Annotated in this window: 50 protein-coding genes and 3 pseudogenes (1 of these 53 cut by a window edge); 16 read left to right on the top strand and 37 right to left on the bottom strand. The window is 60.5% G+C overall.

The features are described 5' to 3' along the window. The 23 genes and pseudogenes from traD to APH44_RS13735 form a co-directional block, all read right to left on the bottom strand. Nucleotides 1-1,650, bottom strand: partial view of a type IV conjugative transfer system coupling protein TraD gene (gene traD / locus APH44_RS13850; RefSeq protein WP_016488067.1) — the 5' portion only. It extends 477 nt beyond the left edge of the window; 1,650 of the gene's 2,127 nt are visible here — the first part of the coding sequence; the start codon lies at nt 1,648-1,650; its stop codon lies beyond the left edge, outside the window. Between the two features lie 9 nt (nt 1,651-1,659). Then, nucleotides 1,660-2,121, bottom strand: coding sequence for an integrating conjugative element protein (locus APH44_RS13845; RefSeq protein WP_230849746.1), 462 nt, complete (start codon nt 2,119-2,121; stop codon nt 1,660-1,662). Continuing rightward, complete coding sequence (locus tag APH44_RS13840) at nt 2,118-2,672, bottom strand: lytic transglycosylase (protein ID WP_016488065.1); 555 nt, start codon at nt 2,670-2,672, stop codon at nt 2,118-2,120. The genes APH44_RS13845 and APH44_RS13840 overlap by 4 nt, the downstream gene beginning before the upstream one ends. Beyond that, nucleotides 2,654-3,370, bottom strand: a complete 717-nt coding sequence (locus APH44_RS13835; protein WP_016488064.1) for a TIGR03759 family integrating conjugative element protein — start codon at nt 3,368-3,370, stop codon at nt 2,654-2,656. Before APH44_RS13835 ends, APH44_RS13840 begins: the two co-directional genes overlap by 19 nt. A 10-nt stretch (nt 3,371-3,380) precedes the next feature. Further along, on the bottom strand, nt 3,381-4,049 hold the full coding sequence (locus APH44_RS13830; protein ID WP_016488063.1) for a hypothetical protein: 669 nt from the start codon (nt 4,047-4,049) through the stop codon (nt 3,381-3,383). Then, nucleotides 4,046-4,435 (bottom strand): PilL N-terminal domain-containing protein, encoded by a 390-nt coding sequence (locus tag APH44_RS13825; RefSeq protein ID WP_102082271.1) that lies wholly within the window; start codon nt 4,433-4,435, stop codon nt 4,046-4,048. Before APH44_RS13825 ends, APH44_RS13830 begins: the two co-directional genes overlap by 4 nt. 259 nt (nt 4,436-4,694) lie before the next feature. Further along, nucleotides 4,695-5,411: a hypothetical protein gene (locus tag APH44_RS13820; RefSeq protein ID WP_016488061.1), complete on the bottom strand. Its 717-nt coding sequence runs from the start codon at nt 5,409-5,411 to the stop codon at nt 4,695-4,697. A gap of 60 nt (nt 5,412-5,471) precedes the next feature. Continuing rightward, nucleotides 5,472-5,965 (bottom strand): annotated as a pseudogene (locus tag APH44_RS13815) (JAB domain-containing protein). 62 nt (nt 5,966-6,027) lie between these two features. Next, nucleotides 6,028-6,285: a hypothetical protein gene (locus APH44_RS13810; protein ID WP_016488060.1), complete on the bottom strand. Its 258-nt coding sequence runs from the start codon at nt 6,283-6,285 to the stop codon at nt 6,028-6,030. Between the two features lie 67 nt (nt 6,286-6,352). Beyond that, nucleotides 6,353-6,892 carry an STY4534 family ICE replication protein gene (locus tag APH44_RS13805; RefSeq protein ID WP_016488059.1) on the bottom strand — a complete coding sequence of 180 codons (540 nt, stop codon included), beginning with the start codon at nt 6,890-6,892 and terminating at the stop codon, nt 6,353-6,355. A gap of 744 nt (nt 6,893-7,636) precedes the next feature. Continuing rightward, the gene (locus APH44_RS13800) at nt 7,637-9,604 is read right to left on the bottom strand and encodes a DNA topoisomerase III (protein WP_016488058.1); all 1,968 of its coding nucleotides are present in this window, start codon (nt 9,602-9,604) and stop codon (nt 7,637-7,639) included. Nucleotides 9,605-9,714: 110 nt separating this feature from the next. After that, a complete protein-coding gene (locus tag APH44_RS13795) occupies nt 9,715-10,059 on the bottom strand; it encodes a helix-turn-helix domain-containing protein (protein ID WP_024717424.1) in 345 nt (114 codons plus the stop codon). 459 nt (nt 10,060-10,518) lie between these two features. Continuing rightward, nucleotides 10,519-10,947: a single-stranded DNA-binding protein gene (locus APH44_RS13785; protein ID WP_016488055.1), complete on the bottom strand. Its 429-nt coding sequence runs from the start codon at nt 10,945-10,947 to the stop codon at nt 10,519-10,521. Nucleotides 10,948-10,952: 5 nt separating this feature from the next. Next, nucleotides 10,953-11,447 (bottom strand): DUF3158 family protein, encoded by a 495-nt coding sequence (locus APH44_RS13780; RefSeq protein ID WP_016488054.1) that lies wholly within the window; start codon nt 11,445-11,447, stop codon nt 10,953-10,955. Continuing rightward, nucleotides 11,444-12,208 carry a PFL_4669 family integrating conjugative element protein gene (locus tag APH44_RS13775; protein ID WP_016488053.1) on the bottom strand — a complete coding sequence of 255 codons (765 nt, stop codon included), beginning with the start codon at nt 12,206-12,208 and terminating at the stop codon, nt 11,444-11,446. The genes APH44_RS13780 and APH44_RS13775 overlap by 4 nt, the downstream gene beginning before the upstream one ends. Before the next feature lie 150 nt (nt 12,209-12,358). After that, entirely contained in the window at nt 12,359-13,573 is a 1,215-nt protein-coding gene (locus tag APH44_RS13770) for an STY4528 family pathogenicity island replication protein (protein ID WP_016488052.1), read from the bottom strand. After that, nucleotides 13,567-14,118 (bottom strand): DUF2857 domain-containing protein, encoded by a 552-nt coding sequence (locus APH44_RS13765; RefSeq protein ID WP_016488051.1) that lies wholly within the window; start codon nt 14,116-14,118, stop codon nt 13,567-13,569. Before APH44_RS13765 ends, APH44_RS13770 begins: the two co-directional genes overlap by 7 nt. 15 nt (nt 14,119-14,133) lie before the next feature. Beyond that, complete coding sequence (locus APH44_RS13760) at nt 14,134-15,672, bottom strand: ParB family protein (protein ID WP_016488050.1); 1,539 nt, start codon at nt 15,670-15,672, stop codon at nt 14,134-14,136. A 14-nt stretch (nt 15,673-15,686) separates the two neighbouring features. After that, a complete protein-coding gene (locus tag APH44_RS13755) occupies nt 15,687-16,565 on the bottom strand; it encodes a ParA family protein (protein WP_016488049.1) in 879 nt (292 codons plus the stop codon). Between the two features lie 4 nt (nt 16,566-16,569). Beyond that, the gene (locus APH44_RS13750) at nt 16,570-16,785 is read right to left on the bottom strand and encodes an AlpA family transcriptional regulator (RefSeq protein WP_016488048.1); all 216 of its coding nucleotides are present in this window, start codon (nt 16,783-16,785) and stop codon (nt 16,570-16,572) included. A gap of 113 nt (nt 16,786-16,898) precedes the next feature. Further along, complete coding sequence (locus tag APH44_RS13745) at nt 16,899-17,636, bottom strand: hypothetical protein (RefSeq protein WP_016488047.1); 738 nt, start codon at nt 17,634-17,636, stop codon at nt 16,899-16,901. 212 nt (nt 17,637-17,848) lie between these two features. Further along, complete coding sequence (locus tag APH44_RS13740; protein ID WP_016488046.1) at nt 17,849-18,976, bottom strand: HlyD family secretion protein; 1,128 nt, start codon at nt 18,974-18,976, stop codon at nt 17,849-17,851. Then, nucleotides 18,973-19,581, bottom strand: a pseudogene (locus tag APH44_RS13735) (MFS transporter); the annotation flags it as partial. The pseudogene APH44_RS13735 and the gene APH44_RS13740, both read right to left, overlap by 4 nt. Before the next feature lie 8 nt (nt 19,582-19,589). On the opposite strand from APH44_RS13735, the gene APH44_RS29140 reads away from it, so the two are divergent. The 3 genes from APH44_RS29140 to betT all read left to right on the top strand — a co-directional run bounded on the left by APH44_RS29140 (nt 19,590) and on the right by betT (nt 23,582). Next, entirely contained in the window at nt 19,590-19,799 is a 210-nt protein-coding gene (locus APH44_RS29140; protein WP_080641070.1) for an OprD family outer membrane porin, read from the top strand. A 16-nt stretch (nt 19,800-19,815) separates the two neighbouring features. Continuing rightward, a complete protein-coding gene (locus APH44_RS13730) occupies nt 19,816-21,063 on the top strand; it encodes a beta-propeller fold lactonase family protein (protein ID WP_102082247.1) in 1,248 nt (415 codons plus the stop codon). A gap of 263 nt (nt 21,064-21,326) precedes the next feature. Beyond that, the gene (betT, locus tag APH44_RS13725; protein ID WP_016488042.1) at nt 21,327-23,582 is read left to right on the top strand and encodes a choline BCCT transporter BetT; all 2,256 of its coding nucleotides are present in this window, start codon (nt 21,327-21,329) and stop codon (nt 23,580-23,582) included. 52 nt (nt 23,583-23,634) lie between these two features. Here the strand turns inward: betT and APH44_RS13720 are convergent, their stop codons facing one another. Genes APH44_RS13720 through pchA form a run of 5 tightly spaced genes read right to left on the bottom strand, consistent with a single transcriptional unit; the run spans nt 23,635 to nt 28,208 of the window. Beyond that, complete coding sequence (locus APH44_RS13720; RefSeq protein WP_016488041.1) at nt 23,635-24,006, bottom strand: cytochrome c family protein; 372 nt, start codon at nt 24,004-24,006, stop codon at nt 23,635-23,637. A gap of 55 nt (nt 24,007-24,061) precedes the next feature. Then, a complete protein-coding gene (locus APH44_RS13715) occupies nt 24,062-25,630 on the bottom strand; it encodes an FAD-binding oxidoreductase (protein WP_054888282.1) in 1,569 nt (522 codons plus the stop codon). 14 nt (nt 25,631-25,644) lie between these two features. Next, the gene (locus APH44_RS13710) at nt 25,645-26,337 is read right to left on the bottom strand and encodes a hypothetical protein (RefSeq protein ID WP_016488039.1); all 693 of its coding nucleotides are present in this window, start codon (nt 26,335-26,337) and stop codon (nt 25,645-25,647) included. After that, nucleotides 26,334-26,684: a cytochrome c gene (locus APH44_RS13705; RefSeq protein WP_016488038.1), complete on the bottom strand. Its 351-nt coding sequence runs from the start codon at nt 26,682-26,684 to the stop codon at nt 26,334-26,336. Before APH44_RS13705 ends, APH44_RS13710 begins: the two co-directional genes overlap by 4 nt. A 45-nt stretch (nt 26,685-26,729) precedes the next feature. Next, the gene (gene pchA, locus APH44_RS13700) at nt 26,730-28,208 is read right to left on the bottom strand and encodes a 4-hydroxybenzaldehyde dehydrogenase (protein WP_016488037.1); all 1,479 of its coding nucleotides are present in this window, start codon (nt 28,206-28,208) and stop codon (nt 26,730-26,732) included. 330 nt (nt 28,209-28,538) lie between these two features. On the opposite strand from pchA, the gene APH44_RS13695 reads away from it, so the two are divergent. Continuing rightward, nucleotides 28,539-30,368 (top strand): sigma-54-dependent Fis family transcriptional regulator, encoded by a 1,830-nt coding sequence (locus APH44_RS13695; RefSeq protein ID WP_054888283.1) that lies wholly within the window; start codon nt 28,539-28,541, stop codon nt 30,366-30,368. 120 nt (nt 30,369-30,488) lie between these two features. Beyond that, nucleotides 30,489-31,775, top strand: a complete 1,287-nt coding sequence (locus APH44_RS13690) for an OprD family porin (RefSeq protein ID WP_033734219.1) — start codon at nt 30,489-30,491, stop codon at nt 31,773-31,775. Nucleotides 31,776-31,817: 42 nt separating this feature from the next. On the opposite strand, the gene APH44_RS13685 is transcribed toward APH44_RS13690, so the two are convergent. After that, nucleotides 31,818-32,819 carry an AraC family transcriptional regulator gene (locus APH44_RS13685; protein WP_016488034.1) on the bottom strand — a complete coding sequence of 334 codons (1,002 nt, stop codon included), beginning with the start codon at nt 32,817-32,819 and terminating at the stop codon, nt 31,818-31,820. Nucleotides 32,820-32,890: 71 nt separating this feature from the next. Then, entirely contained in the window at nt 32,891-35,227 is a 2,337-nt protein-coding gene (locus tag APH44_RS13680) for a tetratricopeptide repeat protein (protein WP_024717426.1), read from the bottom strand. A gap of 200 nt (nt 35,228-35,427) precedes the next feature. On the opposite strand from APH44_RS13680, the gene APH44_RS13675 reads away from it, so the two are divergent. Next, a complete protein-coding gene (locus APH44_RS13675; protein WP_016488032.1) occupies nt 35,428-37,107 on the top strand; it encodes an arylsulfatase in 1,680 nt (559 codons plus the stop codon). A 273-nt stretch (nt 37,108-37,380) separates the two neighbouring features. Here APH44_RS13675 and APH44_RS30690 read toward each other — a convergent pair whose 3' ends face one another. Further along, nucleotides 37,381-37,581: a hypothetical protein gene (locus APH44_RS30690; RefSeq protein ID WP_024717428.1), complete on the bottom strand. Its 201-nt coding sequence runs from the start codon at nt 37,579-37,581 to the stop codon at nt 37,381-37,383. 794 nt (nt 37,582-38,375) lie between these two features. On the opposite strand from APH44_RS30690, the gene APH44_RS13660 reads away from it, so the two are divergent. After that, complete coding sequence (locus tag APH44_RS13660; protein WP_016488028.1) at nt 38,376-39,593, top strand: PucR family transcriptional regulator; 1,218 nt, start codon at nt 38,376-38,378, stop codon at nt 39,591-39,593. A gap of 248 nt (nt 39,594-39,841) precedes the next feature. Here the strand turns inward: APH44_RS13660 and APH44_RS13655 are convergent, their stop codons facing one another. From APH44_RS13655 to APH44_RS13645, 3 genes are all read right to left on the bottom strand, one after another. Further along, entirely contained in the window at nt 39,842-40,861 is a 1,020-nt protein-coding gene (locus tag APH44_RS13655) for a GlxA family transcriptional regulator (protein WP_016488027.1), read from the bottom strand. A gap of 197 nt (nt 40,862-41,058) precedes the next feature. Further along, on the bottom strand, nt 41,059-42,444 hold the full coding sequence (gene gabP / locus APH44_RS13650) for a GABA permease (protein ID WP_016488026.1): 1,386 nt from the start codon (nt 42,442-42,444) through the stop codon (nt 41,059-41,061). 73 nt (nt 42,445-42,517) lie between these two features. After that, nucleotides 42,518-43,300, bottom strand: a complete 783-nt coding sequence (locus APH44_RS13645; protein ID WP_016488025.1) for a creatininase — start codon at nt 43,298-43,300, stop codon at nt 42,518-42,520. A gap of 316 nt (nt 43,301-43,616) precedes the next feature. Between APH44_RS13645 and APH44_RS13640 the strand changes: the two genes are divergently transcribed. The 8 genes from APH44_RS13640 (at nt 43,617) to APH44_RS13605 (ending at nt 52,721) form a co-directional block, all read left to right on the top strand. Next, a complete protein-coding gene (locus APH44_RS13640) occupies nt 43,617-44,744 on the top strand; it encodes a spermidine/putrescine ABC transporter substrate-binding protein (protein ID WP_054893206.1) in 1,128 nt (375 codons plus the stop codon). A 24-nt stretch (nt 44,745-44,768) separates the two neighbouring features. After that, the gene (locus tag APH44_RS13635; RefSeq protein WP_024717429.1) at nt 44,769-45,686 is read left to right on the top strand and encodes an ABC transporter permease; all 918 of its coding nucleotides are present in this window, start codon (nt 44,769-44,771) and stop codon (nt 45,684-45,686) included. Then, complete coding sequence (locus APH44_RS13630; RefSeq protein WP_016488022.1) at nt 45,683-46,492, top strand: ABC transporter permease; 810 nt, start codon at nt 45,683-45,685, stop codon at nt 46,490-46,492. Before APH44_RS13635 ends, APH44_RS13630 begins: the two co-directional genes overlap by 4 nt. A 28-nt stretch (nt 46,493-46,520) precedes the next feature. Beyond that, nucleotides 46,521-47,609, top strand: coding sequence for an ABC transporter ATP-binding protein (locus APH44_RS13625; RefSeq protein WP_016488021.1), 1,089 nt, complete (start codon nt 46,521-46,523; stop codon nt 47,607-47,609). Nucleotides 47,610-47,695: 86 nt separating this feature from the next. Further along, nucleotides 47,696-48,088 (top strand): hypothetical protein, encoded by a 393-nt coding sequence (locus APH44_RS13620; RefSeq protein WP_016488020.1) that lies wholly within the window; start codon nt 47,696-47,698, stop codon nt 48,086-48,088. Between the two features lie 315 nt (nt 48,089-48,403). Then, nucleotides 48,404-49,615 (top strand): M24 family metallopeptidase, encoded by a 1,212-nt coding sequence (locus tag APH44_RS13615; protein ID WP_016488019.1) that lies wholly within the window; start codon nt 48,404-48,406, stop codon nt 49,613-49,615. 80 nt (nt 49,616-49,695) lie between these two features. Further along, nucleotides 49,696-50,928, top strand: coding sequence for an MFS transporter (locus APH44_RS13610; protein WP_016488018.1), 1,233 nt, complete (start codon nt 49,696-49,698; stop codon nt 50,926-50,928). 500 nt (nt 50,929-51,428) lie between these two features. Beyond that, entirely contained in the window at nt 51,429-52,721 is a 1,293-nt protein-coding gene (locus APH44_RS13605; RefSeq protein WP_016488017.1) for an amidohydrolase, read from the top strand. A gap of 144 nt (nt 52,722-52,865) precedes the next feature. Here the strand turns inward: APH44_RS13605 and APH44_RS13600 are convergent, their stop codons facing one another. Beyond that, complete coding sequence (locus APH44_RS13600; protein ID WP_161775543.1) at nt 52,866-53,264, bottom strand: FCD domain-containing protein; 399 nt, start codon at nt 53,262-53,264, stop codon at nt 52,866-52,868. A gap of 395 nt (nt 53,265-53,659) precedes the next feature. Here APH44_RS13600 and APH44_RS13595 point away from each other — a divergent pair. After that, nucleotides 53,660-54,775: pseudogene (locus tag APH44_RS13595) on the top strand (IS1182 family transposase); the annotation flags it as partial. 372 nt (nt 54,776-55,147) lie between these two features. Here the strand turns inward: APH44_RS13595 and APH44_RS13590 are convergent. Then, nucleotides 55,148-56,395: an integrase arm-type DNA-binding domain-containing protein gene (locus APH44_RS13590; protein ID WP_024717430.1), complete on the bottom strand. Its 1,248-nt coding sequence runs from the start codon at nt 56,393-56,395 to the stop codon at nt 55,148-55,150. 223 nt (nt 56,396-56,618) lie between these two features. Continuing rightward, a complete protein-coding gene (locus APH44_RS29120) occupies nt 56,619-56,909 on the bottom strand; it encodes a hypothetical protein (protein ID WP_177339409.1) in 291 nt (96 codons plus the stop codon). Between the last annotated feature and the right edge of the window lie 524 nt (nt 56,910-57,433).

Raw genomic sequence — 57,433 nt, 5'->3', positions numbered from 1 at the left:
CCGGCTGCCGATGCGTGCCTCGATGTCGCTCAAGGTCTGGGTGTACGCGGTAACCTGGATACCGGCACCACCGCCCTTGTTGATCAGCGGAATGAACTCGTCGCCCATCAGCTCGTTGAACTCGTCGGCGTGCAGGTTGATGGGCACCTTTTCGGCCGCTCTGGAGGAGCTCGGCAGGCCATGGTCGATGCCGTGTTTGTAGATATGCCCGGCCACGGAGACCAGGTCGGCAAACATCGAGTTGCCGACCGCGGCAGCGACCTCGGCATCGGACAGTGCATCCAGGCCGACGTAGACGATGCCGCGTTTACGGATGACCTGCAGCCAGTCGAAGATTGGCCGTGGATCGTCGAGGTCGGCATAGTTGGGGGCCAGCAACTGCGCCGTCTTGCCGCTGGTGAGCTTTTCCAGCAGCGGCAGCAGCGAAGCGACGATCTTGTCGAAGTAGGTGCGGTCGTAGCGCACCGCCGAGCGCAGGCCATCCATCACTGGATCGAAAAGGCGCTTGGCAGTCAGGTACTGCTCGATGGCGACCACGCGTTTCTCGCGGCCAATCATGTGCCGCGGCACGTTCTTCTCGTTGAGCCGAGCTTCGAGATCCACAATGGTCTCCCACGCCTGCGGGTCATGGCGGGCGAAGAAGTGCTGGGCATATTCAATGAACAGCGCGTCGATGTTCACCACATGGCGCTGGATCTGCAGGTAGTCGGGGCGCCGGCCGAGCTCGATCAGCGCCCGGGCGATGATATTCACGAAGCGCCAGGCGAACTCGCGAAACGCCGCCGAGTTGCCTTCGCCGCTGAGTTGGCCGGCAATCCGAGTGGCGACTTCCGAGATGCGACCGAAACGGCCGATGGCGTTGTAGCGTGCGGAAATCTCCGGCCAGCCCAAATGGAAGACGTAGAACTCGTGCTCACGGCCGGCGCGTCGCGCTTCCACGTACATGCGCTTGAGCAGGTCGGCATCGCCTTTGGGGTCGAAGACGATCACCACTTCCTGGCTCGGCCGGTGGATGTCCTGGGTGATGTAGACCTCGGCCAGGCGCGTCTTGCCGACCCGGGTAGTGCCCAGGACCAGGGTATGGCCCACGCGCTCGCCCAAAGGCAAGGAGGCTTCCTGTTCGTTGGGCTCGACGCCGTGCAGCAGCGGGGAGCCACCCACGGGCGGCAGTGGTCGTACCGGGTTGAGTGGGCTGTCCCAGGCGGTTATCCAAGGCAAGATGGAGAGCCCTGGCGGTGCTTTTTCCAGGAGATGCTCCAGGCGGCGGGCCCACTGGTAGGCGGCCGACTGGTTGACGTAGCGGGCCAGCGCGGGATCCTGCGCTTCGAGCAAACGCTGGGTGTGCAGGCGGCTCCAGCGAAAACCACGGCCCATGAACAGGCGCTTGCTGCTGATAGGGATCTGTCGGCTGGTCAGCGAGTAGCGGGGTAGGCGGCGGATGTTGCGTCGATAACGCAAAACAATGCGGGCCTCATTGAGGCGCTTGAGGCCGAAGGCGGTATAGGCCAGGGCCATGCCGGCGCCAACTTCCGGCGACAGCGCCACCGCCCAGGGTGAATGCAGGCACAGCGCGCCGGCACCGGCACAGATGCCTACGGTGTACAGCTCCACTGCCGGGCGCAGCAGGGATTCCATCGCATGATCGCCCATGGCACTACCTCACTGTACCATGCCGGTCGGAGTGATCAGTACCGGGTAGTGCTCCAGTTCCAGCCGCTCGGCGATGTCGTCGCCACTCACCGGCCAGATGGCCAAACCAGGCGCTACCGCCTGGATACGCTGCAGCGCTGCGGCATCAACGACTTCAACAGCCAGGCCGTTGGCGCCCAGTCGCTTCAGCGCTGGCGCGTGCTGCGTCAGCCACGCCAACGAGGCGGCGTCCGCCCCAACCAGGAACAGCGGGACCATGCCGGGCAGATCCAGCGCTCTGCGGGGCACCTCACCCGGCGTGAGGCGCGCGCTGTGCACCGGCAAGACCCAGTTCAGGGTTCGTGGATCGGGCCGTTCGACCGCCGTAGCCGACTCAGCGGCAATGACAGGGGGCGTTGGCCCAAGCCATGCCCCGGCAGCCAACGACCCCATCAACCCGCAAATCAGTGCGCCCCGGCGAACGACAATCATGAGCGTGGTCCTCCACGGCTGGACGTGGCGGCTTCAAGGCGCTGCCAGTGCAGGCTGAACTGCGTGCGGTAGCGCGCCGCCGGGGGCCCTCCCGCAGGCCGGTGATAGTGGCCTGCGGCAATGACCCAGTCACCGACGTCGGCGTAGTGCGCGCGCAACAGATCGGCGGTGACGGCGAGGTTGGCGCGCGGATCGAGGGCATCGCAGGCGGTGGGATAGCGCTCCGGGTGATAACCCAGGTTGATCTGGCCCAGGCCGACATCGATGCGCTTGGGATCATGGCGGGTGAGCGCCGCTTTGAGTGCGCTGCAAGCCTGGTCACGGGTGGCGAAGCGCTGTGGCGTACCGGCCACATTCAAGGTCCACGGCCAGGGCAGAAGCCGCCCACGCAACGGTGTGCCGCTCTCTTGCTGGGCAATGGCGAACAACACCGAGGCCGGGATGCCGGCCTGGGCTGCGGCCAACTGGTAGGCCGGCGGAGGCAGGCCGCCTGCTTGGGCCGCCGTCACTCCCATCAGGGTCAGGGCGAGGGTCAATCGACGCGCTGCCATTTCCCTTCCACCTGTTGAAAGCGCGCGGGCAAGGTGCGGCTGGCGCCGAGGGCGAACCAGCGGCCACGGTCATGATTGAGGGTGACCTGGCCGCTGCCAACCTGGGCAGGGGTAATGCCCACCTTGCGCGCCCATTGGCGAATGCGCGCATCATCGCCCTGGCTGCCCACCAGATAGATGTCCAAGTGGGCGCCCGTGCTCAGCCATTGGCGGAGGCTGGCCTCACAGGTCGAACACGGATCTTCCACAAACACCGCATAGCGCGGGTTGCTCGACGGAGGGATTGCATCGCTCAATCCCTGTACCGGCCGCAGCCCTGGGAACAACCGCCCCCAGGCAGCAGAGTAGGCTTTTTGATAGGCCAGTTCGCGCTCGGCACGTTTGGCTTCGAGTCGCACCTGCAGCTCGGCGTAACGCTGGCGCTCCTGGTCCGAGTCGGCTTCCACGCCCAGGGTGGTCAGCGGATCGAGGTGCGGTGACCAGTACTGACGGGGACCGCTCTGCAGGCGCTCGAACTTGGACCATTCGTCGTCGGTCAGGCCCCAGGCCTTGGCCTGTGCTGCAGATCGCGCTTGCTGCAGCGCGGCCTGCTCGCTGGACTGCTGCTGCGTTTCGACCGTGGCTGGGGCACTCCATCCCGATCCCGACACCAGGCAGATGGGGAATAGGAGCAACGAGAGACTGATGAAACGGACCATATGCACCTCGTCATGGCAGGGGCAGCGAACGTTCGCCGAGGCCAGGCACCTGGAACACGGCCTGGTTCCGGCGAATGGCCTTAAGCTGCCAGTCGTTCAAGCTGTCACCGGGCTGCAGCAGGTGGACGGTCGACAGGGCATGCGCGCCGGCCGGTTGAGCCGAGACAAACCGAAGGTCGCCTCGGGTCTCGACACCCAGCAAGGTGAATGGCGGCGTCGGGGTTTGGGTTTTGGCGGCCGGTTTGGCGGGGGCTGCAGGCTGGGGTTGTGTGGATGGCGCAACCGGGCGAGCCTCGAGGGCGTGGACGGCGGTTTCGGCGTTGCCCATGCGCTGTTCCAGCGCGGCCAGGTCGGCCTTGGTCGGACCCAGCGGCACCGCTTCAATGGACTTGAGCGAAGCGTTCACCTCATCCAGCTGTTTGCTCAACGCCGCGAAGGTCGCGTCCTGCTGGCGCTGGTGCTCGCCCAGCGCGTTCACTTGCGCTGGGAGTGCCGCAAGGTCGGCGCTGAGTGCATCGAGGTCCCGCCACAGCGCCGGTACTGGATCGGCTGGCGCATTTTCCGCAGCGACTAGGAGCCTGGCCAGTTGCTGCTGGTGGTTGTAGGTCGTGGCGGCGAGTACTGCGGCGCCGAGGCACAGGGCCCCGAGCACCAGGGCCTGAAAGTGATGGACCTTCATGGCGCGATCTCCAGGGGCGGGCGAGGTGGGGCGGGCACCGGTGCGCGAAGGGCGTAACACACGCTGCGTTCGACCGGGTCGATCATGAGTCGCCAGGCCGGGCCGCCGAGGATGGTCAAGGCGTCCAGCAGCGCCATCGGCCCGAGTTGGTGCTGCACGGCCGGCAGGGGGCGGCTGAACAAGGTCGTGACCTCGGCGCGGTTGGTGCAGAGCGAGTAGCCCGAGCGCTGCAACACGTGGCGCAACGCATCACCGACCGTCGCATGCAGCGCCGGTGAAATCTGCACGGTGATGAGCTGGAATAAGGGCTGGCGTTGTTCCAGCGTCGGTCGCGTGCTGACCAGGGTGTAGCGGTCCTGGCGGACCCACGCCGGTGATTCTGACAACGGCTTGGACGGGGTGGCCGGAGCTGGTACGGCTTTGGCTGGCGCTTTCGATGGGGTGATGGCAGGCGACGTGTTGCAACCCGCCAGCGCGAGCATCAGGACAAGGTAAGGAAGTGCGGGCGTGTGCATGAGCAGGTCTCGACAGATGTTGCCGACACCTTGGCAACACGCGCGAGGTGCACCCACTGAAAAACCGAAGTTCCCCGTCCGGGTTATCAGGCTTAGTCCATAAAAAAGGCGCCCAGCAGGGCGCCTTAGGTCAATCGTCAGCAAACACTGGCAGTCCTGCCAGCGGGGCTGCATCAGGGTCAAACACCAGGAAGCGCGTGTCGGCCTGGCCGGCCAGCAACAACAGGGTCATCAACACCGGCGGTACCTGTTCATCCAACAGGCGGATGCAGACGTCCGCCGCTGAGCAACCGGGACCTTCCACGTGGGCGCTGCGGTGCCAGGGTGTGGAGTACAGCTTGCAGCCGACGGAGCGGTTGCTGACCAATGAGAAACATTCAAAGAAGCCCGCCGGTCGTTCGGAGCGGGCAAGCTGCTGAAGGTAGGCGTACTCGTCGGCCGGTAGGTGAGATGTGCTGATCTCCCAGCTGCGGCTGTACTGGCCGGTGGCAAAGGACAGCTGCTGCATCAGGTGTTCGGCAGCTTTCCGGGTGGGAAGGTCGCAGAGGTGCACCGAGCCACTCAACTGCTTGGCGGTGACCTGGTACAGCACGGTGCTGACCACGCTGTCCGCGGGCAACTGCATGCGAAGGAAACCCGAGACATCCTGGCCTTCCGTGATGACGGCGCAATCGTCATCGAACACGCAGGCCTGAGAGTTGATGTGATCGTCGTTCAACTCCAGCTGGGCGGTGTGCAAGGGGCGATAGCAGGGCGGGCACTGGTCGTCGTAGTGGATCTGAACCACGCGCTTGCAGGCAAATGCATGAAAACCGCGGGCAAACGGGTTGGGGGTTGAGGTGAGCATGATGGCGCTCCAATTAAAAGAGAACGCCACCCCATGCAGGCGGTGGCGGGTGGGGGAGGGTTAAATCCAGCCGTATTCGGCCAGGGAGAGGGGCTGACCTTCTCCGACGATGATGTGGTCCAGAACGCGGACCTCGACCAGCGCCAGGATTTCGATCAGGCGCGCCGTCAGCACGCGGTCGGCGCCGCTGGGCTCGGGGGAGCCGGAAGGGTGGTTGTGGCTGAGGATAACTGCGGCGGCGTTGTGTGCCAGTGCCTTGACCACCACTTCACGGGATACACCGAAGCCCCATCGATGCTGCCGAAAAACAACACCTCGAAGTCCAGCACGCGGTGCTGGGAATCGAGGTACAGCAGGGCAAACACCTCGTGGTGATAAGGCGCCAAGCGCAGCTTCAGGTAAGAGGCGGCGTCGGCCGGCGTGATGAGGACTTCGCCGCGTTGGAAGTAGCGTTGGTCCAACAGCTGCAGGGCTTCGTTGATCAGTGCATCTTCGTGGGCGCGCTGGGTCAGGACGGGGTCGAGGGGCTCGACCAGGGTCAATGGCGTGTTCATGAGCAAAGCCTCATATGCAGGAGCGCTCCGGGAGGAGGCCCCAAGTGGGTGAGATCAGGCGGTCACAGGCGGGTGAACCGATGGCGAGTGCCGTGCAACGGTGAGTGGCAGCTTTCGCAGGGGCGGGTGGAGAACGAGTCGATGCCGATGCCGGTGTCCGGATCGAAATCGGCGCTGAACGGCAGCAACGCTTGCACTGCCTCACGTATCTGCGCGATTCGCTCGTCAACTTCGGCCTCGCTGTAGTACAGCGACAAGGTGCTGAAGTCGTCGTAAGCCACCGCCTGCAGGCAGTCTTCGCAGAGCCAGAAGCTTTCCATGACAACCTCCGACGTGAATGAACAACAGGCGCTCCCAAGAGCGCCTGTTGTTGGCGGTCAAACTGCCTCAGGCAGATTGAGCTGCTGCGGTGGAGTTACGGGGGGCGGTTGGAGTTGGCTGGCGCTGATCGGAGTCACCGTCAGTGTTTGCCTTGTCCCCATCCGCCTCAGCAGGTTCCATCGCGTCAGAGGCAGCGTCGGTGCGGGCGGGCGCACGGTAGCTGAACTGGCCATCGACCTTGATCCACTCGATGAAGATCAGGCGGCCCTTGAGGCTGGCGCCGGGTTGACCCTTGCGTTCGCCTTTCTCGTACAGGAAGGGATCCACCCAGAGGTCGCCGATGCGAAACGCGATGAGGACCTTGCGTTCAGCGCGGACGTCTTCGAGGTGCTCACGGATCAGCCGTTCGGCTTCGCCGCCAGCGACTTTGCAGTCGAAGCGGGTGTACTCGACGTCGTCCGAGGCACCGTGCAAGGCAGCGATGTCACAGGCCATGAACGCTTGGCCGCGGCGAACCGGGACTTCGCGGACACGGTTCAGGTAACCGATGCCTTGGGTGTGCAGGTTGAAGTAGGTGGTGGGGGCGTTATTGCTTGCGGTGGCCATGGTGGATCTCCTGTTCAGCAGAAACGCGGACAACCACCGGCCCTGGCGGCTGGTGAGTTCCGCAAGGGTGAGGGTGCAAACACATGATCGGTAGAGAGGGCGCTCATCACCGACAGGTCGGTGACCGTGCGAGCTGCCGAGCGCGAGTCGCACTTGGGGAGAACCACCCGAAGCGGGCGCAGCCTTCAAGGTTCTGGCGGCCTGGGAGCTGTCAACGACAGCGGTGTGCAGCTCATCTATAAAACGCCGCAGAACCCCCGTCAACCGGGGATTTGCGGCGGTTTGGGCGGGTGGCAATCAGTGGCTTCCGGTGGATTCTCGGCGGCGAAAAAATAGCCCGACGGTCATCAGGCTAGGAAGAAGTGGACCACCTTTGATCCGGCGATGTGACACCGGAGTTCGTCGCAAACTCTCCGCTGTCGATCCACCGGGATCAACCGACCCTTGTCGTGGCCTAGGTCGGAATCAACTGGCACGCATCCGCGCACAAAAGGTGCCCAGTGTTTCGCCGGCGGGCACCGGAGCTGAGCATCGCCGCCGAAGCGGATGACCCTTGAGGCCTGGCACAAGCCGCATGGGTCATCCACCTAGGAGACTTGGAACGCTGAGAAGTTATCCGCAAAGGCGGTGAAGGATGGCTCCGAACTCTACGAGTCTGACCGAGCTGCCCGGAGCGAATCGGTCTGGGGTCGCCAAGTGGCGTGGGGCAACTTCACTACACCAGCGCGGCGGTGCGGCGTCAAGTCATGTCTTCTTCGGGCGCTTGGCTTTAGTTACCGGCTTGGTGCCCTTGCAGTCCGGGTAGCGGATGCAGGACCAGAAGCTGCCAGTACGGCCTTTGCGCTGGCGCATGCCGCTGCAACACACCGGGCAGAGCGGTCCCTTCGATGGGGGCGGCTGCAGGGTGAGCGAGGCGTTGCTGCGCACCAAGCGGGTCAGCCACTGCGACTGCTTGGCTAGAAAGGTCTCGACGCTCAACTGGCCCGACTCAATTCGGCCCAAAGCCTGCTCCCATAGCGCCGTCAGCACCGGATCGGCCACTTCCGCTGGCACTGCTTCGATCAGGGTGTGCGCCGCGGCTGAGGCGGCCAGGCTGCGTTTCTTCTTGGTCAGATAACCGTGGTCGATCAGCCCCTGAATGATGGCCGCGCGGGTGGCTTCGGTGCCGAGGCCGCAGCTCTCCCTGAGCGTCTGCTTGAGCCGCAGATCGGCCACCTGGTTGGCGATGGTTTTCATCGCCTTGACCAGCGTGCCCTCGGTGTAGGCCTTGGGGGGGTGTGTGCGTTGGATAATGGCGGCGGCGTCAGTCAGCGCCACCGAAACGGATTCTCGAAGTGTGGGTAGCCGTTGAGTCTGCTCGCCGGGCTCATTGCCGTGGGTTTCGTTGATCACCGCTTTCCAACCGCGCACCAGGATCTGCTTGCCCCGGGCCAGTAGCTGGTCGGCCTGGCTGTGCAGCAACACCTGGGTTTTCAGGTACTCATGCTCAGGAAGGAACTGAGCGAGGTAGCGGGCGCGGATCAGCGCGTAAACTGCCTGCTCGCGCTCAGACAGCTGAGTGAGGTCGAGCTTGATGGCGGTCGGAATGATCCCGTGGTGCGCGGTGATCTTGCTGCTGTTCCAGGCGCGCGAGCGGCGACACGGATCCAGCGCTTTGATGACCTGACCGAGCGCAGGGCTGGGAGCCACCAGGGCATGCAGTATGCGGGGCACCTCATCCAGCATGCTCTCGGGCAGGTAGCCGCAATCGGTGCGCGGGTAGGTCGTGGCCTTGTGGGTTTCGTAGAGGGCTTGGGCGATCCCCAGCGTTTCCTGGGCGCCGAGCCCGAGCTTGGCCGAGCAGACTTCTTGCAGGGTGCCGAGATCAAACGGCAGTGGCGGCCCTTCGCGGACGTGTTCCACCTCGATGGTGCCAATACGGGCCGTTCCGTGTTGGCTCAGGCGCAGTGCAGCTTGCCTGGCGGCCGCTTCATCAAGGCAGCGGCCCTCATCGTCGCAGACCGAAGCCGGAGGTTGCCAGCTGGCTTTGAAACTAACACCGTCTGCCACCAACTGGGCGTCGACGTTCCAGAAGGGGTGCGGCACAAAGCTCGCGATGGCCCGGTCGCGTTCGACTACCAGGCGCAACGTCGGGGTCTGGACGCGGCCAACCGGCAGCACACCATCAAAGCCGGCGCGGCGGCCGAGCAGGGTGAACAGCCGGCTTAGGTTGATGCCCACCAGCCAGTCGGCACGGGAGCGGGCCAGTGCACAGTGGTACAGCGGCAGGGTCTGTTCGCCCGGACGCAAGGCGGCCAAGGCCCGGCGGATCGAGGCTTCATCCAGGGCGGACAGCCACAGACGCAGGACCGGCCCCTGATACTGACAGCGCTCGAGGATCTCCCGGGCGATCATCTCGCCCTCGCGGTCAGCATCGGTGGCGATGACCACCTCAGCGCACCTTTGCAGCAGTTGGTCGATCACCTTCAGTTGGCTGGCGACCTTGGGCTTGACCACCAACTGCCAGTGATCGGGGATGATCGGCAGGTCGTCCAACGACCAGCGTTTGTAATCACCATAGGACTCAGGGGGCGCGGTTTCTAGCAGATGGCCGATGCACCAGGTGACGGTGACGTTCTGGCCCTGCAGGTAGCCATCGCCGCGCCAGCTGGCCTGCAGTACTCGGGCGATGTCACGGGCTTGGGACGGTTTCTCGCAGATGAACAGGCGCATATGCGGGCCCTCTCGGTGGTTTCCGACAGGGTGGGGGTGTGGCCGTGAAGCGCCAGGGTAAAGCCGAAAACGGAGGGATCGGTTCGACGTTTCAGCGCAGGGCTAAAACCTTACTTGCGTTGCGCAAGATGAGTGGCCAGCGTTTGCAGAAACTCCAGGGCGAACTGTTTATCGGCATCGCCCAGCTCCTTGATGATCGCGGTGATCTGCTGGCCCTGGTCCTGGGGGCGAGGACTGATGGCCAGCAGCAGCTCATCGACGGGGCAGCCATACAGGTCAGCCAACTGCAGCAACTTCGTCACGGACAGCTCCACCAGGCCACGCTCCAGACGCGAGACGGCCTCGCCGGTAATGCGCAGGTGTTCGCCGACCTGCTCCTGGGTCAAACCACGGTCGCGACGGTACTTCGCCAACTGGCGGCCAATGTGATGTGGGCTAGGCTCTTTGACGGGCAACGGGGCGCTCTCCAATTCGATCCATATGGTTGACTACCCACCCAAGGATATGAGCGGCTCAGAGAGTTGACTGGCAACCCTATGAGGCGTATCACGAAAAATAACTGCAGGACCCGCCCGTCCACACGGAGGCTTCAACTTGCACGGATCCCACCAGAGTGAGGCAGACAAGTTAGCGATCAAGGCCTACGAGCTGTTCATGGCCACGCAACTGGAACCGGAGAATGGGGAGGCGCGCGCGCACTTGATTGCCTGGGTTCAGGAGAGTCCGGCGCACTGGCGGGCATTCCTTGCCCTGGATCAGTGCCTGACGGAGGTGAAGCAGTTGCTGGAGAGTGAACGGCGGGGTAAACCCCGACCCAATAGAACGCGCTAGAGGGGCCAGTACTGCTCGCCGGTTGGGCGGCGCAGCCCCTGCGGTATCGCGCAGGGCGCAGTGATTCCACTGAGTTCCACGGATCACCCGGCCTTGCGCGGGGCTTTCTTGCCACCGCCTTTACGCGTGGCGCTGGGAGTGTCTTGAGCTTTCTCACGCATCGAGACCGAGGCCAGGCGATGCGGCAGGATACCAATGCGCCGGGCCTCGACCTTGAAGGTCACCCGCGCGTTGTCCTCGCTGTCTTCCCACTCCTCCTTGACCGTGCGGCCTTCGACCAGGACGCGCATGCCTTTCTGGTACAGCGTGCTCCAATGCTCGGCATCGCGGTGCCAAAGCTCGACGGGCGCCCAGTAGCCGCCGCGATCCTCGTAGCCACCCTCGCGCGGTACCGGGTTGTCGAAATAGACGTTCAGCCGCAGCAGGCGTCGTGGTTCATCCGGGTTGGAGTTGAACTCCTGAAACTCCGGCACACTGCCGATGTTGCCTTCACCTACAAACAACGTACTCATGCGGGTCACTCCTCGGTGGGGGAACGGGTCAGGGCGAGTTCGGCGGCCTCGAGCTTGCCGGCACCGGCGACAGCCTGGCGATACAGTGACTGCAGGCTGCTCATCTGCAGGTTCAGCACCACCCGGTTGGTCTCCAGCTGATACAACGCCTGCCGCAGTTCAGGGTGCAGATGCGGATGAACCACCGCCTCCTGCCACACCTGCACGCCCATGCGCTGAAAGTCCGGGCTGCGCCAGCGCAGGAAGTCGGTGCCGGTCGCGCTGTGCTGCACGACCAGTCGCAGTTCCAGCAACGAGAACGGGGGCTGCGCCATGATCGCCAGCATCACTGCCATCAACTCGGCGACCTGGGTGCGCAGGCGCAGGATCGTCTCGGCGAACTGCTGCAGCTCCCCCTTACCCTTAAAAGGCTTTAAAAGGCCTTTTAGGGAGGCACCTTGTGCGAACTCACGATAGACATCTGCTGACAAACGCCGGGCAATCGCGTCGGCCAAGGTCATGCCTCACCTCCTTCGGCCGGTTCTTCTGGCTCAGGGAGAGCTTCGACCTCAGGTTGGTCGTGTTGATCCGACCCAGCGGGTAGCGGTTCTGAGGTACCCCGCGTGATGGGCGGGGCGAATTGGGAGCGGTGGCTGCCCTCGAGGATCTTGCTTGGTGGCGTGCCGAACTTGTCGATCGCTTCACGGGCGCGGGCGTTGTTGGCGGCCATGTCATCCCGACTGACCCCTGCCAGCCGGTAGCGCTGGGCCAGACCGAACAGGCTGCGCAGCTCGTGGGCGCCGCGATCGATCCAGGTTTCCATGTCGGGGCGGCCGATTAAGGCGGTGTGGTGGGCGAGCAGAACGCGGCGCACCAGGGCGTCGTAGTCGGTCAGCAGGTAGACCGCGAGAAAGCCAAGCTGGCTGCCGATGAACAGGGGGAGGGTGACGGGATGGATATTGAGGTTGTCGCCGATGTCGACTTGGGTGGGCAGGGCGCGCTCCACCCGACTGACCTGCTTGGTCAGCGCACGCAGTTCGGCCTTGGCCTGCAGCAGCTTGTCCTCCAGTTGCAGCATGAACCAGTCGGCGAAGGGGTCATCCTGGCTGCTGGCGTGCTTGAGCAGGTTGGTGACGCCGATGTAACCGGGCATGCCCATGATCGCGTGTACCCCTTCGCGGCCCATGCGGCCTTGCCACAGCCGCGCCGCATGATGGGTATGCAAGGTGAGGGTGATGCTGCTGCGCAGGGAGCCCAGGTTGAGCTGGTAGTGATCGGTCATCGCCAGTACCTCGCCGTCGGAATGACGCCGACGATGGGCCGATTAGTGCGGTTCGACGCGAATCAACATGAAGGTGGTCCGCTCGTAATTTCAGGCGGTGGATCTCGGTGGATTCAATGGCATGGGCATCAAGTCCACCGAGATCCACCCCTAGGTCGGCGCAAGCGAACCACGACAGCGTTGTTTCAGTTCCTCCAGGCAGGAGAGGGCGAGGGGCGAGGCGGTGCGCTGACCACCGCGCTTCGGTCGTTCGCTGGGAGGCTCTGCTGGCACAGGCCTCGCTGGATTTGAAGTCGGTCTTGAGGTCTTGACCTCCTCGGTACGCGCGGCCCACAGGGTGAACTCGCCTTGGCAGGCGCGTTTGATCAAGCCCATCAGGTAGGCGACCGGTTTTCGGATCTCGCCGCGGGCGCAGCGCACCGCCGCTTCATTGATCACCGCTTGTTGCTGTTCCGGTTCGAGCTGGCGCATCGCCTGGGAGGCCATGCGCCGCTCGGTCGAATTCAGCGGTAAATCTTCAGGCCAGCGTGCACGACCAAACTCGACCTGTGCCAGTACTGTACTTTTTTTGCTTTGGTCTTTCTGTACTGTACGGCCGGCGTCGGCATTCCGAACCACAGCCGAATCCGGTGCATTGCCGCACAGTTCGGAATCGGTGGCCGAGGCGTGAGGATTCCGAACGGGGTGGAGCAGGCCAGGTTCGGAATGTTGCGCCTGCGCGGCTTCGTTGATCAGCAGCAGCGAGTGTTGCTGTGTCGGCGGCAGTGCGCCCAGCCTGTCCTTGTCGCCTTGGACGACTTGCGGGTCGGCTTGAATTTCGGCCAGCACATGCTGCGTCACATCACGCACCCCCTTGGTGGCGTGGCTGAGGTTCTGTTGCAGGAGATCCGCGTAGCCGCTGTCCAGCTCAAGCTGCTCGGCCGCCGTCAACGGATCGCCGTGCAGCACGTAGATGCAACCGCGCAGGCAGCCTTGGGCATCGCGCGAGCGGTCGACCAGGCTGAGCCAGCGGGTGGTACGCAGGACGTTCAGTGCGCGGGCGATGGTCTCGCGCGACGCCTGGGTGCCACAGGGGCTGGCTGCCAGGTAGGGTTGCAGGTCCTGGTAGCGGGGCATTTTAACCTGGCGTTCGGTGATCAGCCAGCGCAGCACCTGCCAGGTGTTGCGCTCCAGCGGGGTCAGTCGACGATCGAGTAGCAAGGCCTGCGGCAAGGGATTGTTGTCGCCGTAGTAGATCGTGCGCAGCGCGGGCTCCGCAGCAGCCGCTTGTTGGGCCTGGGCGGCCTGAAACTCATTGCGGCGTCGAAGGGCGTCGTAGCACTGGCGCACCACGTCCTGCCAGTCCACTTCGTAGAAGCTCAGCATGGCGTACCTCCGTACAGTTCGACCTGTTGCCAGACCTGGGTCAGGCTGATGTGCTGTTCCTCGGCCAGCATCATCATCGTGTCCAGTGGATCGTTGTCTGGCTCCTCCGCCCGTAACTGGCTCCAGCGGTTCCACACCGCATGCTCCTGGGCTTCACTGAGCTGGACCGGCCGGCCGCGGTGGGTTTCGATTTTCAGTATTCGGCGGCGCAACGCCGTTTCCGAATGGTCCAGGCCGAAACAGCGGTACATGATAGTCGAGCTCGCGCCGAGCTTCAGTGCCCGGTTGATCAGGCGTTCGTTCTGCTCGTCGCGCTCGGCCTGGACGATCAGGCGGCGCAGGACGGTGATATCAACCTTGACCTCAACCCAGGCGATTGATGAATGCGCCAAGTGGGACAGGGTGGTCGGAGGCAGCGATTGCAGGACCTCGATGTCTTCGTCGGCCAGGCCCAGCGCTTTGCAGCGCTGCAGACGGCCATGGCGCAGCTCATGCAGCACCTGGTTCAACATCGCATGGTTCAACAGATTGAAGGTCGTGCTCATGAGGCGGCTCCTCACTTAACGCGTGGACGACAGCGTCAGGTCGATCAACTGCCGGGCGTGGCGGATCAGGCTGAACAGCTGCTCCAGCTGGGTATCGGGTAGTCGTTCGAGGCCCACGGTTAGGGCAGGGCGCTCGGGGAAGGGCAGGTCGTAGGTGCCAATCAGCAATTGGCCAAATAGCGCAGCCGGCAGCTGCTGACGTTGTTGCGAAGTCACGTCGTCCTGCAAGCGCAGCAGGGCTGAGAGCAGTAGCTGAATGCCGGTATGTCTAGGGCTCAGTTGCTCGCCATGCTCCAGCGTAAGGGTAAAACCCAAGCCCTCTGCGTGCGGCGTGACCATGGCACTGGCATCGGCATATGCCGCCAGGTCTGTCGCCAGGGCGGCACAACGCTCACGCAATGCAGTGATGTCACCCTGTAGCGGTGCGAGAGGTGAGGCGGAACCCAGGGAGGGCTCACCGGCATCAAGGGCGTTTGGCACCCTCGCAGCAAGCGGATCGTCATCACTCAGCGCCTCGCGGATGTTTGGGAGGCGTGGAGTCTCGGCTGCCGCAGTGTTGTCCGCACTGCTCATCGGCTCCGGTGCGGGCGATTGAGGCGCCGATTGTGCTTCATCTTCGACAGGCAGCTGGGGGGAGCACTCACCTTGTGGGGCTTGCGGCAGCGGCTGAGGCGTTTCCGCAGGCGGCGTTGAGCGAAGCGGTTCCTGATGCATTTCCAAGGCGAGCAGGCGGGGCGTCTGCTTCAACTGCACCGCCATCCTGGCAATCAGCTCATCCTGCAGCTCACCCCAGTTCAGATCGGGCTTATCACTGTCGAATGCCGACAGCACTTCGAACCAGAGCAGTGCGAAGTGTTGAACGTCCCCCAAATACTGATTCCAGATCGACTCCGCCCGGCGCCGCAGGTTAATGATCCGGGCGATGGTGGGTTTGCCAAGCCCGGCATACAACACCTGCGGGATGACCGGTAGCAGGTGTTCGAGCGTGTCGAACATGCGGCTGATATGCGATTGTGAAATCGGGTAGCCGCCCTTGCTCAAGCGTGTGGACAGTTCACGCTGACTGAGAGGGGCATCGGGCTCTTGTAACATGTCCCTGAGTTTTGCCACCGCGAGCGATCGCTCAATGAACGTGAGCTGGCCATGCAGGTCACTTTCGGCCAGGTGCCCGATCAAGGCATGCGACTCGGACTGCCAAGGGCGGAACAGGCAGTGGATCTGAAAGAATCGCTCCTCGCGGGTTTCCTGCCAGAGTTCGCCGAGGATGCTCAAACGGGTGTTGCCGCCATTGCGGATTATGAAATGCGGCTCATCCGGACGGCGGGTGATCGCAGGGGGCTGATCCAGGCCGCGTTCGCGGATCGAGGCTTTGATCTCGTCATACAGCGGGTTGCGAACCACCCGCGGGTTGAGCTCGTAGGGGCGCAATTGCTCCAGGCTGACCACCAACGGTGTATCCCCGACCGGCACGGGCGAGCTGTCGAGGCCATGTTTCTGTGGAAAATGCGCCTGCTGCAACTGTCGCGTGATGTCTTCGGAAGAGGGCGGCTTCATCGCAAAACCTCCCATCAGCCGCGACGGTTGAGTCGGCGGTCGATCACTGACGCTTGGCCGGGCAGAGGCGCGTCCGAGCCGACAAGTCGCTCAGCCCACTGCGGGAACAGCTCGATGGCCAGCTCAAGCATGACCGCCGCGCCGCAAGGGCCTCGGCTGCCAGAGGGTGGAGTAGGCTCGACGCGGTGCACCGGCAGGCCGAGCGAGGCGGCATTGGGGTAGGCCACACGGTCAGGAATCACCGTTGTGCAGACGCTGACATGCGGGTCGCCTTGGAAGGACGCCTGCAGGCTGTGCATGATCAAGCGGGTGTCACGGCGATTGGCTTTGACCTGGTTGAGCAACAGCTTCACCGACGGCAAGGCAACGCCCAGGTAGCGGTAGGGCTCCAACTCTTCAAACAGCGCCAGCGTGCCGCGTCGCAGCTCACGTGCGGCGAGCATTTCTGGGGGGACCGGGCACAGGGCATAGTCGGACGCGAGGATCACCATCTCCACGACTACACTGCGCGCGCCTTGGGTATCGATGATCAGCACATCGTAGAGCTCCTCGAACGCTGGCAGAAGATTATGAAGGCGCAGACGACCATCGGCCGCGTGCAACAGCAGAGTGCTGATGTGCCCGGCGCGATCGTTGGACACTATCAGGTCCAGGTGCGGGATGACGGTGGCGGAAATCACCTGTTCGGGGGCCGTGAGCCGTTGCGCGATGAGTTCGTAGCTGCCAGCCTCACGGGATTCGCGCAAGGCGTAGTAGCTGGACAGCGTCGGTTGGCTGTCCAGATCCAGCAGCAGGACGCGAAGGCCCGCATCGGCGAGCACACCACCCAGGTTGGCGGCGACGGTGGTTTTACCCGCGCCGCCCTTGGTCGAGATCAGCGAGAGGACGTCCATGACGCTACTCCCTGACCGACAGTCGATCATGGACCCACTGCTCGATCTCCAGCGAGTCCCAGCCGACGGCGCGGGTACCAATGCGCCGGCATTGGGGGAATAGACCGGCTTTCATCAGGTTGTAGATGTGCGAACGTTTGAAGCCGGTTTTCAGTTCCACCTCATCGCGGCGCATGATGTGGCGGTCGGCAGGCAGCGGGGCAGGGCTGATCTGTTGCATGATGTCACTCCGTAGCACCATGTGGTGCGCAGTGGGATGTGACAGTCAGTGAAGGTCGATGCTGGAGGAAAAACATTGTCAGGCGATGCCGAGCATCGCCTGACAATGCGGTGTCAGCCCCGTTTTACCTGGGCTAGATGACGGCGAGCGTCGGCAAATCGCCGATCAAGGGTACTTTTGCTCAGGCCAGGCAGACCAGGAAAACGGCGTAGAATCTCGTCGACCAGAGCGCTCTGGGACTTGTAGGCCGATTGCACACGGCCGTCTTTGGATTTACCCAATGTCACTTCCAGCATGGTGCCCACGAGCATGTTGTTCGTGCCTTCGGAGGCCTCGGAAGGAATGCCTTGGGCCTCAAGTCGCGCTGTCAGTTCGTGGTTACACGCGGTGAGCGTTGTCACCTCGTCAACTCTTGCTGTAAGCTCGTCGCGCAGCTTGTCGATCGTGCGCTGAGCAGCAGCGAGCTCTGCTTCCTGTACCAAATGAGCATTGAGACTGACGCAGTTCAAATGGTCGAGGCTCTGCGAGAACAAGAAGGCGGGCTTCTCGTTGGGGTAATTACGTGCGAACCAGACCAGCAGATCAGCACGCTGAATGGACCAGTACTCTCGGCTTACCTGGTTGTCAGCAGTGATCGGTCGGCCCAGGCAGGTCGCGGGTAGCTCACCGCTGACAATGGCGTCGTAGATGCACTCCGCATAAAGGTGCAGGATCGGCCATTGTGGAAAATGCTTGAGCAGACTGCCGGGGTAGGAGAGGTCGACCCGTAAAATCTCGTCTTCGTGGTCGGCAAGGTCACACCAGAGAATGGCGGCATCGATGAGATGGTAAGAGCTTCTGATCGAGATCATGGCACACAGCCTCCAGCTGCGTTCGTCCTGGAATCGCTGGCGGGGGCAGCGTGATCTGTGCCTCTGTCTAGCGAGCCTGATTTCAAAGGATCACTTTTGGGATCCATTGATGGTGACATCGAAGCGATAGGTTGGTTCTTCACGCATTATGCGAACGCGTCAAGTTTTGACGCCGCTCGGGGGCCTGCAAAGGACCGAGGCAGGCCGCGTCATTATTCTGCTCGTGTATCAATGCTGACCACCACCGACATGCCGGGACGCAGACGTGCGACGTCAGGCTGCTCGGGGTCGACGGTAATGCGCACCGGGATGCGCTGGGCGATCTTGACGAAGTTGCCGGTGGCATTGTCGGCCTGCAGCAAGGCGAACTCCGAGCCGGTGGCCGGCGAGATCTGCTGCACATGCCCGTAGAGCTTGAGGTGGTTCAGGGCGTCCACGGTGAAGGTCACCGGCTGGCCGATGCGCACGTCGGCCATCTGGGTTTTCTTCATGTTGGCGATCACCCACAGGGTGTCGGGCACCAGTGCCATCAGTTGTGCGCCAGAGTTGACGTAGGCGCCCAGGCGCGTGCCGATCTGCCCCAGCTGGCCGTCGCGCGGGGCGGTGACGCGGGTGTTGTCGAGATCGATACGGGCCAGTTCGACGGCCGCCTTGGCGTTCTCCACCGAAGCCTCCAGCGAGGCGCGGTTGACGATCACGGTCTCGCGGTCCTGGCGGGCGATCTCCAGCGCGGCCTTGGCATGGGCCAGGCTGGCGACGGCGGCGGCCTCACTGGCGCGGGCCAGGTCCAGGTCGCGGCGCGACACCGAGCCATCGCTGACCAGCGCCTGGTTGCGACTGAGGTCGGCCTTGGCCTTAGTCGCCTGGGCCGAAGCGTCGCCGATGGCGGCCTGGCGTTGGGCGATGGTGGCTTCGGCGCTGTTGCGCTGCTGCAGGTTGTTGGCCAGCGCGGCTTGCTGCTGTAGCTGGGCGATGGCCAGGGCCAGGCGCTGCCTGTAGATACGGTCGTCGAGCTGCACCAGCAGATCGCCAGCCTTGACGAACTGGAAGTCATGCACCGGCACGTCGACGATATAGCCGCTCAGCTGCGGGCCGATGATTGTCACCTGGCCGCGCACCAGGGCGTTTTCGGTGCTTTCGATGGTGCTGCTGAACGGCGGCAGGTTCCAGGCGTAGAGCACTACCAGGATGCCGACCAGGGCCACGCTGGCGAAGCTGATCGTAGACAGGATGCGCACCCGCCGCGTGCGCACCGGGCTGGTCGGTTCGCTGGGCGGCGTGCTGCCTTCCGGGGTTTCGGCGAGGGCGGCGGTGGTCGTGGTGCGGGTTTCTTCGGTCATCGGCTGGCAGTACCGCTGGTGGAGTCGGATGAAGCGGCCTGGCGGGCGACATACCGCAGCCAAGAACCGCGAATGGTAATCCAGATCATGGTCAGCACGGCGATGCTGCCGATCAGCACGAACACGTCGTTGTAGGCCATTATGTTGGCCTCGCGGGTGGCGGCGCTGGCCAGCACGCGCATGCCGGCCTCGCTGCGCAGTGCCGGGTCGGCGAGGATCCCGGCATAACCGGCGCCGCCGCTTTGCACACGGGCGTTGACCAGTGGTTCGAGGTAGCTGAGGCGGTCTATCAGGTGGCTGGAATGGAATTTCTCGCGCCAGGTCTGGAAGGTACCCAGCAGCGCCGCGCCGATCAGGCCACCGAGGTTGTTGCAGATGCCGAACAGCACCGAAAAGCTCACCAGGTTGCGCGGGTTGGTGCGCACATGGCTGATGCCCAGGGCCATCGACGGGCCGAGGAAGAACGTGCTGCCAAAGGCCAGCAGGAACTGGCGGAAGTACATCTGCGCCGGGCGCGTGAGGTTGCTCGAACTGCTGTCCATGAACGCCCCGGCGGCCTTCGCCAGCAGCGAAACGAACAGTGGGATGATCAGGTGCTTGGGGTCAGCGCACTATCCAGGGGCGCGACATCGATGTCTCGCCAGCCGACCGCAATGGCAATGAGTGGATACGCGAATCGGAAGTGGCCTATTCAGTACGGACCAGTACGTTCAAAAACCTGGTGCTCAAGTGGCGCAGCGCCACGGTGAGGCGTGATTATCAGGGTGGGCAGGATTTCGACGAGCATCGGCTGATCGTGGTTTACCCACTGACGTTACTTTAAGGAAGGGGAGCAGGTAATGAGATTCAAATTACAGCCCTGTAGTTTTCTGCTGGCAGGGGTTCTGGCCTCTTCCTCCCATGCGGCACTGGCGGCAAATACCCAGGCAATGACCGAAATCTATGCAGGGTTCGGAGACAAACTGCTGGGTTATGCCCTCGCGCCCGATGGCTCGCTCACGCAAAATGGGGTGGTTCAGTTGCCAGCTCCGTTGCAGTTCGCCGTTGCCGACAAGGGCAATCGGCACCTGTATGTGGCGTCCAGCAACATCAATGGAGCTAACCCTGGCGATGTTCACATGCTCAGTGCTTTTACTATCGACCATGCTACGGGGCAACTCATGCCGTTGGGCGAACCTGTGAAGCTGGAGCAACGGCCGATCTACCTGACCCTCGATCGCGATGGCACACATGCATTGCTGGCCTACAACCTGGCGCCAACCGTGACGGTTCATGTACTGCAGCCAGATGGCAGTCTCGGTGCCCAGGTCAAACAGGCGCAACCAATCAAGTCGGGCGTATTCACCCACCAGGTCACGGTAGTACCCAACGATAAATTCGTGATTGCGCCTGGTCGTGGCAATGATCCGAGTGCAAGCCGGCCCGAAGATTTGGGCACCCTTTCAGCGTTTGCCTACTCGGGCGGCAAGCTGACCCCAGCCGGGGTCGAAACCTTTGCTCCCTCCGTTGGCCCACGCCATATCGCCTACCACCCTCGGGCACCCTTGGCATACCTGGCAATGGAGCGGGGCAGCAGTCTCTACACCTACCCGTTGACCAAGGAAGGACGACTGGCCAACAGGCCCGTATTTAAAACCAGTACCCTCGACCCACACTGGCATGCCGAGGCCGATGAGGGCATCAAGAAAGGCGGGGTGATTCTGGTGCGGCCAGACGGTAAGTATCTCTACGTCACCAACCGCTCCGATGAGCTTCAAACGACGGAAAAACCCGCGATGTTCAAGCATGGTGAAAACGATATAGCGGTGTATGTACTGGATGCAAAAACGGGCGAGCCGAAGCTCTTGCAACATATCCCCACGCAAGGGGTAGAGGCCCGCACGATCAGTGTGGCGCCCGGTAATCAATGGTTCATCGTGGGCAACCAGAAAGGCGGGCAAGTCCAGCGCGGTACGGCAACCGAAGCGGAGAAAGCCAATATCGCCGTATTCCGCATCAAGCCCGATGGTACCTTGGCGTTTCACCGTAAGTACGACATGCCCGAACCTGGCAGGTCGCTGATGTGGGTTGAAGCGTTGCAATTGTAACTGCGGGGCTGTTCGATTCCCGCCTAAGCCACGCAAGGTGGCTCAGGCCAAATCTTGAGGAGTGCTTTCAATTGGCACTCGCTGCTGCAGGACGCTCTGCCATCGCGGCAGTCTTTTTCGCGATGAGTCCTGCCGAATCTACCTTCAGGGCGACTACCCTGAGTGAAGTCACATGTGCCATCAGAATAGAGAGAATCCGCGCCTCCGATCATCCTATCCCTCTCAGGAGGCGTTGAAGTGAAGTACGCAACAGGAGAAAGCTCATGCCCTTCGAACCCCCTTCAGACCAGCACCGCGACGGTGTCGATCCGGTCACGTCAGGAGGCGTAAAATCGATCCCTGCGCTTGAGCGCAGCAAATTTGGCGGTACCGATCGCCTGTCCAGGCGCCCGAGCGACGATGACGATACCCCCGTATCGCGCAGCGACCTGAGCAAAGGCCATGACGAACTCATCGAGCATCGTGAGGCGCATATCAACTGGAGCGTCCTGTTGATTTCGTCAGCAGTGATACTGGCGTTTTCCATCACCACGATCCTCATGCCCGATGCTGCACGTGTGGCAATGAAGCAGACTACCGACTGGATCGCGACGAACCTCGGCTGGTACTACGTACTGACGATGACCCTGGTGATCGGGTTCGTGCTGTGGGTCGCCTTTTCCAAGGAGGGGGACGTGCGCATCGGCCCCGACCACTCGCGGCCGCAGTACAAGCTGGTAACGTGGGTCGCCATGCTGTTTGCCGCAGGGGTCGGGATAGACATGCTGTTCTATTCGGTCACCGGCCCGGTCGTGCAGTATCTGCACCCGCCCAGCGGCACCGGCGGGACTGCCGAGGCCATGCAGGACGCAGTGATCTGGACCATGTTTCACTACGGCATCGCGGGTTGGGCGATGTATGCCTTGCTGGGCATGGCCATGGGTTACTTTGCCTATCGATGGGACATGCCGCTGTCGATTCGTGCCGCGCTCTATCCGCTGTTTGGCAAACGCGTGCGCGGCCCGTTGGGCGATGGTATCAGCATCATCGCGTTAGTCGGTACCGTGTTTGGCGTCGCCACATCGATGGGCATCGGCGTGGTACTGCTGAGCGTGGGTTTCGCGCTGATTTTTGGTCTGGAGCAGGGCCTTACCTTGCAGATCCTGCTAGTAGTGGGGGCGGTGGCACTGACCATCGCGGCTACCACCTCCGGGGTCGACCGTGGCATCCGCTGGATCGCCGAGCTGAACCTGTGGAGCGCCGTGGCCATGATGCTCTACATTCTGCTGACCGGGCAGACGGCCTTCCTGCTGAACGCACTGGTGTCGAACATCGGGCAATTTCTCGTCACGTTCCCCGCGCGTACCTTTCAAACCTTCGGCTACTCGCCCGATGGGGCCGGGTGGATGGCGGGCTGGACGTTGTTCTTCTGGGCCTTCTGGCTGGCCTGGGGGCCATTCGTTGGTGTGTTCCTGGCGCGGATTTCGCGGGGGCGCACGTTGCGCGAATTCGTCCTGGCGGCAGTGACCGCGCCGGTGCTGTGCGATTTCATCATTGTTTCGCTGTTTGGCAATTCAGCACTGTTTCAGGTACTTCAGGGCAACACTGCGTTTGCCCAACTGGCGATGGACAGCCCTGAACGGGGTTGGTATGCACTGCTGGAGATGTTCCCGGCCCCAATGTTCCTGATTGGCCTGGCGACGCTATCAGGTCTTTTGTTCTACCTCACCAGCGCCAATTCCGGGGCAATGGTGATGTCGAATTTTTCTGCCTCGATTCCCGACCCATCCCACGACGGGCCAAGCTGGCTGCGCATCTTCTGGGCATTGCTCACGGCCATGCTCACCGTGGCGATGCTGGTTGCGGGCGGGGTCAAGACGATGGAGTACGCCACGCTGATCTTTGCGCTACCGGTGACGATCATTGCTTACCTGGTGATGGCATCGTTCTACAAGGTGTTGCGCATGGAACGCGCTGAGCGCGAGGGGAGAGTGCTGCGTCGCCCCTCCATGGCGGCTATCGGGGGGCATGTCCCGGAGCGCTCCTGGAAGCAGCGGCTCGAGCACTTGCGGGCATTCCCATCGCTGCGCCAGGCCACTCAGTTCCTCAACCGTATGGTTGCGCCAGCACTGGATGAGGTCGCGGCTGAGTTTCGCAATCAGGGCTATGACGTCATGCGGGAAAATGTGGTCAACAGCCATGGTTTCGAGGAGCCGTTGCTGCGGGTCTCGATGGATACGTTCCGCGATTTCCATTACCACGTGGCCATCGTCGAGGCGCCGGTGCCCATGTTCAGCGGCCGCATGACGCGAGAGATCGATGTCTATTATCGGTTGGAGGTGTATACACAGACCGGGTCTGGTGGCTATGACCTGATGGGGCTGACCAAACAGCAGGTCATCGACGATGTACTCGATCGATATGAGACCCACCTGGCGTTCCTGGTCTTTTCAAGTGAAAACGCTACTGCCTCTGTTCTGACACCCAGGCAGTACCAGCCCCCTGAGGCGCCCGATGAATCCGGGCAGGGCCCGCGCTGATACGTCGATGCGGTTCGCCAGCAGGTGCCCAGGCCCCTGCTGGCGGTTGGTTTTACTTCAGTGTCTTGAGGTAGGCAACGAGGTTTTGACGGCTCTGAGCGTCAGCTTGCCCGGGGTACATCATCATGTTGCCCGGTACCAGCTCCGCTGGTTTGGTCAGCCATTTATCCAGGTTGGCGTCATCCCACTTCAGCTTGGCCGCTTGCAGTGCGGCAGAGTAGTTGAAGGCGGGCGCCTGGCCGCTACTGCGATCGAACACGCCTAGCAGGCTGGGGCCCATCAGGTTCTTGCCCTGTTCAGTGCTGTGGCAGAAACCGCATTGCGTGGCGAAAAGGGCCTTGCCTTGAGCGGCATCGCCCTCGGCCAGCGTCAAGGGGGCGACCAGGAGCAGGGCGCTGGCAACCAGCAGTTGTGCAGGGTTCATTTCATTTCCTTCGGATTTAACCGCCACGTCAGGTATGGCGGGGCTTCAAGAACATTCAGAATGGGTTGGCGAGGTCGATGCCCGACTTGCCTGGCGAGAGGATGTTGTTGGGGTCCAACGCACGCTTGAGGGTGTGCTCGAGCTTGCGCTTGACCGGGCCGTAGCTGTTCGCGACGCGATCCTGGAAGGCCGTGTTGACGCGGTAGACGGCGTAGCCTTCCTGCTCGAACACATTTAGCAGTTCGGCGAAGCAGGCATTGGCGCGCTGGGTTTCTTCCGGGTTGCTGCGGTCGTACAGCACATCGATGACGTGGTGCATGTCGCGCCAGCCGACGATGAACTCGCCGACATAGTCCAGCCCATGCTTGTTGAGGGTTTTCTTGGCCAGTGCCTGCTGCTTGTCGCACTCGCTGCCTCGGGCCTGGCTCACCGGCGCGAACCACATCGAGCCACCGCCGCCACGCCAGTTGTACAGGCCGAATTCCTGCAGGTTGGGCACCCCGGACATCAACTGCGCACGGTACTTGAACGGCTGGGTGTCACCGGCCTCCTGCTGGGTGAAGATGCGGCCTTTGCCCAGTTTCTTCAGGGCGTCGGTAACGATCTTCCAGTTGACGTCGACCTGTTCCTGGGTACCGTACAGCGCGGCATAGACGTTCCAGGCGCCGAGGTTCTTGTCTTTCTGGATCTGTTTGAGGATAGCGTCGGACGTCGCCCCCGGCTCGTTGGTGTAGTCGGCGCGCCGGGTATTGCAGGTGGCGGCCTCCCAAAGCACACCGGCGATGACAACCGAGTTGGGAATGACCTGGGCGATCCGCAGCGGGCGGATGAATTCGACGATCTCGGCGATATCCGAGGCGTTGTCGAACTTGATCTCGAACGGCTGGAACACGGGAGGCTTGGGCATCAGCCAAAAGCCCATCTTGGTACAGATGCCATAGTTGGCCTGGGTGAACATGCCGTCTAGGGTCGGGCCGTAACCCCACTTGAACACCTGCCAGGCATTGTCGCCTTTCACTCCGCCCATGCCGGTGCGGTACACGTCGCCATTGGCCAGCACGACTTCCATGCCGCACTGCATCAGGAAGTGCTCGCCGTAGGGCGTGTAGCCCACGCCGCGATCCATGGTGTTGCCCAGCGGCCCGGCGATGGCCGACGGTGCGGAGAACGACAGCATCAGCGGCAGTTTGTGTTCCTGCAGATAGTCGTACAACTGCTGGTAGGTCACGCCCGGCTCGACCAGGGCCGTGCACAGTTCCGGGTCAACATGGAGGATCTTGTTCATCTTCTTCAGGTCGAGAATGACCTGGCCGCGCTGGCTTGGGGCCGCCGAGCCATAACCGAAGTTGCGCCCGGTGGAGATGGTCCACACCGGGATCTTGTGTTCGTTGCAGATCTTTACCACGCCTTGCACCTGCTCGACGGTGGTGGCGGTGACGGCGGCGGACGGGGTGTGCTCAGCGGTGTCCACGGCCATCATGATCTTGGTGTAAGGGATCAGCTGATCGTCCTTGATCAGGACGTTTTCATCGCCCAGCAGGGCCCGGAACTTGGCAATGGCCTGATCGAAGTTGGCGAGGTCGACGCCGCGCGGGAGCAGGGTGGTTGTGTTTTGCTCAGTCATGTCTTACAGCTCCTTCAAGCCTCGATCGAAAACGAAACGAAATGACCGGTCAGCGCCGCCGACCGGTTGTCGACCACAGGCGCTTGCCCGATGTGCGTGGTGCCCAGGGTGGCGAGGGCGTAGCCGAGTGTGGCCGCCCATTGGTCCGAGGCGCCTTTGTCACGGCCGGCAGCCGACGCGCGCAGGGGGGGCTGCTGGCCGCGCAGGCGATGCTCGGTAAGGCTGAAACCTGCGCCGCAGGCGTTCAGGCTCAGGCCGAGTTGCGGGGCGCAGCCACTGGCCGTTTCGCCGCTGAGCAGGCGGTGGTGTGAAGCGTGGGCTGCGGCGTGGTGCTGGCCAAGCCACTGCACGTGCGCACCGGCGCTGCGCGCGAGGTCGACGATCAGTGCGGCACTGGCATCGTCGACCAGGCCGATGATGCGTTGCGGTGTGGCGATACGCAGGCGTTTTTCAAAGCCAAGGATGAAGTCCAGGCTGAGGTCGGTACGCCGGACCTTGACCTGCTCGCCGGCGGGGCTTGCGTTGACGCCCTGGAGGAAAGCCGCCTGCGCGGCGGCGCTGCTGACCAGTACCAGGGTTGGACGCGCCGGTTGTGGTTGTGTGCCCAGGGCACTGTTGGCCGCGCTGATGCCTGCGCTGCTCATGGCAATACCGGCAAGGCTGGACAATGCCATGCCTTTGAGCACGAATCGGCGTTCGACGTTCATGGCTTGCCTCCGGCTGGGTTGGGCGCAGGCGCGGATGCTGTGGAGATGTACTCGGCAACCTGTTGCAGCGCGTTGTCGTCGATGAACGAGGCAGGGAAGGCGGGCATGGCGCGAAAACCATTGCGCACGATCGCAGTGATGTACCCCGGCGGCAGCTGGCGGCCGGTGATTTGCGGCCCGACCTGGTGTTCGTGGCAGTGGCCACACACCTTGGCGTAGACATTTTCGCCGCCTTTCCAAACACCATCGCCATCGGCAGCGGCGTTATTGGCAAGCACGAGCAAGGGCAGGGCGAAGCAGGCGGCCAATGTCCGTTTCATCACGGAGCCGTCGCGAAGTGAAGACATTTCGTACTCCATTCTTGTTGTAGGTGGGATGGGCAAAGGGCCGGGTCAGAACGGGTACGCTCTGGGCACGTGTTGCAGGGTGATCCAGTGGTCGGTGGTGAATTCGTCGATGGCCCAGTCGCCATTGAAACGCCCCAAACCTGAGTTCTTCTCGCCGCCGAATGGCGCGTTGGGTTCGTCATTGACCGGGATGTCGTTGACGTGGGTCATGCCGGCGTGGATGCGTTGGGCGAACTGCACACCGCGCTCCAGGCTGGAGGTGAAGACGGCGCTGGAGAGCCCGTATTCGCTGTTGTTCGCAAGCGTTAGGGCATGCTCGGCATCACGTGCAGCCTGAATGCCGACCAGGGGGCCAAAGATTTCTTCACGGGCGATGTCCATGTCGGCGGTAACGTTGCCGAAGACGTGAGGCGGCAGCACATTGCCTTGAGCCTCGCCACCCACCAGCAAGGTGGCGCCTTCGGCGTGGGCAGTGACGATCTTCTGTTGCAGGCCCGCCAGTTGCTTGCTGTTGATCACCGGCCCGATGACCGTGCTGGCGTTGCTCGGGTCGCCGTAAGGCAGGGCCTTGACCCGCTCGACAAAGCGCTGGGTGAAGGCCTCCAGCAACGGTTGCTCGACGATGATGCGGTTGATCGCCATGCAGATTTGCCCCTGGTGCAGGAACTTGCCCACCACGGCAGCATTGACGGCCTGCTCGACGTCGGCATCAGCCAGGACCACGAACGGGCTGTTGCCGCCCAGCTCCAGCGCCACGTGCTTGAGGTGCTCGCCGCCGCTGGCGATGCGGCCGATGTTGCGCCCGACTTGGGTCGAGCCGGTGAAGGAAATGAACGCGGGCACCGGATGCTCGACGAAAGCGTCTCCGATCTGCGCGCCGGCCCCCACCACCACGCTGAGCACACCCGGCGGCAATCCGGCTTCCTCGAAGATTCGCGCAAGCAGCAGGCCGCCGGTGACCGGGGTATCGCTGGCCGGCTTGACCACCACGGCGTTGCCTAACGCCAGGGCAGGTGCCAGGGAGCGTGCGGTCAGGTGCAGGGGGAAGTTCCAGGGGCTGATCACGCCAATCACGCCCAGGGGAACCCGGTAGACGCGGCTTTCCTTGCCGGGCACATTGGACGCCATGATGCGCCCGTGCACGCGGCTTGGCAGGCTGGCCGACTCGAGGGTGATGGCGCGTGCGGCGCCCCATTCGATTTGCGCCTTGATCCGCGTGCTGCCTGACTCGCTGATGATCCAGTCGATAATTTCTTCACGGCGGTCGTCAAAGATCTTCACGGCATTGAGCAAGACCTGGCTGCGCTCGGCGGGGCCTTTGGCCGCCCACTCGAGCTGGCATTCGCGGGCCCTGCGGTAGGCGGCATCGAGGTCTTCGCGGTTGGCCAGGGTGATTTGCAGCAATCGCTTCTGCGTGAAGGGGTCGAACACCTCCAGCGATTGATCGGCGCTGCCGGCTCGCCATTCACCGGCAAGGGGCTGCAAGTGCAGGTTTTGATAGGCAGGGGAGTGGGAAAGCGTCATAGGGAGGTCACCTCTATTTTTTTTATCAAGTGCACCTGCGCTGCATAACAACAACCGTGCCAATGCTTCGAAAAGATATATTCATCAATGAATTCAATGGGATGAGGGATAAAGCTGGCGCTGACAAGCGGTCGTTACTGTATGATTTTCGACGAAGCCTGCATAAATTCATGCAGAAAAATCGACGAAGTCAGCCTGTAGAAAGACAGAAGGTGTGCGGCTATCGGACAGATCGAGTGCCTACGCGCTTACGCCGACCGCTCGCGCATTGACCCGGCGCGAGGGCTCGGCATACTCACAAGCTACTCACTTGTTCGTTGCTGATTGCTCATGACGCCTACCAAACCCACCCAGCCCGGTCGTCCTGCCGACGAAGAATTCTTCAAGCAGATGCTTGGCAAGCAGAAGCGCCTGATCGTCGACCGCGCCAGCCAGTTTGGCGCCAGTGGCCTGCCATCGGCAGAACAGTTGGCGGAGACGGTGGCATTTTCCCCGCAGGAAGGCAGCGTCTGGATGTGCGGCCAGCGCATGATGCTGCTGCAAGGCGCCGCGTTCGGCGCCATGCGCCGCGAACTGATCGAGGCGCTCGGGTTCGATAAGGCGCGAGGCCTGTTGACGCGCATCGGCTGGCAGGCCGGTGCGCGGGACGCGGCCCAGGTCAGCGCGCAATGGCCAGAGGGTGATGACGCCAGCCTCTACAGTGCAGGGCCGCGCCTGCACATGCTTGAAGGGATGGTCAATGTCGAAGTGGTGCGCTTTGAAATCGATTCAGGTGTCGGCCACTTCTACTCCGAGTTCCTTTGGCACAACTCGCTCGAAGACGATGAGCACATTGCGGCCTATGGCTTGGGTGGTGAACCGGCCTGCTGGATGGAGATCGGCTATGCCAGTGGCTATGCCTCGTCACTGCTCGGTCGCCTGGTCGTGTTCCGTGAGCAGGAGTGCCGCTCGATGGGGCACCCGGCGTGCCGGATTGTAGGCAAGCCGGCCGATCAGTGGGACGACATCGACGTCGATCTGGCCTACCTGATGCCGGACGACTTCCTTAGCCGCAGTACTTATGCTTCAGGTAGCGCCACGGAGGTAGCCGAGCTGGAGGCGCCTATCGACGGCAAGCCAATGGTGGGCATCTCGGCGGCTTTCGTGCTCGCCACGCAGATGCTGCAGCGCGTGGCCTCGACCCAGGCAACCGTGCTGCTGACCGGGGAATCGGGCGTTGGCAAGGAGCTGTTCGCCCGCTCGTTGTACCAAGCCAGCACACGCCAGCAGCGGCCGTTGGTGGCGCTCAACTGCGCGACCTTGCCGGAGAACCTGGTGGAAGCAGAGCTGTTCGGTGTCGAACGGGGTGCCTACACTGGTGCCGACCGCTCGCGTGCCGGGCGTTTCGAGCGGGCCAATGGTGGCACGTTGTTTCTCGATGAAATCGCGACCTTGAGCCTGAGTGCCCAGAGCAAGATTCTGCGCGCCCTGCAGGAAGGTGAAATCGAGCGGGTAGGCGGCACGGCGCCGATCCGGGTCGATGTGCGGGTCATTGCCGCCACCAACCTGGACCTGCGCCGCGAAGTCGAGGCCGGGCGTTTTCGTGAGGATTTGTTCTATCGCTTGAACGTGTTTCCCATCCACCTGCCACCGTTACGGGAGCGCCGTGAAGATATCCCGCTGCTGATGAGCTATTTCCTGCGTCATTTCAGCCAGCGCCATGGGCGTCGGCTTGCGGGCTTTAGCACCCGGCTGGTCAACGCGCTGCTCACGTATCGGTTCCCAGGGAACATCCGTGAACTTCAGAACCTGATCGAGCGGGGCGTGATCAGTGCCGGTGAGGGCGAAGTCATCGACCTGGTGCACTTGGCCGAGATCGGCGCGCCCTTGATGGCCACGGCGATTGGCCTGACACCTGAGGGGCGCTTGTCCGGGGGGCAGCGCCGTGACGAGCCGGCCAGGCAGGTAATCGAGCCCACAGCGCACATTCGAGAGCCGGTATTGGAGGGGCTGCTGGCGTTCGTCGCCGGGAGCCAGAAGGTGCTCAGTACACCGTTGGCAGATATCGAGCTGCAACTGGTGCATCTGGCCATGGAGCGCTCGGGCGGCAACATCACCCTGGCGGCACAGATGCTGGGCATGAGCCGCGCGCAAGTCAGTTATCGGCTCAAGGGCAGCTAGCGGCGGATTAAGGCGGATTTTCTGCGCTGCGCAGTTAGTCGTTACGCGCAGGCGATAACGGCTTGTAAGCGGACTGCGGATACTGGACCTCTACAACAATAAAAATGTTTAGAGGCATCCATGAACGGTCAACACGCAACTGTGCCGCGCGCAGCGTACGCTGCTGGAAAACATCTAAGGGCGGTGGGTCTGATCGGGGTGATGATGCCCCTGGCCGCGCAAGCCGACTTTGTCGAAGACAGCCAGTTGAACCTGGGTCTGCGCAACTTCTACGTAGACCGTGATTTCAAGGGCGAAAACCCGAGAACCTCTCGCGATGGCAGCTGGAGCCAGGGCCTGGATCTGCGTTTCACATCCGGTTATACCCAGGGCCCGCTCTCGTTCGGTGTCGATGCCGCCGCGCAATACGCCTATCGCCTGGACGGCGGCTCAGGTCGTGGCCCTGACAGTGTCTTGCCCTACAGCCAGAGCTCACGGGAGCAAGCCCGGGAATATGGCCGGGCGGCACTGACCGGCAAGGTGCGCTATTCCAAGACCGAGCTGAGGGTCGGCGAGCATCGGCCGACCTTGCCGGTGGCCTTCCAGGACGATTCCCGGCAACTGGTGACGACCTTCAATGGTTTCACGGTCAAGTCCAACGAGATCGACAACCTCACCCTGACCGGTGGGCGATTCACCGGGATCAGCACCCGTGAATCCTCCAACCGTGAAAAGCTGTACCTGTTCACCCGCCCCAACGGCCCCCGTCATACCAGCGATGGCCTGAACTTCGCCGGCGCCACCTACGCCTTCAGCCCCAACCTTGCTGCCAGCTACTTTTATGGACAGCTGGAGGGTATCTACCAGCAGCATTATCTGGGCCTGACGCTGAACACCGAGCTGGGCGCAGGCTACGGCCTGAAGACCGACCTGCGTTACTTCAACCACAACGAAGACGGTGACGCGCTGTACGGCAAGATCGATAACCGCTCCTATGGCGCCATGACCACCTTGAGAAAAGCCGGCCACGCCTTTGGTGTGGGCTATCAACGCATGCTCGGCGAGAGTGCGTTCCCGACGTTGAACGGCTTCGTGCCGCAACCGTATCTGGTCAATTGGTCGGCCGTGGCCTTCATCAGGCCCAACGAAAGCTCATGGCAGGCGCGTTACGACTATGACTTCGTGGCCATGGGCATACCCGGCCTCAACCTGACCACCCGTTACCTGCGCGGCACGGGCATCGATCGCGGTGGGGACCTGAGCCAAACCGCCGAAAACGAGCGCGATCTGTTTCTGAGTTATGTGGTGCAGAGCGGCCCGCTCAAGGGCGTGGCCGTGGAGTGGCGCAACATCCACGCGCAGTTCAAGCATGGCAATGACTACGATGAGAACCGTTTGATCACGACCTACACCTGGAAATTCTGGTAGGCCTTGGCCGAGCTGGCCGCTGCGCCTGCAGCGGCCTTCCCATCAATCTGACCTGGCCAGCGTTTGCGAGGGCAGCTCGCCAAACGCTTGCTTGTAGGCGGCGGTAAAGTGGCTGGGTTGCGCAAACCCCCACTTGAAGGCCAGCGCCGACAACTGTACTTCACCCGGTTGGTGCTCCAGTAACACTTTGCGCATCGCCAGTAGCCGGCAATGCTGGATGTAGCGTTGCGGGCTGGTCCCCAAACCGTTGCGAAACGCCTGTTCCAGGCTGCGTCGGCTGGTGCCGCTGACAGTCACCAGTTGGGTGATGCAAAGCGGCTGTTCGAGATTGGCGTGGATGAAATCGACCACCCGTTTCACGGTGCCCGGCAACAGGCGCCGTGGTGGTTCGCTGTACAGGCTGGGCAGCAGGTGCAGCAGGTTTTCGCAAAACAGGTGCTGCACGTGGGACTGGCCAAAGGGCGTTGCTAGCAAGCCAGCGGTGTTGCCGCTTTCGCTGTCGACCATGCGCAGCAGGTTGCCCAGGCTGCGCATGGCCGGGTTATTACCCTGGAACAACAACGCCTGCGTCGGGCTCTGGGCATGGTGAACCTGATGGTGACGTTCCAGGTGGTTGAGCAGCAAGGCCGCATCCAAGGCAATGACGATGGCCTTGGTCCCTTCGTGCCAGGTGACGTCCACTTCCTGCCCGGGGCTGAACACCAATAGCTCACCCGCGTTCGCCTGCAAGCCCTGGAGGTGGTTGCTGATCGCGCCGTGCAAAGGCAGGATGCCATGCCAACAGCTCAACGGGCTTGAGCTCACGCGAACCTCGCGCCCCCACCACGCGCCGAACAGCTTCATTTGCGGCAAGGTCTGCAAGGTGAAGTCGATATCCAGCGTGCCTCGCCCGCCGAGGCGAATCCGCCGTTCCTCCAGGTGGTTGTTGAGCAGGGCTTCGGCGTCTTCGACATTGCGCGAGCGCAGCAAGGGCTCGGCTGCAAAGGGAATGGCCGAGCGGGCGTCGCCAGCAGTGGGCAGGCCGCTGTAAAGGGGCGTATTCATCACCGTAACCTTTATTTGTTGTCTGTCTGGTTTGATCCAGTGGTATTCAGTCTTGGCCGCGGCTTCGCTGGTCATCGATTCGCGCCCATGGTGCGCGTACGCTGCTGTTGCTGCTGTACATAAGCCAGCAGGCGACGCGCCTCGGGGTGCTGCGGTTGTAGCATCAACAGTCGCTGCAAGAACGCGAATGCAGAGGCCCAGTTGCCTGCCCGCGCATCCAGATAGGCGCCTGCATACAAAAGATCCCTATCTTGCGCTGCGTGAGCAAGCCCGGCCACTACCACGCGTCGCGCCTGTTCAGGTTGGCCGAGCTGGCTGCGCAGCAAGCCGAGGTTGTAATACAGGCGCAGGTTCAGCGGCTGGCCGGGCAGGGCTTTCTCCAGCCACTCGATGGCCTGCTCGGGCTGCTGGCGCTCGGCCTGGAGCAGCCCCATGGCATAGGCCAGCTCGCTGAAGCCGGCGCGCTGCTCGCCGCGTTGCAAGCCGGCCTGTAGTGTTTCAAGGGCCTGGTCGGATTGCCCGCGAGTCAGCAGCAACCTGGCAAGTGCCGCGCGCGCGGGCGTGAAGTCCGGATCTTGGCGCAGGACTTGGTGATATTGATCCAGTGCCTGTGCCTCATTGCCTTGACGTGCCAGCAGGCTGGCCAGGTTGAATCGCGTGCCCGGCAAGTCGGCGTTGGCGCTGAGCCGCGCAAAGTGGTCCTGGAGCAGGTGACCGAGCCGGTCACGTTGGGCGGTCGGCAGTTGCGCCTGCAGGTCGGCCAAGGCGCGAGCCGCCTGATCGCGTACCGCCAGTGCCGGGTCATCAAGCAGGGCAGGCAAGTGTTGCAGGCGTTGCGCATCGTCGGCATTGGCCATGGCGCGCACCACGCTGCTGCGCACCAGTGGATCTTGATCGGCAAGCCCGAGGGCAAGCGAATCCAGCGCAGGCCCCTCGACGCCGCTCAGGACGTCGGCGGCAGAAGCCCGGACGATCGCCGGGCGTGTCGCGTCGGTGACCAACTTTGCGGCCAGGGCAATTGCTTGCGGATCGTGCGCTCGGGCGCCTTGCATCACCGGGCCATAATGCTCGCTACGCAGCGGGCCGAAGCGCTGGCTGATCTCGTTTGCGGCCCATTGTGCCGAGCGCTCTTTGTGGCATTGCGTGCAGGCGTTGGGCGCGCCGGTGATCGGCGTCAGGTCGGGCCTTGGCAGGCGGAAGCTATGGTCGCGGCGTGCGTCGATCACCATGTAGTTCTGTTCGGGCGCATGGCAGTTGGTGCATTGCGCGCCGGGGCTACCAGGCTCATGAAAGTGATGGCTGTGGCTGTCGTAGTCCTTCTTCTTCAGCGTGGGGAACCGCGGGTTGCCCTGCGGGTTGTGGCAGCTGGCGCACAACTGATTGCCCTGGGCGGGCAACTCGCCGGTGTGCGGGTTGTGGCAGTCGCTGCAGGTCACGCCGGCGGCGTACATCTTGCTCTGCACGAAGGAGCCATACTCGAACACCTCAGCCTGTTGCTGGCCATCGGCATGATAGGCGCCAGGGGTCAACAAGGTAGGGTAGGCACTATCCACCAGAGATTTACCCGGCTGGCTGCCAACACCAAGGGTTTCCTGTTGTGCGTGACAGCGGGCGCACTGGTCGACTTCGTAACCCTTGGCTCGCGCCCCGAAGTCCACCTGCAAACCGCGTGCGCCGGCATTGTTGGCGAGCTGGCGCTGCGCCGTCGGCAACTTGGCCCATGCCAGATGCTGAGCGCCCGGCCCATGGCAACTCTGACAACCCACCGACAGCTCGCTCCAGGTACTGGCGAAGCTGTCCTGGCTGGCGTCGTAGCCTTTTTTCAGGTTGCCCGAGTGGCACTGGGCACACATGCCGTTCCAATTCTGCGAGCGGCCGGTCCAGTGCAGGGCGTCGTCCGGGGTGAAGCGCTGGCCGGGGTAGAGCGAAAACCAGCGCTGCCCACCGTCGGCCTTGGCGCGGTTGTCCCAGGCAACGGTCAACGATTGCAAGCGACCACCAGGGCGTTCGATCAGGTATTGCTGCAGGGGATAAACGCCGAAGGTGTAGGCCACGGCGAAGTCCTGGCGTCGGCCCTGTTCGTTTTCGGCATTGACGTAAAACGTGCCATTGCGCGTGCTGAAACTCACCTCTACGCCGGCGGCGTCCGTAAAGGCCTGATCGGCGAAGTCGCCCCGCACATTGTCCGCGGTCGGCTTGCGCATCGACCAGCTGTGATGTGACTGGGACCACTGTTGCGCCTGTGAAGCATGGCAGGCCTGGCATTGGCCTGGGTCGACGTAGCCGTCGTCCAGCTTGCGCTGTGGCGGTTGAGACGGGGCGGCAAGCAGCCCGCCGGCCCATGCGCACAGCCATAGCAGGGCCATCCCCCGGGTGACATTCGCTGCGTGCCAACGAGCTTGCTTCATGTGCCCCACCTCTTGCCTGCCAGTGGGTGCGCGCCCCCGGAAAATAAAGGGGATGATGAACGTCGAGCGGGCACTGCCCTAGCCCTCGGGGCAAATAATCACGCGGATGCATAAGCGCTTGCGCTGAAGCGTTATCGGCGAGCGGCGGGCCATCCGCATACTTGCAAGCACACCAATAATAACAACCGAGGACACGCTTCATGAGCTCGTTTAAGACACGCCTGCTTGCTCTGATGGTTGCCATATGCAGCCACACGGCCATGGCCGCAGATGAACGCCCGAACTTTCTGATCATCGTCGCCGATGACCTGGGCTACAGCGACCTGGGCAGTTTTGGTGGCGAAATCAGCACCCCGAACATTGACTCACTTGCGCGCGATGGTGTGCGCCTGAGCAACTTCCACACGGCGCCCACGTGCTCGCCGACCCGCGCAATGATGTTCTCTGGCGCCGACAGCCATGTGGCGGGCCTGGGCAACATGGGCGAGCTGCTGCAACCGTTCCAGAAAGGCCAGCCTGGCTACGAAGGGTATTTGAACGAGCGCATGGTTACGGTAGGCCAGGTGCTTCAGGATGCAGGTTACAACACCTACACCACCGGCAAATGGCACCTGGGTCGCACCGAAGAGACCAGCCCCAAGGCGCGCGGCTTCGACCGCTCGTTCATTCTGGTGCAAGGCGGTGCCAGCCACTTCGACGACCAGCACGCCATCATTGCCCAAGACCCCAAGGCGATCTACCGCGAAGACGGCAAGCAGGTGGAAGTGCCCAAGGGCTTCTATTCCAGCGAGTTCTACACCGATCGGCTAATCGACTACATCGAAGCCGACAAAGCTAGCAACAAGCCGTTCATGGCCGTACTGTCCTACACCGCGCCACATTGGCCGCTGCATGCGCCAGACGCTTGGCTGGACAAGTACAAGCACCGTTATGACGCCGGCTACGACTCGATCCGCCAGGCCCGCCTGGAGCGCCAGAAGCAGCTGGGTATTGTCGCGGCCAACACAACGCCCAACACACCCATGGCCAAGGGCCTGCCGAGCTGGGGCCAGTTGAGCGATGAACAGCGCCAGCGTGAGGCGCGCAACATGGAGATCTATGCGGCGATGGTGTCCAACATGGACTACCACATTGGCCGACTGCTCACGTACCTGGAGAAAAACGGCAAGCTGGACAACACCTTCATCGTGTTCATCTCTGACAACGGTGCCGATGGCAATAGCCCGATCGACCTGCCTGGCAACAAGGAGTGGCTGGCCAAGGACTTCGACAACAGCCTGAAAAACATCGGGCACAAAGGCTCGTATGCCGACTATGGCGCACAATGGGCCCAGGTCAGCTCCACGCCGTATCCGCTGTTCAAGGGGTTCACCAACGAGGGCGGCATTCGCGCGCCAGCCATCATCAGCGCGAAAATGCTGAAGAAGGCCCACCTGCAAGGCACGCTCAACAACGACATGGTCCATGTGATGGACCTGATGCCAACCTTGCTGGACCTGGCGGGGGTGCCGGCGCTGGGCAAGACATTCCAAGGTCGCCCGGTGCAAGCCATCAGCGGCAAGAGCATGCGCCCATTGCTTGAAGGTCGGGCCATGGCCCAGCGTCAGATCGGCTGGGAACTGTTCGGCCGCAAGGCGCTGCGCAAGGGCCATTGGAAAATCACCTTGGTCAATCCACCTTACGGCACCGCCCAGTGGCAGCTGTACGACCTCAAGAGCGACCCGACCGAAAGCCGCGACCTGGCCCAGGCCGAGCCGGGCAAGCTGAAGGAAATGCTCGTGGCGTGGGACCAGTACGCGAAGGAAAACAACGTGCTCGATGGCAAGTTCGACCTCAAGTACGGGTTCCAGACTTGCCTCTACGAATACTGTTTCAAGTAGCCGTTGAGCACGATCACGCTGCCTGCTTGACTGGAGCAGGCGGCGGTCTTTGAAGACCTTGCAACCAGTCGCAGTAGCGGGCCACGCCTTGCTCGACTACCATTGTAGGTGCCGTGTAACCGGCAGCGCGCAAGCGCTCCAGGTCGGCGCAGGTGTAACACTGGTACTTGCCACGCAAATGTTCAGGAAATTCGCTGTACTCCAGAATGCCTTCCAGCAAGGCCATATCAAGTGACAACGAGGGTTGGCCTTGCTGCCCGCGCAACCGATTGATCACAGCCAGGGCCACATCATTGAATGGTTGGGCGCGGCTACTGCCAACAGAACTGCCGGCGCACCTGTTGCATCGAACAGGAACTTCGAATAGCCATAGACGTTCAGCGGGCGCTCACATTCGCGCTGTTCACGAAAGTCCTCGTCGGCTCCGTAGACGCGGGAAGAAATGCAGGTGCGCTGCCCCGAACTGCTAATCACCAACTATTCAATGCTCGAATACATGCTAATGCGTCCGTTGTCACGGGGCAGGCCCATTGCAGGTCTCATTTCCAGCAGATGGCAGGCTCAGGAAATTATCGTTTGCCGGCTCAATGGCCAGTTTGCCGGTTTTGGTCGGCACAAAGTCCATTGTCGGCATTTCATCGTTGGTGCCGAGCTTGAGGAGTCTGCCATTGAACGTCACCGTTTTGTCGGTCAGCGTTGGTCGCTTGCAAGGTGTAGCGGCGTGCGGCGACGGGCACGGTCAGTGATGCCGTTTGATACCGGGCAGTGTTGAGCACCAGCAGGGCGAGGCCGCTCGGTTGGTCACGTAAATGTTGCTAAAAGATTGTAGAGAAAGCGAGCACTAAGCTGCAACGTTTGGATAGGGGGTGAGCATCACTCCACCGGAAATTTGGTCATACGTCCGCGTGGTCGTCGAGTGCATGAAGCTTGATGGGATTATCTCCAAAGTCGTGAGAGTAGATGGAATGTACGGGAGGGCATCTCGATACCTGGGGCTGTTGATCGCAGTCATCTCGCCGTTCGAGGGAGTGATCATGAACGATTTCAGGTAGCATCTCTATTACAAGTCCCCGGCATGGTCGTCGATGAGCTTGCTGAGACTTAACCGCATGCGCTTTTCGGTCATGGCGTAGGAGCAGTACTGGCATGTTCCTTCAATTTCTAAAGTTGATATCTTCGGCGAGCAGTGACGCCATGGTACAGCCCGACATTCTCATGTGCGAGCCAGTTAGAGGGCGTCAGATGCAGAGCCTGGCGGGTGTCGAGCCATGAGCTTGACTCTGAGTGAGGTCCTGAACCTGCCCGGCTTGGAAGACATGAGGGTCCGCGCAGGCGAGCTTTACTTGCAACGGCGAGTATGCTGGTCCTACGTGGCGGGAAATGAGGGTATCACCGCGTGTAAAATGGGCGGCGAACTAGTATTTATTTCGGAAATCAATTACCTATGTGACGAACGCAAGTTACTCACTTTGGTCGAGACTGGTGCTGTGTTGGGTATTGCCGGGATGGTGGTTCTTACTGGAGGCCCGTTTCCCCAGTGCATCCCGTCTGCAGTGATCGCTCGTGCTGAACAGTTGGGATTGTCGCTGATCGAGCAGCCCTCTCCGCTGAAGTTGGTGTTTGTGACCCACCTGATCGATACGGCCCTGATGCATATGACTCAAGTGCGGCGCTCACGTAACCACATTCTCGGCCAGTTGCTGACCGGAGATTACCCGAGTCTGGCCATTGCCCGACAGCGGGCTGCGCATCTGCAACTGATGCTTGATATTCCACGGCGACTGGTCGTGCTGCGCTTGTCAGGTATCGAGACGCTGTTTGAGCGCCAAGGCTTGGCCCAAGGCGAGCAGCTGTGGCAAGCCACTCGCCAGTCCATGGAAGACCAACTTGAAGCCTGGGGTCGCAGCCGCCCGGGAACGGTGATGGTAGAGATGCCGGGCGACCTCTTCGTGCTACTGCTGGCGGATGCCGATGACCTGCCGGCAGCCTTGACCACGTTGCGTCGGCAACTGATCGGAGTGGCAGGGGAGTTGGATATGTACATGGGCCTGTCGAGCGTTGCTGAAGATTGTGGTCATTACCGCCGACTGCTCAACGAAGCGCGCCAGGCGCTGAATGTGGCGCAGAAACTGCGCCCGGAGAGCGGATACTGCGATTTCAACGAGTTGGGCGTGTTGGGTTTGCTGCAGGGGGTAGTCGACCGCACGCTCATCGACGACTTCGTCGAAAAGACACTCGGCCCGTTGTTCGTGCCCGGCCGTAAACACCCTAAAGTACTCGTGCATACCCTCGACGCTTTGCTCAAGGAAAATGGCAACGGGCTCAAGGCTGCCCAGCGCCTGGGACTTCACCGTAACACCATCAATCAACGTATCCAGCGCATCGAACAACTGAGTGGAAAATCCTTGGACGATCCACTTTTTCGTATGAATGCTTCGATCGCTATTATGGTATGGCACATGTCTATCGCCCGAGGTAAGGAATAATGACATGAACATCATCAATGCGCGCCTGCGTAGCAAGCGTAGTCCGCTTCGTCCTGAATGGCATGACATCTAGCCAGATCCAAGTGATGGTCCAAAACTGTGCGGAATGACCGAGATTCCCCTGCAGAATTGTGGTGGCGCCCTCGTGGAGCGCACATTCACTTGGATGCCCTCACATTGCGGGCCAGCTGAGGGGAGCATGGCGAGGAAATCCTGGACCGCGCCACGAAAACTAACGACAGGGTTGTTCAGTGAAGTGAAGAGACTACCTTTTTCCGCTCGCCGATTGGTGAGACACCAAAGAAACGACTGTAGCACTTTGAGAAGTGTGCTGGCGAAATGAAACCACAGGCGAGGGCGATATCACGCACTTGGGATTCACTGTGTAGCAATAGTTGCCTAGCCCGTGTCAGGCGTAGTTCCAAGTAATACTGACTCGGTGTGTTTTGAAGATGCTTGTGGAACAAACGCTCCATTTGCCGAACCGAGATCTCATTCAGTTCTGCAAGCTCTTCCAAGGTCATCGGGTCTTCAAGGTTGGCTTCCATGATTGTAACAATCTGACTGAGTTTGGGCTGAGAGGTGCCGAGCTTTTGCCGCAAAGGCACGCGCTGGCGCTCTTGCGATCCACGTACTCGATCACATAACAGCAGTTCAGCCGCATGACTGGCAATGTCCCGCCCGCCAGGTTCTCGGGCAATCAGTTGTAGGATCATGTCCATGGACGCCACGCCGCCGGAGCTCGTGAAACGGTCACGGTCAAGCTCAAACAGTTGGTTGGAAATGATAATGCCGGGAAATCGCTCTTTTAGCGCCTCGATATCTTCCCAGTGGATGGTACACCGATAACCAGTGAGCAGATTGGCGCGTGCTAGCAAATGGCTGCCTGTGCAAATACCGCCCAATGGCACCTGGTCATGTGCCAACTTGCGAAGCCAGTTGAGGATGGGGCGGGTATTGTGGTCGGAGACTATCGGGTTTGGCCCCACCACGAACAGCATGTCCAGCTTTGGGGCATCCTTGATACTGAAATCGGGCAGGATGCGCATGCCGTTACTGGCACTCACTGGCTCCATGTCGGCTGCAATGATCAGGGTCTGGAACATGGTTTTGCGTGCTGCCAGGTTGGCCATGCGCAAGGTTTCCACCGCCGAGGCGAAGCCAATGGTGGTGAAATTGGGAATGATCAGGAAACCGACGACTTTCAGCGGCGGGGCATCATTGACAGGGTATGCCGGTGCCAACGGCGAGGATTTTAACGTACCCATCAATACGACTCCTTGAATGCAAAAAAATGACGTGCTCTGCGTCTGGTTGCCGTAAATCGGCAATTCATTGTGTTTAGGTTGATGCATTTGTCAGAGTGATAGTACACGCAGTGCCTAAGCATTGGGAGGCGCCCCGGTGAAAAGCAAAAACCCTGCGAAAGCAACACCTTCACAGGGTGGGTAACGACTCGGCCTGGTCAGGCAGGCTTGCTCGCCACGGTGGCCGAAGTGCTCTTTTTAGACGAGAAAATGGCGCTCACGCAGACGATGGACAGCGCCAGCGCACCAGTTGCCACCACTTCCATGCGATGCCCTGGCATCACCAGCATCATCGTCAAGATACTGATGATGGAGAAGATGACCAGGTAGCTGAGCCAGGGGAACAGCCACATCTTGAAGTCCAGCGCAGTACCTTGGCTATCCATCCGATTACGCAGAACCAATTGCGAAACAGCGATTGCCAGATAGACTAGAAGCGCTACCGCCCCCGAACTTGCCAGCAGGAAGGAAAACACCTCGTCGGGAGCGAAGTAATTGAGTGCTGTGGTCAAGAAGCCCACTGCGGTGCTGGCTAGCACTGCAATCACTGGCACGCCCGTCGCTGAGGTGCGCTGCAGAACGCGAGGACCGTCGCCGCGCTTGCTCAGCGAATAGACCATGCGCGATGCGGTGTAGATGGCCGAATTGAGGCAACTGGCAACGGCAATCAGCACGACGATATCGACGATCATCTTGGCGTGCGGGATGTTCATCAGCTCAAGGGCCCGTTGATAGGAGCCGACCTGTACTAGCATGGGGTCGTTCCAGGGCACGATGGAGATGATCAGGAACACCGAGACGATGTAGAAGATCCCCATTCGCCACACCACGGAATTGGTGGCACGGGTGATTTGCTTGGAGGGGTTTTTCGACTCGGCGGCGGCAATGGTGACAATTTCAGTACCCATGAAACTGAACACGGTGGTGAGCATGGCACCGATGACAGCGGTCATGCCGTTGGGCATGAAACCACCAAACTCATGACTCAGGTTGACCACGCCGCTAACTGAAATATCGGGCAGCGCGCCTGTCAGTGCCAATGCACCCAGAGCAATGAACCCTAGCACCGCGATAACCTTGAGCATCGCAAACCAAAACTCGAATTCACCGTAGCGCGCCACACTGAACAGGTTAGTTACGGTCAGCAAACCGGTAACCACCAGTGCGAATTCCCAGGTTTCTATCGCAGGGAACCAGGCATGCAGAATGGCCGCTGCTGCAATGGCTTCGATTGGAATGACCAGCACCCAGAACCACCAGTACAGCCAGCCAATGGTAAAGCCTGCTGTACGTCCCATTGCGCGCTCGGCGTAGGTGGAGAATGACCCGGTATCTGGCGAGGCCACCGCCATTTCTCCGAGCATGCGCATGACCAGAACGACCAGTGTGCCAGACATGATGTACGCGAGAATTGCCGCAGGACCGGCTGCAGCAATGGCATGCCCCGAGCCGATGAAGAGGCCGGCGCCAATAGCGCCGGCGATTGACAACATGGTGACGTGGCGCTGCTTGAGGCCGGGGGCCAGAGTTGAGTTGCTGGACATGCTAATTACCCTTTTTATTCTTGAAGGAGGGTGAACTGCGAACGGCGGTGCTGCTCTGGGCTGGAGATCGGTGTTATTTCTGCAGGTCGAAGGCCTCCCGCACAGCGCTGCTAATGCCCTCTACGCAAACTCGCAGAATCAACTCGCCTTTTTCTCGGTTGGCGCCCTTAGGCGAGGAAAGCGTTCCGCAGGCGGGGGTGCGTTCAGGGATGATGGGGAAGACATCGTAAGGTGGGAATTTTGCCGGAGGGTGGTCGACGGCGCGGCTCAGGTCGACCTTTTCAGGGTGCAGGGCCAGCATCAGTGACGTTTCGAAAACGCCACCGTGTTCGATGTCCCAGCCGAGGAAACCTTCGGGGTAGAGCTCTTCGATGACCGCCGGCGCGTTGACGAAATCCCAGTAGGACAGAACGACCACCTTGAAATCGGTGATACCGCCATAACGCAGTTCGCGCAGCGCCAGGTCGATGCCTTCGACGATGAACATCGAGTTTTCATAATGGCCATTCATCAAGACCAGCTTGCGCGCCCCATGCCGGGCGAGTTCGCGGATGATGTCCTGGATGGTATGGGTCAGTGTTGCGCCATCCAGGCTGGTGGTGCCGGGAAAGTGGTTGCCACCTCCCGACTTCTGCTGTGACTTGTAGCCATAGGCCAAGGCGGGTAACACCAAGCCGTCGACTTCTCGCGCTACTGCCTTGCACAGGGCGGTAGGCAATAGCACATCCACCTCCATGCACATGTGATGACCGTGCTGCTCCAAGGCGCCCACCGGCAAGAAAATCGTGCTGCCGGAAGCTACCTTCTGTGCGTACTCAGGCCAGGTGAGTTCGCCAACCACTACGCTTTCGTTCATCGGTTATCTCTCTTTATTCTTGTATTCGTTGAAGTAGTCCGTTTGCAGCGAGCCAGTACATGCAACGATTTGATCAGATCACAACGACATTCACTTGTCAGTTCCCGACCTGAATTTGACAAATGCTGACGGACCTGCGATCCAGGTGGGTCGGGTGGGGCAGGGGGCGAATTTGACAAATTACAGGTCGGAAAAACACAACTTGCCCTGATGGCAATCTGCTGCAATCGGTAATCACACAGGCGGTGAAAACCTTGGGGAAGCGGGGCGAAAGCGCGGCTGGGCCAAGGCACTTTTGATTACCGAGGGTATCTCCATGACGCGTCGCGCCGATTTTTCACGCCGTACATTCATCAAGAACAGCAGCATTTTGGCCGGTGTGGCGGCGCTCTCCGGGGTACTTCCGAACAGAACCTTTGGCGCAGCCGAAAAAGAACTGGTGATACTGGCGTGGGCAGGCCACGCCGCGCCCGACATCGTCGCGGATTTCGAGCGCGAGCATGGGGTCAAGGTGCGGGCCAAGTACTACACCGGCGGCGATAACATGCTGGGGCTCATTTCGCAGTCACCACCGGGCACCTTCGACCTGATCCTGTCGGATGCCGAGTATGTGCAACAACTCAACGCCGCCGACTATATCGAGCGACTGGACCTTGCCGATTATCCCTTCGATGACTTCTACCCAGAGTTTCAGCACTTTCCAGGGCACTGGCAGGGCGATGAACTGTATTCGGTCATGGTCCGCTTCGGCTTTCTCGGTATCGCCTTCAATACCCAGTTGCTGCCGGAGTCCAAGGCGAAAAGCTACCAGGTGTTCTGGGACGATAGCCTCAAGGGCAAGGTCGGCCACTTCGACTGGCACCTGCCAAACCTGGGCCAGATCAGTTTGCTCAATGGCAACAGGCTGCCCTACGACATCGACGCGGCGCACTGGAAGAGGCTCCAGGACAAAACCATGAGCCTACGCGGACAAGTGGCCGGGTTCTCCGATTATGGCGGTACCTTCTCCTCCCTGAAAAACGGCCAGATCCACGCGATGTGTGGCATTGGCGACTGGATTACCGGGGTCTTGCAGCGTGCCGGGGCACCGGTAAAAACAGTGATACCCGAGGAGGGCGGCCTGCAATGGACCGAGTCTTATTGCATCGCCAAGAAAGCCCACAGCCCGGAACTTGCGAAGAAGTTCATTCAATACATCACCTCCCCTGAAGGCCAGGTGAAGTCGGCGAAGATGGAGGCTTACCCGGCGCTGATTCCCAATAAGCGCGGCTGGGAGTTGCTGAACAAGACCGACCTTGCCGAAGCCAGACGCCAAGGCATGGTACTGGGCCAGCGCAATGTCATGGACGACATCCGCGAGGGGCGTATTCAGTATCGCGCGCTCCCCGTGCAGCAGAGCCTGGAGGACTGGAACGACTTCTGGTCGCAGTACAAGGGCGCTTGATGGCGCCTACACAGGAGCGGCGTAATGATTTCGAACAAGCTATCGCCCCCACTGCCCGCCAGTGAGGAGCCTGCACGCACGCGTGGGCAGTTCGGCAAGCGCACCTGGCGCTTACCGGGGTATGGGCTGATCCTGTCGCTGCCGATACTGGTCTGGCAGCTACTGTTTTTTGTAGCGCCCTTGCTGTTTCTGCTGACCATCAGTTTTTGGCTGGTGCGCAACTTTCGCATGGTCCCTGCGTTCGAGTGGCTGAACTGGAAGTACCTGTTCAGCCGCGAGTACTTCTGGGATGCCTACTTGCACACCTGGGCGATGGCGGCGGGGGCCAGTGTGCTGATCAGTGCCGTAGCCTTTCCGTGCGCCTATACAATTGCCTTCAAGTTCCGCGAATCGACCCGGCAATGGTTGGTGCTGTTGTTGATCACGCCATTTTTTACCAGTTACCTGGTGCGCACCTATTCCTGGCAAGTCTTTCTCAGTGACCAGGGGCTGCTCAATAGCGCCCTGGCGTTGCTGGGGATTGGGCCGTTGCCCTTGCTCAATACCAGTTTTGGTAGCTATGTGGGTTACTTCACCCTGTGCCTGCCGCTGGTAGTGTTGCTGCAGTTGTTCAGCCTCATGTACATCGACCGCACGCTGATCGAAGCTGCCCACAACTTGCGCGCGGGCCGTCTGCGCACGGTATTTGGGGTAGTGATTCCATCGGCGCGGGTCGGCATCGTCATCGCCGCACTGTTCTGTTTCATCATGACCTTCGGTGACTTTGTCAGCCCGCTCTATCTAGGGGGCGGCCAACCACCAACCTTGAGCACCCTGATTACCGACACGACCAAATCGGGGCAGCAATGGCCACGCGCGGCGGTTATTGCCACGACGATGATCGTGACCTTGCTGGCCACGGCGTTCCTGATGGTTCGCCACGCCTACAGGAGGCGCGCATGAACGAACATCGTGTCATCAACTTCATGCTGCGCAGCTTCGTCGTCCTGGTGTTCTTGTTCATCCTCACGCCTATCATTGGCAGCTTCGTGTTTTCCTTCAACGTCGACCGCTTCCCATCCTTGCCCCTGGGTGGCTTCAGTTTGCGCTGGTACGAAGCGATTGCCGCCGACCCGCAAGTCTGGCAAGCCTTCAACAACAGCCTGGTCGTCGGTGTGGTGGTATCGCTGGTTTCCACGCTGCTGGGCTTCACTGCCGCCTATACCGACTTTCGTTATCACTTTTTTGGCAAGTCGGTGTACATGGCATTGGCACTGCTGCCTCCTACCATTCCGGTGGTGATTCTGGGCCTGGCGATGCTCGCGTTCTTGTCGCGAATCGGCCTGTCCGGCGAGCTGTATGCCGTCATGATCTGCCACATCGTCATGTGCTCACCATTCGCCATGGCGGTGATTCGCATGCGCCTGGCGCAGATGGCCCCGCAACTGGAGGCCGCCGCCTGGAACCTGAGCGCCAGCCAATGGCAGGCCATGCGCTACGTGATCCTGCCGTTCACCGCCCCGAGCATTTTCGCCGCACTGTTCGTGACCATGGCCGTGTCGTTCGACGAGTTCGCGGTGGCCTGGTTCGTTTCGGGCCTTAACGAGACAGTCCCGGTACGCATCCTCAATACTTTGCAAGGGCAGGTCAGCCCGACCATCAATGCGATAGGCACGATCGTTTTCATCACCACGATCACGCTGACGATCGTTGCCCAGGTTTTGCTCATGCGCCGGCAGAAGAAACCGGCTGACGGCAAAAAAAGCTGAACATCCCATGCCGACGCAGGAGCTCCCCATGACTCAACCGTTAGTGGTATTCGATAACGTGACCAAACAATTCGGCAGTTACGTCGCTGTCGAACCGATGAACCTGGAAATCTACAAGGGCGAGTTCGTCGCGATCATGGGCTCCAGTGGCTGTGGTAAAACCACCACGCTGCGCATGCTTGCCGGGCTCGACAAGCCCAGCAGCGGTGAAATTCGCTTGAACGGCGAGCGCATCAACGACCTGTATTCCTGGCAAAGGGACACCCCGCTGGTGTGGCAGAACCTGGCGCTGTTCCCCTTTCTGAGCGTGCTTGAAAACGTTGAGTTCGGTTTGCGCATGCGCGGCATGGGCAAAGCTGAACGGCGCAAAAAAGCCCTGCACTGGCTAGAGCGCCTGGACCTGGGCGAGTTTGCCAACCGTGATATAAGCATGCTTTCTGGCGGGCAACGGCAGCGGGTGGCGCTGGCGCGTTCACTGGTCACCGAGCCCCCGATACTGCTACTGGACGAACCGCTCAGTGCCCTCGATGCGCACTTGAGCGTGCGCATGCAGGCGGTGTTGACTGGGTTGCAGAAGGACCTTGGCATCACCTTCGTCTATGTCACCCACAGCCAATCCGAAGCCTTCGCCATGGCTGACCGCGTGGTGATCATGAGCCGTGGCCGGGTTGAGCAGATTGGCACGCCCAAGGATATTTTCTTCGAACCGCACAACCGTTTTGTCGCTGAATTCGTCGGCGGCAAGAACATGCTTGGCGGCGTTGTGCTTGGCTTCGACGACACCGGGCTGGTGCAACTGGACTCGGCGTATGGTCGCTTTCTGGCACGCTTGCCCGAAGACCGATCTGTTGCGGTAGGGGAAGAGGTCACCCTGTGCATCAGTGCCGAACATATCAACCTCGCCGCGCAACCGACCACAGCCAGCCGCCTGGCGTGTACCGTGATGGGGGAGGAATTCATTGGGTCAATGGTCAACATATACCTGGAAGCCGCCAACGGGCTGGAACTGCAAGTGCAGAAGCCGTACGCGGATTACGACCTACTTGGGCTCAAGAGCGGGCAGAGGGTGCATGTCGGGTGGGACGATGCGCGGGCGCTGATTTTACGTGGCAATTAGAGGTCGATATCTGACATCTGCGCAGGGGCGGCAGCGTGGACAATTGTAGACGTACCCACGCCCAGTTGACCCGAAGGAGGCAGTACATGCAGCAATTGACTGAAACCAGCGAAAACCTGGCCAGCGCCGTGCGTATTGGCTTCCTGCTGGCCGAAGGGTTCGATTTCTATGCCTTGGCCGCTGCGCTGGAACCCTTGCGCCAAGCCAACGACGTGGCCCGCTGCGTGGTCTGCGAATGGCAGATACTGAGCCTTGAGGGCCAGCCGCTGAAGGCCAACAATGGCATCGTGGCGGCCACCGTGCAACTGAGCCAGGCCAAGCCCCTCGATGTGCTGATTCTGTGCCTTGGCAGTGAATTGCAGTTGTGTACCGACGACAGTGTCCGCGAATCGCTGGCGCTGCTGACCAAACCGACCTGCCGCACGCTCGATGTCGGCGAATTGGCCGAATTCATCGGCGTTGCCCGGTTGTCCCCGTAGCGCGTGTTCACCCGCTACCAGAGCTGAACCTGCCTCGATAATTATCTTGATCCGCGCCTGCAATGGGCGCGACATCGCGCGTTTCCTCTCCTTCATTCCCCCTCATCTATACCTCTGCCTGTTCTTGCCGCAGCGAGGCCTGTACGGCAGTGGCGGGCAATATTGTCCTTTCCATAGCGGCGTTTACAGCAAGGCGGATCTGATCATCTAGGGGTCGGATTCGCGCAAAAAAGGCCGCCTTTTATCTGTTCGAATGATCTCCAGTGGCACCCAAAACAGGGCCTCTCTACTGATCACCTACCAAGGAGTGAAGACATGCAAATGCCGAAAACAATACAGATTCAAAACGGCGAAAAAGTTAAGCCGACGTTCTCGCACCAGGAATACGCCAACCGTCAATCCAAGTTGCGCAGCTACCTGGCCCAGAACAATATCGACGCCGCTGTCTTCACGTCTTATCACAACATCAACTACTACAGCGATTTCCTGTATTGCTCGTTCGGCCGTCCTTATGCCCTGGTGGTGACTCAGGATGCCGTGGTGTCGATCAGCGCCAACATCGACGGTGGCCAGCCATGGCGGCGTACCGTGGGCACCGAAAACATCATCTACACCGACTGGCAGCGCGATAACTACTTTGTCGCGATTCAACAAGCCTTGCCCAAGGCCGGACGTATCGGGATCGAGTTCGACCACTTGAACCTGGTCAACCGCGACAAATTGGCCAGCCGTTATCCCCAGGCCGAGCTGGTGGACGTCGCCGCGCCATGCATGCGCATGCGCATGATCAAGTCGGCTGAAGAGCACGCCATCATTCGTCACGGTGCCCGCGTTGCCGATATCGGTGGTGCTGCGGTGGTTGAGGCCCTGCGTGACCAGGTGCCTGAGTACGAAGTGGCGCTGCATGCCACCCAGGCCATGGTCCGTGAAATTGCCCGCACTTTCCCCGATTCCGAACTGATGGACACCTGGACCTGGTTCCAGTCTGGTATCAACACCGATGGCGCGCATAACCCGGTAACCTCTCGCAAGGTCAACAAGGGCGACATTCTGAGCCTCAACTGCTTCCCGATGATCGCCGGTTACTACACCGCGCTGGAGCGCACGTTGTTCCTCGACCATTGCTCCGATGAGCACCTGCGCCTGTGGGAGGTCAACGTCAAGGTCCACGAGGCCGGCCTGAAGCTGATCAAGCCAGGCATGCGTTGCAGCGATATTGCCCACCAGTTGAACGAGATTTTCCTCGAGCACGACCTGCTGCAATACCGCACCTTCGGTTATGGCCATTCGTTCGGCACCCTGAGCCATTACTACGGCCGTGAAGCTGGCCTTGAGCTGCGCGAAGACATCGACACCGTGCTGGAACCTGGCATGGTCGTGTCCATCGAGCCGATGATCATGCTGCCCGAAGGGCTGCCGGGTGCGGGTGGTTACCGCGAGCATGACATTCTGATCGTCAACGAAAACGGCGCTGAAAACATCACCAAGTTCCCATACGGCCCAGAACACAACATCATCAAGAAGTAACCGAGCAAGCCGCACAGGAAACTGTGCGGCTTTTTTTATCCGTATGACTTTTTCCATGCCAAGGTTCAAGGAGGACATGTGTGGAGTACGCGACAGCGCACGCTCGCAATGAACGGGGGCTGCCGCAACCTGGCACAATTGCCAAGGGTTCGCGGCTTTTTTATTTCGCCTGCAGCATCATTTTCGTAGCCTTCAACCTCCGCACTGCGTACCCAAGCCTCGGCGCTGTGCTTGCCGATATATCCAGCGACCTAGGCCTGACGCCTGCCGCCACCAGTGCAATTTCCACCCTGCCTGTATTTTGCCTGGGGTTGTTCGCGCCCGTGGCGCCCTGGCTTGCCCGCAAAATAGGCACAGAGCGCACGATCTTGGTATTGATGGCGGCGTTGTCCACAGGGCTATTGATACGTGGCGCCGGGAACGTCAGCGGCCTGGTGGTCGGTTCGATCGTCATTGGCAGCGCCATCGCCATCATCAACGTATTGCTCCCTGGGCTTATCAAACGCGACTTCGCCAAGATCACCGGGCTGATGGCCGGCCTCTACTCTATGGCGCTGTTGAGCGGTGCGGCGACTGCCGCAGGGTTCACCCTGGCGCTGCAAAGCACCTTGGGCGGTGGCTGGACGACGGCGTTGGCGCTGTGGTCAGTGCCGGCAGCGGCAGCCTGTGCCTGCTGGCTTTTCCAACTGCCCAAGGGCAGTGCGCTGGCACCCAAGGCTGCGCCGCGCGTACGAGGGGTGTGGCGCTGCGCGCTAGCCTGGCAACTCACGCTGTTCATGGTGCTGCAATCGATGTATTCGTTTACCGTGTTCGGCTGGCTCGCCCCGTTTCTGAATGGACGGGGGATGACGCCGCTGGAGTCCAGCGTCATCGTCTCCAGTTCAATCCTGCTACAAATGGTCGCTTGTCTGCTCGGGCCGCTGATAGCCACACGCTTGCCGAGTCAATCCTGGTTCAATGTGGTTGTTGTGGTGCTCACCACGGTCGGTTTTCTCGGCTGCCTGTCCGCGCCGCTCGACACGGTATGGCTGTGGGGCGGGGTACAAGGCATCGGGCAAGGTGCCTTGACTTCCATTGCCATCACCATGATTGTGCTGCGCTCGGCAAACGCACAGGTTGCGGCAGAACTTTCGAGTATGGTGCAAGGCGTCGGCTACGGCCTGGGCGCACTCGGGCCGTTGCTGGTCGGGGTGCTTTATACGCCGGTCATTGGCTATGCGCACGTTGAGATATTTCTTAGCGGGGTAGGCGTAGCGATGCTGTATTTCGGATATACCTCAGGCCGACGCCGACTCGTGGCAGCCCGCTATTAGCGCTATCCTTCAGCTGACACCTAGTCACCGGAGCGCTAGGAACATGAAGAAAAGACTACCCTGCGCTTGTGGTGCTGTGGCGCGAAGTTAACCTTGCACTTGGCTGATTGGTAGTCGTTGAGGTCGCAATAGCTGTTGTGGATTTCATTTCTGCTTTCCAGAATCCATCTGTTTCTTGTACCGCCAGTCTTTAGGTATGAAATGCAGTTCTATCTACAATCAAATAGAAAGCAAGGAGGCCTTGCTGTGCGAGTCCTTCGAGGAACTCTGCAAAGGACTGCGCCAGCATGCACGGCTTTGTGTCTACAGGCCATCGAGATCCAACCAAGCATTCAGGAATACGTTCATATTGATAGTTAGCTAGGTAATTGTTAGGGTGAGGTCGTCCTTTTTCTGTTCAGCCTATTGATCTATCTACGCGAAAAACCATCAAGGCTTCCACTATATCAGCTAGCAAATTGTTCCGACCCTCTACCTCGATCAGTGCATTGTGCCTGGCAATGATGTCGTTTGCCTGCCACGCATCCCCCCAAGCGAACCCTCTCGAGGAGCAGGCCTTTATCGGCGCTGCCCAGGTCGAGCAGCAGATGATCGAGTGGCGACGGGACATCCACCAGCACCCAGAGCTCGGCGAGCAGGAAACACGCACTGCCAAGCTGGTCGCCGAGCACCTTGAAAAGCTTGGCCTCGAAGTCCATACGGGTATCGGGCGCACGGGAGTGGTCGGAATTCTCGAAGGTGGCAAATCGGGCCCTACCGTCGCCCTGCGCGCGGATATGGATGCCTTGCCGGTCAAGGAGCCTGCGGGCCTGCCATTCGCCTCGACCGCGCGGGGTACCTATCATGGCCAGCAGGTGGATGTGATGCACGCCTGCGGCCACGACACCCATACCGCCATGCTGATGGCAACTGCGCAAATCCTTGCAGGCATGCGTGACAACCTGCCGGGCAAGGTCATGTTCATTTTCCAGCCGGCTGAAGAGGGCTCGAGCCTGGTCAAAGGCGGAGAGGGGCGGCGTTGGGGGGCGCAGTTGATGCTGCAGGAAGGGCTGTTCGACAAGCTCAAGCCTGATGCGGTGTTCGCTGTGCATGTCATGCCTGGGCCTTCAGGGCAATTGAGTTGGCGTTCGGGTGCCACGACCGCCAGCAGTGACGACTTGAACATCAAGGTTATAGGCCAGCAGGGCCATGGCGGCATGCCTTGGAACACTGTCGACCAGGTAGTGGCCTCTGCACAGGTCATCAACGGCCTGCAGACGGTGGTAAGCCGCCGCACCAAGCTCACCCAGTCGCCAGCGGTGGTCACTGTGGGCATGATCAAAGGTGGTAGTGCACCGAACATCGTGCCGGAAAGCGTCGACATGGCAGGCACCATTCGTACCTACGATCCGGCGGTACGTGCGCAAGTGGCACACGATGTGAAGCTCACGTCCGAGAAGATAGCCGAAAGCGCCGGTGCTACGGCCAAGGTATCAATCGTGCCGGCCTATGACATGACGATGAACAATGAGCAATTGACCGAGCAGATGGCGCCAGTGCTCAAGCGTGCGGCCTATGGCAAGGTCGCCACCACCCCTCTGGTCGGTGCTTCGGAAGATTTCTCCTTCTTCGCAGGCAAGGTACCCGGCCTCTACTTCTACCTGGGCGTGACACCCGACGGGCAGGACCCGGCCAAGGCAGCACCGAATCACAACCCGAAATTCTTCGTCGATGAAAAAGCGCTGATCGTTGGCGCGCGGGCGATGTCGGCGGCCGCCGTTGATTTTTTGTCTGAGCATGCAACTCAGCAGTAATTCAGGATGTAGCGCCGGTCATGCGGCGCTTGCCAATATGCAAAGCAGTGCGATATCAACTGATATGCAGTGTTTTTGCAGTGACAAAAGATACCCTGCGTTTAGTATCCCGTCATCCCGAAGATCTGGAAGGGCAGTGCTCTCCTACTGAGAAAGGTCTTTTGAGCGGTTATGCCATTTTATTAGCTGCTGATGTACTGCAGCTCTGGCGAACTCAATGTCACTACTGCTAATGGCCTGATAAATTGCTTGATATTCGATAATATGCTGTTGCGTCTCGATCGTCGTCGAAGCATGTTGAGTGTTGAAGCTGGATATAGCATCGAGCAAGTACCTGTTGCCACTCGCTACTCCCATTGCTTCACGAAAATTCAGGTCGGAACGTTCGAACTCAGTTGAAATCTGCGCCCCCAAGAGGTCGTCGAGCTTGCGCGCCATACGTTCTAAGTCCCGTACGCTGCGGCGTTGTGCGGCGAGTGCAGCCGCAGCCATCTCGATCACCAGTCGATATTCGAAGGCGGCCAATTCATCAATTTCGAACATGATAGTCCACGTGTTGTTTGCGTACACGCGGAGGATAACTGAGCCCATGCCCACCTGCGTCCGGAGCAATTACAAAGCAGTTATCTATTTTTCAATACTCAAGCGATCAGCAATTTATAGATAACTGTATTGGGTCCTCTCGCATAGCTCGTCAGTGCCGCCCTTCATAGACTTGGCACAACGGTTCTGGAGGACCCTATGGACGCAGTACAAAATCTCGACAACCTGGTGGCAAACGTGTCCACCGTATTCCTGACCGACGCCGATGTCTCCCGTCTGGCCACCTGGCCGAAGGTCATCGCCGCCCTTGCCGATGCCTACTCGCGGCCGTTCCTGCCGGCCATGGTGCCACCACGCATTATGGCGCGAGGCGAGGGCTTCTGGCTGCGAAGCCTGCCGACTTTCGCAGAGATAACGGTAAAGCCATTCGCAGCGTCGGCCGACAGTTCGTCGTGCTTTGCCGCAACCTCAATCTCTTCTCCCAATCGTTCATCGCCATCGACGGCAGCAAATTCAAAGCCGTGAATAACCGCGACCGCAATTTCACTCAAGGCAAGGTGAAGGCGCGCATGCAGCAGATCGAGCAGAGCATCGACCGCTATCTAGCGGCAATGGATTCAGCCGATCGGGCAGCGCCGGAAGTGGCCGAGGCCAAGACTGAGCGATTGAAAGACAAAGTCGAAAAGCTGAAACAGCAGATGCAAAAACTGAAGGACATTGAGGCGCAGCTTCACGCCAGTCCCGATCAGCAAATCTCTCTTACCGATCCAGATGCCCGCTCAATGGCCACAAGCGGCCGAGGCTCCGGCACAGTTGGGTACAACGTACAAACAGCAGTCGACGACAAGCACCATCTGATCATTGCCCATGAGGTGACCAACGTTGGTAATGATCGCGGGCAACTGAGCAATATGGCTAACCAGGCACGTGAAGAAATCGGTGCTGAGGCGCTGACAGTGGTCGCTGATCGAAGCTATTACAAAGGCCCGGAAGTCCTTGCTTGCGAGCAGGCGGGTATCACCACCTTTGTACCGAAACCCCTGACATCGAGCAGCAAAGCGGAAGGCCGATTCGGCAAGCAGGACTTCACCTACATGGCTGCATCGGACGAATATCGATGCCCTGCGGGCCAGTTGCTGACGCGCCGGCATTCCTCGATGGAGGACGGCATGTTACTGCACTGCTATTGGTTTTCAGGATGCCAGAGCTGCTCCATGCAGAAGCAGTGTACGACCGGTAAAGAGCGGCGACTCAAGCGCTGGGAGCATGAAGAAGTAGTCGAGAGAGTGCAAATCCGATTGGAGCAAGATCCAGGGAAGATGAAGGTTCGCCGGCAGACGGTGGAGCATCCCTTTGGCACGCTCAAATTCTGGATGGGAAGTACCCACTTCCTGACCAGAACCCTGCCGAGGGTAAGCACTGAGATGAGCCTTCACGTGCTCGCCTACAACCTCAAACGGATGATGAGCATCTTCGGCATCGCAGGGCTACTTGAGGCAATCAGGGCGTAAACCCCGCCGCTTGCTGGCCCGCAAACAGCTATATGGGCCGCTGACGCGGCCCATATAGCACTACAAATGTCTACTTCGCTGGGTAGGGCTATTCACGCTCTCGCCTGCTAATTCCACAGGCAATCCGCGCGACTCTCAGTTTTCGACGTGTTTACTGCGTTTTCACACAGCCTGGGTCGATAGCGGACGTTCATGAGTTACCTGCAATCTCCAGATTCTAGCGCGGGAGCGCCGAAAGGTACTCCAGATTGCGTTGGGGGTGGGGCAGTTGCGTAGGGAAGCTTGGTGGCGCACAAAGATGCCAATGATGTCTGCCTGAGTTCGAGACTGTCTTTCATCCTTTAATTCAGTTCAGCCAGCACCTTGCCTTGGTCAGGTTGCTTTGCAACCTGACAGTGCATAGCGAGCCCATTCCTCCATAAGCTGTTTTCGTTTTTCGAGCAGATCGCCTCGTCGATACGCTGCTTCAGTCGCATTACTGATTTTATGCGCCAAGGCCATTTCAGGGACGATATTGGCGAAGTTAGTTGTCTCGGCAGCCCAGTCTCTGAAGCTTGATCGGAAACCATGCATGGTGATGACTTCACCCGCTTCGTTGCGCCAGCCTGGTCCGTCGTTGGCTAAGGACTTCTCATCCATACCGCGTATTTTTTGTAGCATTGCCATGTTCGAGAGCGGTCGACCAATGCTCCGCCCCGGGAAAAGCAACCCACTTTTGCTTTCCGCCTTCAGGCACCTGAGCGTATGCAGGGCGGCTTTAGATAACGGTACTCGATGCTGGCGCCCGGCTTTCATCCGGGAAGCCGGAATAGTCCAAATTTCTTCGTCCAGATCAACCTCTTCCCAATACCCACCTATCACTTCGCTTGTGCGCAAAGCGCACAGCACGGTTAACTTCACCGCAGTTGAACTAAGGTCCCAGGATTGCTCTAGTTCTGCCATGAAGGCTGGTAATTGCTCCCAAGGTAGAGCGGGATGATTACCACGGTCTGCCAGCCTTCTTCTAGGCAGAAGCTTGTCCAAGTGACCTCGCCAGCGAGCGGAGTTTTCACCCGTGCGCAGCCGGCGTGCTTTGGCAGCATCGAGAACAAGTTCTAGCCGGTTTCTGACCCTGGCCGCTGTCTCAGGCTTAGCGGTCCATATCGGATTCAGAATCTTCAGGATATCGTCTGTTTCAACTTCGTCGACTGGCTTTTCTCCGATAAAGGGAAATGCATACGTGGTAAGAGTGTTGACCCATTGTTGCGCGTGTTTTGCGTTTTTCCAGCCAGCTCTATGGGCTTCGATGTAGTCCACGGCACAAGCGCGGAAGGTGTTTTCAAGGTTCAGATCCCGAGCAATCCGAGCAGCTTCAGCTTGCTGGAGTGCATCAGCCTTATGTGTCAAAGGGTCGATACCCTCCCGAATCAATGCTCTGTGAGTGTCGGCGCGGGAGCGCGCCTCCTTCAACCCATAGTGAGGGTAGGGGCCCAAGCCGATTTCCTTGCGCTTGCCTGCAAGCTGGTAGCGCAGCACCCACGCTTTTCCAGACTTTCGAATGACAAGGCGCAGGCCATCGCCATCATCGTACTTGCCATAGTCCTTGAGGTTTTCTATCAATTTCGCGGTGAGCTTGGGCATGGTGGTGACCTCCGATCTCTGAATCTGGTCCCCCAGTTGGTCCCCCACTCACAGCCTGGAAACAGACGGAACTGGGCGGAAGCTAGAAGACTGTGGCAACATTTAGGTTACCCGCAATATACCGTTCTAGAGCGGCCGGGCGTCGGGTTTTGGATGCCGGTGGTCGGGAGTGGAAACACACTTCGAATGACTACGCTTCCGCCACATTCAAAGCCCTGATTTTTCAGGGCTTTTTGCGTTTCTGGGGGTTAGAAAAACTACCCATGGGAGCACCCTTGGGAATGGTTTCTTTTGGCAGCGCTTCCGAAACTTCCCCTATTTGGTGGGTTTTTGCCAGGCCTCCAACTCGGCGATAGACCCGCTCTCTGATGTAAGCTCTGGTGTGGCGTAGCAGCAGACTAGCGTAGTCGACATCGGTGATTTCCGAGGCTGCTTTCGGGCGAACGTCGCGGAACTGCAATTGGCTGATACCGTCGACCAGCGCCTGGTCACCAGCGGCGACCGCTTCTTTCACGGCTTGCTCCCTGGCATCCTCCTATCGGTGGCGAAGCATCGGTGCCTTGACACGTTTGCCGTCGTCAGTCAGCAGCAGGTATGGCGAGCCATGCGGAGCATTGCGCTCCAGGATCTTTCATATCAGCGCGCCCAAGCTGCTCTCCACTCTGTCCACCTCAAGCATGATCCGCAGCTTCTTTAGTGGCTTCTCCTGATTTAGGCCGAGGTCCCGCGGCACCTCCTCGTTCTCGCGCCCGCCCTGGCAGGGGTTGCGGGGTGTCGTAAATGCAGATGACGCCATGCTCACCGATCGAGACTTCTGACGCGTCAGCAGAGCGATGTTGCGTGGAGTAGTTCCTCGAGGGAATCAGGCGTGGTAGCCAAATGACTCGGCTTTCAGAGAACGCGGACCTGTCCGAAAGCATCTCTGATGCAGCCTGCGATGGGAGCAGGGCATCGAGCACTTAACGTCAGGCTGACGCATTGCTGTGTTCAGAATGGTTCAGGAACCGTATTATCTGAGCGGTGTCTCGGTTTGATACT

The sequence above is a fragment of the Pseudomonas sp. NBRC 111143 genome, from assembly GCF_001320965.1.
GTDB lineage: Bacteria > Pseudomonadota > Gammaproteobacteria > Pseudomonadales > Pseudomonadaceae > Aquipseudomonas > Aquipseudomonas machongensis.
The sequence above is the reverse complement of the archived record's forward strand: the minus strand, read 5'-3'. Positions and strand labels throughout refer to the sequence as shown.

What these genes read in the sequence shown, in the direction of transcription:
- APH44_RS13710 (WP_016488039.1), bottom strand. Translation starts at nt 26,337, where the DNA reads ATGAACGTCGAACGCCGATTCGTGCTCAAAGGCATGGCATTGTCCAGC.
- APH44_RS13655 (WP_016488027.1), bottom strand. Translation starts at nt 40,861, where the DNA reads ATGGGTACGTTAAAATCCTCGCCGTTGGCACCGGCATACCCTGTCAAT.
- APH44_RS13645 (WP_016488025.1), bottom strand. Translation starts at nt 43,300, where the DNA reads ATGAACGAAAGCGTAGTGGTTGGCGAACTCACCTGGCCTGAGTACGCA.
- pchA (WP_016488037.1), bottom strand. Translation starts at nt 28,208, where the DNA reads ATGACGCTTTCCCACTCCCCTGCCTATCAAAACCTGCACTTGCAGCCC.
- APH44_RS13695 (WP_054888283.1), top strand. Translation starts at nt 28,539, where the DNA reads ATGACGCCTACCAAACCCACCCAGCCCGGTCGTCCTGCCGACGAAGAA.
- APH44_RS13830 (WP_016488063.1), bottom strand. Translation starts at nt 4,049, where the DNA reads ATGAAGGTCCATCACTTTCAGGCCCTGGTGCTCGGGGCCCTGTGCCTC.
- APH44_RS13730 (WP_102082247.1), top strand. Translation starts at nt 19,816, where the DNA reads ATGAGATTCAAATTACAGCCCTGTAGTTTTCTGCTGGCAGGGGTTCTG.
- APH44_RS13765 (WP_016488051.1), bottom strand. Translation starts at nt 14,118, where the DNA reads ATGAGCACGACCTTCAATCTGTTGAACCATGCGATGTTGAACCAGGTG.
- APH44_RS13810 (WP_016488060.1), bottom strand. Translation starts at nt 6,285, where the DNA reads ATGGAAAGCTTCTGGCTCTGCGAAGACTGCCTGCAGGCGGTGGCTTAC.
- APH44_RS13590 (WP_024717430.1), bottom strand. Translation starts at nt 56,395, where the DNA reads ATGCCCAAGCTCACCGCGAAATTGATAGAAAACCTCAAGGACTATGGC.
- APH44_RS13625 (WP_016488021.1), top strand. Translation starts at nt 46,521, where the DNA reads ATGACTCAACCGTTAGTGGTATTCGATAACGTGACCAAACAATTCGGC.
- APH44_RS13680 (WP_024717426.1), bottom strand. Translation starts at nt 35,227, where the DNA reads ATGAAGCAAGCTCGTTGGCACGCAGCGAATGTCACCCGGGGGATGGCC.
- APH44_RS13720 (WP_016488041.1), bottom strand. Translation starts at nt 24,006, where the DNA reads ATGAACCCTGCACAACTGCTGGTTGCCAGCGCCCTGCTCCTGGTCGCC.
- APH44_RS13690 (WP_033734219.1), top strand. Translation starts at nt 30,489, where the DNA reads ATGAACGGTCAACACGCAACTGTGCCGCGCGCAGCGTACGCTGCTGGA.
- APH44_RS13840 (WP_016488065.1), bottom strand. Translation starts at nt 2,672, where the DNA reads ATGGCAGCGCGTCGATTGACCCTCGCCCTGACCCTGATGGGAGTGACG.
- APH44_RS13835 (WP_016488064.1), bottom strand. Translation starts at nt 3,370, where the DNA reads ATGGTCCGTTTCATCAGTCTCTCGTTGCTCCTATTCCCCATCTGCCTG.
- betT (WP_016488042.1), top strand. Translation starts at nt 21,327, where the DNA reads ATGCCCTTCGAACCCCCTTCAGACCAGCACCGCGACGGTGTCGATCCG.
- APH44_RS13845 (WP_230849746.1), bottom strand. Translation starts at nt 2,121, where the DNA reads ATGATTGTCGTTCGCCGGGGCGCACTGATTTGCGGGTTGATGGGGTCG.
- APH44_RS13820 (WP_016488061.1), bottom strand. Translation starts at nt 5,411, where the DNA reads ATGCTCACCTCAACCCCCAACCCGTTTGCCCGCGGTTTTCATGCATTT.
- APH44_RS13685 (WP_016488034.1), bottom strand. Translation starts at nt 32,819, where the DNA reads ATGAATACGCCCCTTTACAGCGGCCTGCCCACTGCTGGCGACGCCCGC.
- APH44_RS13775 (WP_016488053.1), bottom strand. Translation starts at nt 12,208, where the DNA reads ATGACCGATCACTACCAGCTCAACCTGGGCTCCCTGCGCAGCAGCATC.
- APH44_RS13800 (WP_016488058.1), bottom strand. Translation starts at nt 9,604, where the DNA reads ATGCGCCTGTTCATCTGCGAGAAACCGTCCCAAGCCCGTGACATCGCC.
- APH44_RS13805 (WP_016488059.1), bottom strand. Translation starts at nt 6,892, where the DNA reads ATGGCCACCGCAAGCAATAACGCCCCCACCACCTACTTCAACCTGCAC.
- APH44_RS13615 (WP_016488019.1), top strand. Translation starts at nt 48,404, where the DNA reads ATGCAAATGCCGAAAACAATACAGATTCAAAACGGCGAAAAAGTTAAG.
- APH44_RS13660 (WP_016488028.1), top strand. Translation starts at nt 38,376, where the DNA reads ATGAGCTTGACTCTGAGTGAGGTCCTGAACCTGCCCGGCTTGGAAGAC.
- APH44_RS13605 (WP_016488017.1), top strand. Translation starts at nt 51,429, where the DNA reads ATGATGTCGTTTGCCTGCCACGCATCCCCCCAAGCGAACCCTCTCGAG.
- APH44_RS13770 (WP_016488052.1), bottom strand. Translation starts at nt 13,573, where the DNA reads ATGCTGAGCTTCTACGAAGTGGACTGGCAGGACGTGGTGCGCCAGTGC.
- APH44_RS13675 (WP_016488032.1), top strand. Translation starts at nt 35,428, where the DNA reads ATGAGCTCGTTTAAGACACGCCTGCTTGCTCTGATGGTTGCCATATGC.
- APH44_RS13785 (WP_016488055.1), bottom strand. Translation starts at nt 10,947, where the DNA reads ATGAGTACGTTGTTTGTAGGTGAAGGCAACATCGGCAGTGTGCCGGAG.
- APH44_RS13630 (WP_016488022.1), top strand. Translation starts at nt 45,683, where the DNA reads ATGAACGAACATCGTGTCATCAACTTCATGCTGCGCAGCTTCGTCGTC.
- APH44_RS13755 (WP_016488049.1), bottom strand. Translation starts at nt 16,565, where the DNA reads ATGGACGTCCTCTCGCTGATCTCGACCAAGGGCGGCGCGGGTAAAACC.
- APH44_RS13705 (WP_016488038.1), bottom strand. Translation starts at nt 26,684, where the DNA reads ATGTCTTCACTTCGCGACGGCTCCGTGATGAAACGGACATTGGCCGCC.
- APH44_RS13640 (WP_054893206.1), top strand. Translation starts at nt 43,617, where the DNA reads ATGACGCGTCGCGCCGATTTTTCACGCCGTACATTCATCAAGAACAGC.
- APH44_RS13750 (WP_016488048.1), bottom strand. Translation starts at nt 16,785, where the DNA reads ATGCAACAGATCAGCCCTGCCCCGCTGCCTGCCGACCGCCACATCATG.
- APH44_RS13745 (WP_016488047.1), bottom strand. Translation starts at nt 17,636, where the DNA reads ATGATCTCGATCAGAAGCTCTTACCATCTCATCGATGCCGCCATTCTC.
- APH44_RS13740 (WP_016488046.1), bottom strand. Translation starts at nt 18,976, where the DNA reads ATGACCGAAGAAACCCGCACCACGACCACCGCCGCCCTCGCCGAAACC.
- APH44_RS13780 (WP_016488054.1), bottom strand. Translation starts at nt 11,447, where the DNA reads ATGACCTTGGCCGACGCGATTGCCCGGCGTTTGTCAGCAGATGTCTAT.
- APH44_RS13600 (WP_161775543.1), bottom strand. Translation starts at nt 53,264, where the DNA reads ATGTTCGAAATTGATGAATTGGCCGCCTTCGAATATCGACTGGTGATC.
- APH44_RS13635 (WP_024717429.1), top strand. Translation starts at nt 44,769, where the DNA reads ATGATTTCGAACAAGCTATCGCCCCCACTGCCCGCCAGTGAGGAGCCT.
- gabP (WP_016488026.1), bottom strand. Translation starts at nt 42,444, where the DNA reads ATGTCCAGCAACTCAACTCTGGCCCCCGGCCTCAAGCAGCGCCACGTC.
- APH44_RS13715 (WP_054888282.1), bottom strand. Translation starts at nt 25,630, where the DNA reads ATGACTGAGCAAAACACAACCACCCTGCTCCCGCGCGGCGTCGACCTC.
- APH44_RS13760 (WP_016488050.1), bottom strand. Translation starts at nt 15,672, where the DNA reads ATGAAGCCGCCCTCTTCCGAAGACATCACGCGACAGTTGCAGCAGGCG.
- APH44_RS13620 (WP_016488020.1), top strand. Translation starts at nt 47,696, where the DNA reads ATGCAGCAATTGACTGAAACCAGCGAAAACCTGGCCAGCGCCGTGCGT.